The sequence below is a fragment of the Hyphomicrobium sp. genome (genome assembly GCF_019744875.1).
Taxonomy (GTDB): Bacteria; Pseudomonadota; Alphaproteobacteria; order Rhizobiales; family Hyphomicrobiaceae; genus Hyphomicrobium_C.
The window spans coordinates 1-52,612 of record NZ_JAIETU010000003.1 but is presented as its reverse complement, the minus strand read 5'-3'; the positions used below and the strand labels follow the sequence as shown (position 1 = coordinate 52,612).

62 protein-coding genes and 1 tRNA gene are annotated in these 52,612 nt (G+C 63.7%); 24 read left to right on the top strand and 39 right to left on the bottom strand.

The window, feature by feature from the left end:
* Positions 1–254: 254 nt before the first annotated feature.
* Positions 255–401, bottom strand: coding sequence for an aa3-type cytochrome c oxidase subunit IV (locus K2Y42_RS07080; RefSeq protein ID WP_291150419.1), 147 nt, complete (start codon positions 399–401; stop codon positions 255–257).
* Between the two features lie 233 nt (positions 402–634).
* On the opposite strand from K2Y42_RS07080, the gene K2Y42_RS07075 reads away from it, so the two are divergent.
* Positions 635–799 carry a hypothetical protein gene (locus K2Y42_RS07075; protein ID WP_291150416.1) on the top strand — a complete coding sequence of 55 codons (165 nt, stop codon included), beginning with the start codon at positions 635–637 and terminating at the stop codon, positions 797–799.
* A gap of 198 nt (positions 800–997) precedes the next feature.
* Positions 998–1,261: a hypothetical protein gene (locus K2Y42_RS07070; protein WP_291150413.1), complete on the top strand. Its 264-nt coding sequence runs from the start codon at positions 998–1,000 to the stop codon at positions 1,259–1,261.
* 63 nt (positions 1,262–1,324) lie between these two features.
* On the opposite strand, the gene K2Y42_RS07065 is transcribed toward K2Y42_RS07070, so the two are convergent.
* The 6 genes from K2Y42_RS07065 to K2Y42_RS07040 all read right to left on the bottom strand — a co-directional run bounded on the left by K2Y42_RS07065 (position 1,325) and on the right by K2Y42_RS07040 (position 4,904).
* Positions 1,325–2,566, bottom strand: a complete 1,242-nt coding sequence (locus K2Y42_RS07065) for a hypothetical protein (protein ID WP_291150411.1) — start codon at positions 2,564–2,566, stop codon at positions 1,325–1,327.
* 91 nt (positions 2,567–2,657) lie between these two features.
* The gene (locus K2Y42_RS07060) at positions 2,658–3,065 is read right to left on the bottom strand and encodes a hypothetical protein (RefSeq protein ID WP_291150408.1); all 408 of its coding nucleotides are present in this window, start codon (positions 3,063–3,065) and stop codon (positions 2,658–2,660) included.
* A gap of 79 nt (positions 3,066–3,144) precedes the next feature.
* A complete protein-coding gene (locus K2Y42_RS07055; protein WP_291150405.1) occupies positions 3,145–3,462 on the bottom strand; it encodes a hypothetical protein in 318 nt (105 codons plus the stop codon).
* A 101-nt stretch (positions 3,463–3,563) separates the two neighbouring features.
* A complete protein-coding gene (locus tag K2Y42_RS07050; RefSeq protein WP_291150388.1) occupies positions 3,564–4,055 on the bottom strand; it encodes a cupin domain-containing protein in 492 nt (163 codons plus the stop codon).
* 23 nt (positions 4,056–4,078) lie between these two features.
* Positions 4,079–4,390, bottom strand: a complete 312-nt coding sequence (locus K2Y42_RS07045; protein WP_291150386.1) for a hypothetical protein — start codon at positions 4,388–4,390, stop codon at positions 4,079–4,081.
* Between the two features lie 208 nt (positions 4,391–4,598).
* Positions 4,599–4,904, bottom strand: a complete 306-nt coding sequence (locus tag K2Y42_RS07040) for a hypothetical protein (RefSeq protein WP_291150384.1) — start codon at positions 4,902–4,904, stop codon at positions 4,599–4,601.
* A gap of 304 nt (positions 4,905–5,208) precedes the next feature.
* Between K2Y42_RS07040 and K2Y42_RS07035 the strand changes: the two genes are divergently transcribed.
* The 4 genes from K2Y42_RS07035 (at position 5,209) to K2Y42_RS07020 (ending at position 7,847) form a co-directional block, all read left to right on the top strand.
* Positions 5,209–5,541, top strand: a complete 333-nt coding sequence (locus K2Y42_RS07035; protein ID WP_291150381.1) for a DUF2322 family protein — start codon at positions 5,209–5,211, stop codon at positions 5,539–5,541.
* Between the two features lie 157 nt (positions 5,542–5,698).
* Positions 5,699–5,902: a hypothetical protein gene (locus tag K2Y42_RS07030; RefSeq protein WP_291150378.1), complete on the top strand. Its 204-nt coding sequence runs from the start codon at positions 5,699–5,701 to the stop codon at positions 5,900–5,902.
* Between the two features lie 281 nt (positions 5,903–6,183).
* Complete coding sequence (locus K2Y42_RS07025) at positions 6,184–6,831, top strand: DUF2971 domain-containing protein (protein ID WP_291150376.1); 648 nt, start codon at positions 6,184–6,186, stop codon at positions 6,829–6,831.
* Between the two features lie 569 nt (positions 6,832–7,400).
* Positions 7,401–7,847, top strand: a complete 447-nt coding sequence (locus K2Y42_RS07020) for a GNAT family N-acetyltransferase (RefSeq protein WP_291150374.1) — start codon at positions 7,401–7,403, stop codon at positions 7,845–7,847.
* A 118-nt stretch (positions 7,848–7,965) separates the two neighbouring features.
* On the opposite strand, the gene K2Y42_RS07015 is transcribed toward K2Y42_RS07020, so the two are convergent.
* The 8 genes from K2Y42_RS07015 to K2Y42_RS06980 all read right to left on the bottom strand — a co-directional run bounded on the left by K2Y42_RS07015 (position 7,966) and on the right by K2Y42_RS06980 (position 19,794).
* On the bottom strand, positions 7,966–9,948 hold the full coding sequence (locus K2Y42_RS07015; protein ID WP_291150371.1) for an AAA family ATPase: 1,983 nt from the start codon (positions 9,946–9,948) through the stop codon (positions 7,966–7,968).
* Positions 9,949–9,978: 30 nt separating this feature from the next.
* Positions 9,979–10,425 carry a hypothetical protein gene (locus K2Y42_RS07010; RefSeq protein ID WP_291150369.1) on the bottom strand — a complete coding sequence of 149 codons (447 nt, stop codon included), beginning with the start codon at positions 10,423–10,425 and terminating at the stop codon, positions 9,979–9,981.
* A 162-nt stretch (positions 10,426–10,587) separates the two neighbouring features.
* Positions 10,588–13,536, bottom strand: a complete 2,949-nt coding sequence (gene uvrA / locus K2Y42_RS07005) for an excinuclease ABC subunit UvrA (protein ID WP_291151424.1) — start codon at positions 13,534–13,536, stop codon at positions 10,588–10,590.
* 233 nt (positions 13,537–13,769) lie between these two features.
* Entirely contained in the window at positions 13,770–16,172 is a 2,403-nt protein-coding gene (locus K2Y42_RS07000; protein WP_291150366.1) for an AI-2E family transporter, read from the bottom strand.
* Between the two features lie 112 nt (positions 16,173–16,284).
* Complete coding sequence (locus K2Y42_RS06995) at positions 16,285–17,280, bottom strand: inorganic phosphate transporter (protein WP_291150363.1); 996 nt, start codon at positions 17,278–17,280, stop codon at positions 16,285–16,287.
* Positions 17,281–17,934 (bottom strand): DUF47 family protein, encoded by a 654-nt coding sequence (locus K2Y42_RS06990; RefSeq protein ID WP_291150360.1) that lies wholly within the window; start codon positions 17,932–17,934, stop codon positions 17,281–17,283.
* Positions 17,935–18,707: 773 nt separating this feature from the next.
* The gene (locus K2Y42_RS06985) at positions 18,708–19,013 is read right to left on the bottom strand and encodes a hypothetical protein (RefSeq protein WP_291150358.1); all 306 of its coding nucleotides are present in this window, start codon (positions 19,011–19,013) and stop codon (positions 18,708–18,710) included.
* A gap of 238 nt (positions 19,014–19,251) precedes the next feature.
* Complete coding sequence (locus tag K2Y42_RS06980) at positions 19,252–19,794, bottom strand: c-type cytochrome, methanol metabolism-related (RefSeq protein ID WP_291150356.1); 543 nt, start codon at positions 19,792–19,794, stop codon at positions 19,252–19,254.
* Between the two features lie 300 nt (positions 19,795–20,094).
* Between K2Y42_RS06980 and K2Y42_RS06975 the strand changes: the two genes are divergently transcribed.
* Positions 20,095–20,706 carry a hypothetical protein gene (locus tag K2Y42_RS06975; protein WP_291150354.1) on the top strand — a complete coding sequence of 204 codons (612 nt, stop codon included), beginning with the start codon at positions 20,095–20,097 and terminating at the stop codon, positions 20,704–20,706.
* A gap of 78 nt (positions 20,707–20,784) precedes the next feature.
* On the opposite strand, the gene K2Y42_RS06970 is transcribed toward K2Y42_RS06975, so the two are convergent.
* Positions 20,785–21,363 carry a hypothetical protein gene (locus tag K2Y42_RS06970; RefSeq protein ID WP_291150352.1) on the bottom strand — a complete coding sequence of 193 codons (579 nt, stop codon included), beginning with the start codon at positions 21,361–21,363 and terminating at the stop codon, positions 20,785–20,787.
* A 175-nt stretch (positions 21,364–21,538) separates the two neighbouring features.
* Positions 21,539–21,898 (bottom strand): YkgJ family cysteine cluster protein, encoded by a 360-nt coding sequence (locus K2Y42_RS06965; RefSeq protein ID WP_291150350.1) that lies wholly within the window; start codon positions 21,896–21,898, stop codon positions 21,539–21,541.
* A gap of 332 nt (positions 21,899–22,230) precedes the next feature.
* Here K2Y42_RS06965 and K2Y42_RS06960 point away from each other — a divergent pair, with 332 nt between their 5' ends.
* Together K2Y42_RS06960 and K2Y42_RS06955 are read left to right on the top strand one after the other, a co-directional pair.
* Positions 22,231–24,285, top strand: coding sequence for a pentapeptide repeat-containing protein (locus K2Y42_RS06960; protein WP_291150346.1), 2,055 nt, complete (start codon positions 22,231–22,233; stop codon positions 24,283–24,285).
* 435 nt (positions 24,286–24,720) lie between these two features.
* Positions 24,721–25,251, top strand: coding sequence for a single-stranded DNA-binding protein (locus K2Y42_RS06955; protein ID WP_291150343.1), 531 nt, complete (start codon positions 24,721–24,723; stop codon positions 25,249–25,251).
* A 570-nt stretch (positions 25,252–25,821) separates the two neighbouring features.
* Here K2Y42_RS06955 and K2Y42_RS06950 read toward each other — a convergent pair.
* Both K2Y42_RS06950 and K2Y42_RS06945 read right to left on the bottom strand, forming a co-directional pair.
* Positions 25,822–26,754: a cation transporter gene (locus K2Y42_RS06950; protein WP_291150340.1), complete on the bottom strand. Its 933-nt coding sequence runs from the start codon at positions 26,752–26,754 to the stop codon at positions 25,822–25,824.
* A gap of 140 nt (positions 26,755–26,894) precedes the next feature.
* Entirely contained in the window at positions 26,895–27,548 is a 654-nt protein-coding gene (locus tag K2Y42_RS06945; protein ID WP_291150338.1) for a PRC-barrel domain-containing protein, read from the bottom strand.
* 294 nt (positions 27,549–27,842) lie between these two features.
* On the opposite strand from K2Y42_RS06945, the gene gyrA reads away from it, so the two are divergent.
* From gyrA to K2Y42_RS06930, 3 genes are all read left to right on the top strand, one after another.
* Positions 27,843–30,626: a DNA gyrase subunit A gene (gyrA, locus tag K2Y42_RS06940; protein ID WP_291150335.1), complete on the top strand. Its 2,784-nt coding sequence runs from the start codon at positions 27,843–27,845 to the stop codon at positions 30,624–30,626.
* A 117-nt stretch (positions 30,627–30,743) separates the two neighbouring features.
* Entirely contained in the window at positions 30,744–31,325 is a 582-nt protein-coding gene (locus tag K2Y42_RS06935) for a biliverdin-producing heme oxygenase (protein WP_291150333.1), read from the top strand.
* Between the two features lie 10 nt (positions 31,326–31,335).
* Positions 31,336–33,924, top strand: coding sequence for an HWE histidine kinase domain-containing protein (locus K2Y42_RS06930; protein ID WP_366512358.1), 2,589 nt, complete (start codon positions 31,336–31,338; stop codon positions 33,922–33,924).
* Between the two features lie 16 nt (positions 33,925–33,940).
* On the opposite strand, the gene K2Y42_RS06925 is transcribed toward K2Y42_RS06930, so the two are convergent.
* Positions 33,941–34,219: a hypothetical protein gene (locus K2Y42_RS06925; protein ID WP_291150327.1), complete on the bottom strand. Its 279-nt coding sequence runs from the start codon at positions 34,217–34,219 to the stop codon at positions 33,941–33,943.
* A gap of 44 nt (positions 34,220–34,263) precedes the next feature.
* Entirely contained in the window at positions 34,264–34,560 is a 297-nt protein-coding gene (locus tag K2Y42_RS06920) for a hypothetical protein (RefSeq protein ID WP_291150325.1), read from the bottom strand.
* 118 nt (positions 34,561–34,678) lie between these two features.
* Between K2Y42_RS06920 and coaD the strand changes: the two genes are divergently transcribed.
* The 9 genes from coaD (at position 34,679) to K2Y42_RS06875 (ending at position 40,591) form a co-directional block, all read left to right on the top strand.
* Positions 34,679–35,188: a pantetheine-phosphate adenylyltransferase gene (gene coaD / locus K2Y42_RS06915; RefSeq protein WP_291150322.1), complete on the top strand. Its 510-nt coding sequence runs from the start codon at positions 34,679–34,681 to the stop codon at positions 35,186–35,188.
* Positions 35,189–35,473: 285 nt separating this feature from the next.
* The gene (locus K2Y42_RS06910; protein WP_291151421.1) at positions 35,474–35,962 is read left to right on the top strand and encodes a peptidylprolyl isomerase; all 489 of its coding nucleotides are present in this window, start codon (positions 35,474–35,476) and stop codon (positions 35,960–35,962) included.
* A 99-nt stretch (positions 35,963–36,061) separates the two neighbouring features.
* Positions 36,062–36,529: a peptidylprolyl isomerase gene (locus K2Y42_RS06905; protein WP_291151418.1), complete on the top strand. Its 468-nt coding sequence runs from the start codon at positions 36,062–36,064 to the stop codon at positions 36,527–36,529.
* Between the two features lie 33 nt (positions 36,530–36,562).
* The gene (locus K2Y42_RS06900) at positions 36,563–37,015 is read left to right on the top strand and encodes a DMT family transporter (protein ID WP_291150320.1); all 453 of its coding nucleotides are present in this window, start codon (positions 36,563–36,565) and stop codon (positions 37,013–37,015) included.
* Positions 37,016–37,053: 38 nt separating this feature from the next.
* Positions 37,054–37,431, top strand: coding sequence for a DUF423 domain-containing protein (locus K2Y42_RS06895; protein WP_291150317.1), 378 nt, complete (start codon positions 37,054–37,056; stop codon positions 37,429–37,431).
* A 291-nt stretch (positions 37,432–37,722) separates the two neighbouring features.
* Complete coding sequence (gene queA, locus K2Y42_RS06890; protein WP_291150315.1) at positions 37,723–38,838, top strand: tRNA preQ1(34) S-adenosylmethionine ribosyltransferase-isomerase QueA; 1,116 nt, start codon at positions 37,723–37,725, stop codon at positions 38,836–38,838.
* A complete protein-coding gene (locus K2Y42_RS06885) occupies positions 38,831–39,100 on the top strand; it encodes a hypothetical protein (protein ID WP_291150314.1) in 270 nt (89 codons plus the stop codon). The genes queA and K2Y42_RS06885 overlap by 8 nt, the downstream gene beginning before the upstream one ends.
* Positions 39,093–40,277 carry a tRNA guanosine(34) transglycosylase Tgt gene (gene tgt, locus K2Y42_RS06880; protein ID WP_291150311.1) on the top strand — a complete coding sequence of 395 codons (1,185 nt, stop codon included), beginning with the start codon at positions 39,093–39,095 and terminating at the stop codon, positions 40,275–40,277. Before K2Y42_RS06885 ends, tgt begins: the two co-directional genes overlap by 8 nt.
* A gap of 104 nt (positions 40,278–40,381) precedes the next feature.
* Positions 40,382–40,591 (top strand): hypothetical protein, encoded by a 210-nt coding sequence (locus K2Y42_RS06875; RefSeq protein WP_291150308.1) that lies wholly within the window; start codon positions 40,382–40,384, stop codon positions 40,589–40,591.
* Positions 40,592–40,607: 16 nt separating this feature from the next.
* On the opposite strand, the gene K2Y42_RS06870 is transcribed toward K2Y42_RS06875, so the two are convergent.
* Positions 40,608–41,546: a DMT family transporter gene (locus K2Y42_RS06870; RefSeq protein ID WP_291150306.1), complete on the bottom strand. Its 939-nt coding sequence runs from the start codon at positions 41,544–41,546 to the stop codon at positions 40,608–40,610.
* Positions 41,547–41,805: 259 nt separating this feature from the next.
* Between K2Y42_RS06870 and K2Y42_RS06865 the strand changes: the two genes are divergently transcribed.
* A tRNA-Lys gene (locus K2Y42_RS06865) sits at positions 41,806–41,966 on the top strand.
* Here the strand turns inward: K2Y42_RS06865 and K2Y42_RS06860 are convergent.
* From K2Y42_RS06860 to K2Y42_RS06785, 16 genes are all read right to left on the bottom strand, one after another.
* Positions 41,938–42,951 carry a site-specific integrase gene (locus K2Y42_RS06860; RefSeq protein ID WP_291150304.1) on the bottom strand — a complete coding sequence of 338 codons (1,014 nt, stop codon included), beginning with the start codon at positions 42,949–42,951 and terminating at the stop codon, positions 41,938–41,940. The two genes, K2Y42_RS06865 and K2Y42_RS06860, sit on opposite strands and share 29 nt — an antisense overlap.
* A gap of 151 nt (positions 42,952–43,102) precedes the next feature.
* Positions 43,103–43,414, bottom strand: a complete 312-nt coding sequence (locus tag K2Y42_RS06855; protein ID WP_291150302.1) for a hypothetical protein — start codon at positions 43,412–43,414, stop codon at positions 43,103–43,105.
* Position 43,415: 1 nt separating this feature from the next.
* Positions 43,416–44,069, bottom strand: coding sequence for a hypothetical protein (locus K2Y42_RS06850; protein ID WP_291150300.1), 654 nt, complete (start codon positions 44,067–44,069; stop codon positions 43,416–43,418).
* Between the two features lie 148 nt (positions 44,070–44,217).
* Entirely contained in the window at positions 44,218–44,520 is a 303-nt protein-coding gene (locus K2Y42_RS06845; protein WP_291150297.1) for a hypothetical protein, read from the bottom strand.
* 227 nt (positions 44,521–44,747) lie between these two features.
* Complete coding sequence (locus K2Y42_RS06840; protein WP_291150295.1) at positions 44,748–44,957, bottom strand: hypothetical protein; 210 nt, start codon at positions 44,955–44,957, stop codon at positions 44,748–44,750.
* Positions 44,958–45,004: 47 nt separating this feature from the next.
* A complete protein-coding gene (locus K2Y42_RS06835; RefSeq protein WP_291150292.1) occupies positions 45,005–46,162 on the bottom strand; it encodes a hypothetical protein in 1,158 nt (385 codons plus the stop codon).
* A gap of 8 nt (positions 46,163–46,170) precedes the next feature.
* On the bottom strand, positions 46,171–46,488 hold the full coding sequence (locus K2Y42_RS06830) for a hypothetical protein (protein ID WP_291150290.1): 318 nt from the start codon (positions 46,486–46,488) through the stop codon (positions 46,171–46,173).
* A 136-nt stretch (positions 46,489–46,624) separates the two neighbouring features.
* Positions 46,625–46,987, bottom strand: coding sequence for a hypothetical protein (locus K2Y42_RS06825; protein ID WP_291150287.1), 363 nt, complete (start codon positions 46,985–46,987; stop codon positions 46,625–46,627).
* A gap of 71 nt (positions 46,988–47,058) precedes the next feature.
* On the bottom strand, positions 47,059–47,244 hold the full coding sequence (locus K2Y42_RS06820; protein ID WP_291150284.1) for a hypothetical protein: 186 nt from the start codon (positions 47,242–47,244) through the stop codon (positions 47,059–47,061).
* Between the two features lie 65 nt (positions 47,245–47,309).
* Positions 47,310–47,537, bottom strand: coding sequence for a hypothetical protein (locus tag K2Y42_RS06815; RefSeq protein ID WP_291150281.1), 228 nt, complete (start codon positions 47,535–47,537; stop codon positions 47,310–47,312).
* Positions 47,534–48,178: a lambda exonuclease family protein gene (locus K2Y42_RS06810; RefSeq protein ID WP_291150277.1), complete on the bottom strand. Its 645-nt coding sequence runs from the start codon at positions 48,176–48,178 to the stop codon at positions 47,534–47,536. The genes K2Y42_RS06815 and K2Y42_RS06810 overlap by 4 nt, the downstream gene beginning before the upstream one ends.
* Positions 48,175–48,939 carry an ERF family protein gene (locus K2Y42_RS06805; RefSeq protein WP_291150274.1) on the bottom strand — a complete coding sequence of 255 codons (765 nt, stop codon included), beginning with the start codon at positions 48,937–48,939 and terminating at the stop codon, positions 48,175–48,177. Before K2Y42_RS06805 ends, K2Y42_RS06810 begins: the two co-directional genes overlap by 4 nt.
* Positions 48,939–49,157 carry a hypothetical protein gene (locus K2Y42_RS06800; protein WP_291150271.1) on the bottom strand — a complete coding sequence of 73 codons (219 nt, stop codon included), beginning with the start codon at positions 49,155–49,157 and terminating at the stop codon, positions 48,939–48,941. Before K2Y42_RS06800 ends, K2Y42_RS06805 begins: the two co-directional genes overlap by 1 nt.
* 433 nt (positions 49,158–49,590) lie before the next feature.
* On the bottom strand, positions 49,591–49,743 hold the full coding sequence (locus tag K2Y42_RS06795; RefSeq protein ID WP_291150267.1) for a hypothetical protein: 153 nt from the start codon (positions 49,741–49,743) through the stop codon (positions 49,591–49,593).
* Complete coding sequence (locus K2Y42_RS06790; protein WP_291150265.1) at positions 49,740–50,078, bottom strand: hypothetical protein; 339 nt, start codon at positions 50,076–50,078, stop codon at positions 49,740–49,742. Before K2Y42_RS06790 ends, K2Y42_RS06795 begins: the two co-directional genes overlap by 4 nt.
* A gap of 100 nt (positions 50,079–50,178) precedes the next feature.
* Positions 50,179–50,967 (bottom strand): hypothetical protein, encoded by a 789-nt coding sequence (locus tag K2Y42_RS06785; RefSeq protein ID WP_291150262.1) that lies wholly within the window; start codon positions 50,965–50,967, stop codon positions 50,179–50,181.
* Positions 50,968–51,269: 302 nt separating this feature from the next.
* Here K2Y42_RS06785 and K2Y42_RS06780 point away from each other — a divergent pair, with 302 nt between their 5' ends.
* On the top strand, positions 51,270–51,689 hold the full coding sequence (locus K2Y42_RS06780; RefSeq protein WP_291150257.1) for a hypothetical protein: 420 nt from the start codon (positions 51,270–51,272) through the stop codon (positions 51,687–51,689).
* Here the strand turns inward: K2Y42_RS06780 and K2Y42_RS06775 are convergent.
* Entirely contained in the window at positions 51,686–52,285 is a 600-nt protein-coding gene (locus tag K2Y42_RS06775; RefSeq protein ID WP_291150255.1) for a hypothetical protein, read from the bottom strand. The two genes, K2Y42_RS06780 and K2Y42_RS06775, sit on opposite strands and share 4 nt — an antisense overlap.
* 88 nt (positions 52,286–52,373) lie before the next feature.
* Between K2Y42_RS06775 and K2Y42_RS06770 the strand changes: the two genes are divergently transcribed.
* Complete coding sequence (locus tag K2Y42_RS06770) at positions 52,374–52,604, top strand: hypothetical protein (protein WP_291150253.1); 231 nt, start codon at positions 52,374–52,376, stop codon at positions 52,602–52,604.
* Positions 52,605–52,612: the final 8 nt, after the last annotated feature.

The following is a 52,612-nucleotide window of genomic DNA, read 5'->3' as shown; positions in this document are numbered from 1 at the left end:
AGTGATAGCCCATAGATAAGCATCGGCGCCTCGCGCCGCCAGCCGCGTTTTACGCGCAGGCTGGATTTCGCGGTGTGCCCGCGCCGAATTCTGACATCAGCTAGAAGGTGGATTCGGGGGCTGAGCGTGGGCCGCGCATCGCGAGCGGCCGGCAGGGAGCCGCAACGCGTCGCCCCCCGCGCGGGTAAAAGGCGAAGCCTCTCCCGGTGAAGCGTGCAATTGCAGCCTCCAAATCTTAGGCGCGCGCGAAATCGCTAGACGAGAAAATACGCCATCAGAATGAGGAGCAGCGCGAGGGCGCCGACCGCCGCGCGCACACCGCGCAGGAACGCGTGGTAGGTTGCGACGTGAGCCTGGTAATCCGTGTCTTGATCGCTGTAGCCAACGGGAACGGTCGCCATGGGATATCTCCACCGGCATGAACCCTCAGTATTTGCCCCGTGGGCTAGACGTGGCGCGGCCCGGCGGTTTTGCAAGGGCATCGGGGCAAATGTGATGCGCTAGCGCCTCGTCCGGCTGCCGGGGCCAGGCTCTGGCCCGGATCGTGGCCGCGCATTTTTGAGGGGTCGGATCGCGGCGGATCGCAGGTCTATGGCATCGGTCCGAGGCGCGGCGTGCTATATGAGTCGCGCGCGTGCTCGTCGTCGCGACGCTGGCCAACGGCCGTCGTGCGGATGTGAAGCCGCGATGCCTGTTTCAACCGAGAAGGATTGGCGCGATGGCCAGGGGCGTTCAGAAGAGCAACAAGGAAAAGCGCAAGCCGAAGCAGGACAAGAACAAGCCCGGCGCGAAGAAGTAAGCGCGACGGCGCCGTCTTTTTTGCCTGCGGTGGGGCAGACGTTTTTCGCCGCCCCCTTCGCCGGTCTCGGCGGCCTTGTGGCCCTCTGCTGGCCTGCGTCACCAGAGCGGTTTTGCTGCATCGGAAATCTCGGGCGGCTGTCTCCATTCGGCCGTATGCCGGGGTGAGCTTGTTTCGTTCGCCTCGGAAGGAAACGCCATGATCCACTGGAAGCCTGTCGACGAGTATATCGAGCCGAACTGGCTGAAGGAGGGCACGGAGCTGCCACCCCAGCTGTTCTGGCGCACCAAGAAGGGTGCGGTGCTCGGCTATCTCCGCGATGACGAGCTGTTCGACTGGAAGTGGGTGTACGTGTGCGACGCCAACAAGGTGACGCATTTTTCCGAAGTGAACGGGCCCGGCAGCAACGTCGTGGATCTCGAAACGTACCGGGCTGGGCACGACGCGGAGCCCGACGCCTGAGGGCGCTTTCCGCTGTGCCGGTTTCGACGGTGTGCGTCCCTGGCGGGGTGAGCCGCCGCCCGGCTATTCGGCCGCGCCGCGCTTGATGGCCGCGAACCGCGCGCGTGCCTTCTCAAATTTTGAATTGAACAGCCACATCGCGTCGAGAATTTCCCGATAGGTCGCGGACGTGCGGGCCCGGTCCGCCTTGCCGAACGTGAAGATGCTGTTGTTGCGCAGGAAGCCCATCACACGCCGATCGGAAATCTCGTAGGTGGCGACATTGCCCGATTTAAGAGCCGCCCGTGTCGGCGTCGGGATGATCTGGATGAGCTGGAACAGTTTCATCTGATCGATTTCGTCGGGCATCATGGCTGCTATCGCCGGAATGTCGCCGAGCAGGTCCGCGTGTGCGTTCATAAGGCCGTTGCGCACGGCGGTCCAATGGTTGAAGCGCTGGTCGATGCCGGCGGCGCGTGCTTCTTCTGCGTCATCGCGCGCGGCAAGGGCGGGATCAAGCTTTGCGATTTTCTTTTTGATCGCGGCCCATTTTCTGCGCCCGTTGTGGTCTTCGCTCGGGCCGGTCTGCAGGCTTCCTTTGTAGGTGTTCGAGCGCGCGTTGCCGATGTTCTGGCGCGCATTCGTCTCGGCGAAGAAAATGCCAAGCGCGATGAGGCCCGCACGTTCCGCGGCCGCATCGTCGGCGCCCTTGGCCCGCGCAATCGCCATGCCGAGCTGGACCACATCGCGCAGCGGCGCGTCCGAGCTTTGCGCGAACGCGGGCGGGGCCTGCATGATGCGAAACAGCTCCGCATACTCCTCGATCAGTGGCTCGATGCCGGCCTCGAAGAAGGCGGGCGGGACGCCGTAGGCATTCGGCCGGCCGATGCGAGAGGGGAGAGCGTCCGTGAGGTCAGCGTAGGTGCTCATAACCTTGAGGCGGGCGAGGTAGATCGCCTGTCCCGGCAGGTTCGGAAGTGCCTTCGGCTTTTTCGCGCGCTTTTGCGCGGGAGCTTTCACGGGCGATTTCAGGGCCTCGATCTGCGCGCGCCGTTCAGCCAGGATTTTTTTGAATGCGATGAGGGCTTTGTCGTAGGCCGCAACGGCCGCCGCCTGGCTTTTGGTGAGCTTGGGCTGCGCGGGCCTGCGCTGCGCGGGCTTGGGCTGCGGCGGCGTGAGTGGCGTGGTCGCGGGCTGTCCGGCTCGTGCGGACGGGATATCGATTGCGCCGAGGCCGATCAGCCACGGAGCAATGACTGCGAGGGCGATCGCGAAGGGATGCGCGCGCGCCGGACTGCTTCGTTTCAGTCGGGGATTTCGAACCATGGCGCGACGATAGCGGCAACCGTCAAGGCCGTCAGCCCTGCGGTTGCCGCACGCGAGTTTTCGCGGGTGAGCTGTTAGTGGGGCTGAGCTGTTAGTGGGGCGCCGCGGGTGCAGGGGGCGCTGCGGGGCCTGCGCCTTCCGTGCCCGCGCCGGCGCCCGTGCTGGCGCCGCCGGTGCTGGCTGCGTTGGCGTCCTTCATCAAACCCTTGTCGCAAGCGGCGAGAAATTCTATCTGGTCGATGCCCGCGTCGCCGTTGCTGTTGGCCGCTTTCACGTCAACCACGAACGGGATCGCCTGACCCGCACCGATGGTCGGCTTGTTGGAAGGATTGGCTTTCTTCCAGGCGGCTTCGCATTCGGCCTTGGCGAGTTTCACGCCCGCGGGCTTGCCGATTTTCACGCTGCCCTCGGCAGCTTTGTCTGCCTCGGCTAACGCCACGGCCGGGGTGAGGGCTATGACCATTACAGACGCAAGGACGCGCATGGTGTGAAGGCGCATGGGGTGTGTCTCCTCTCGCTGGTTTCTTTTTGCAATGCGAGAGGCGGAGATTGGTTCCGTGCGGCGCGCTTCGGACGGTTCAGCCGCCGTCAGGCACGGTGTTGGCGCCGGGCTGGATCCAATAGGTATCCGGCCGCAGGATGCGGATGGATTTTTTGCCCGCGTGATAAAGCTCGCGGGCGGCGAGCTCGATCGAGCGGCGGCTGGGGCGAAGCTGTTCTGCGACGTTCTCGGCGCTGATGTGCGTGACCTCGACCTCCACCTGAATCACGTCGTTGGTTTTCCGGTCGCGCGCGGGCCAAAGGAAGTACGTGCGCCCGTCATGATGGAGCCAGTGTTGGCTCTCTTGTGGGCCGGCCGGGAAATCCTCGAGGTCGAGCGTCGGCTGGTTGGGCATTGCGGTCACCTCTTGGGTTGAGCCTTGTGCGCACCACGTCCAGCCGATGTTAGAAAATCGGCGCGATTGCGCAACGGAAAAGCGTCGCCGCGCAGAAACGCCTACTCGTTAGGTTCCCTGTCATAGTAGTCGAAGATGTTTTCGGCGCGGAAGATCTTGCGGAAGCCGCGCTCGCCTGGGCGGCCGGCAACGGCCCCGACCTTGCCCGAGTCCGGGTATTCACAGATCTCCACGTCGACGAGGTTCGAGAGCGCGAGGTAGCGCATCGTCGTCGTTCCTGTGTTGATGATCTGGTGGGCGACCTCCGGCCCGCCCGTGGGGCAGGCGATGACGTCGTGCGTGCGGATGGGATAGCGCTTGTCGCCGAAGCGCAGCTCGCCTTCTCCTTCGAGGATCAGGAACATCTCCTCCTCGCCGCGGTGCGAGTGGAACGGGCATTGCACCTTGCCGGGCGGCAGGACGGTGAGATTGTAGCCAAGTTTCTTGGCGCCTATGGATGCGCTGAACAGAGCGCGGCTTGACGTATAGATTCCGTTTTCCTCCACGTCGTCGAAGTCGGTGATCTCATCGAGGTTGATGATGGGCTTCGTCATCGGGGGCGGGTTCTCCAAGGTGATTACCAGGCGCAATTGTACTTCTGGATGTCCGGCTCCTTCTTCATCTCCTTGATCGTGAGCGAGCACATCATGCCGGTGAGCATCGGGTCGCCCTGGTTGAGCGCGTCGTTCATTCCGAGCGTGCTGCGCAAGGTTTTGATGTAAACGCGCGCCTCTTCCTGTTGTTCGCCCGCGAGGCCGTCGGCGCACTTTTCGAATTTGGCGAAGAAGTCCTTGCACTCGGCGAGCGCGTCGGCGGAGGCTGGGCTTGCGAGGTGGCTTGCGAACAATACGGCTACGGCGGTGATCGCGGCGGCGAACGAGATGCGCACGGGCAGCTCTCCTGACTCGTTGTGCTGGACTGCGGACGGCGAGGCGTTGTTTGTCGGGCTTCTTGTGGTGCTTCTGATCGAAAAATCGGGGTCCGCTTTTCGAGGCGCACTTTAGCGCACGCGAGCGCGGCCGTCGAAGGCTCGCTGGCGTTGACGGCGAAGACGGCGATGCAAGTCGCGTGTGTGGCCGCTAGAGCTCGGCGCGCGATCAGGGCTTGGCGGGGGGCGTGTCGACCTTCTCGGGGTAGTACTTCAGCGTGCGCTTGCAGGCCGCTTCGTATTCCGCCTGGCTCATCCCCGTGTCCTTGTCCCAGGTCTTCACGCATTCGGCCACTTCGGCCGGAGTCTCAGGGTAGCGCTGGGGCTGTTGGGCTGCGGGATCATCCTTGGGAGAGGCGGGGGCTGCTGTTTCGCCCGCTGCCGCGATCTGGGCGGTGGCGATCTGGATGGTCAGGCCGGCGACACAAACCACCGCGGCGAGGGCCGTCAGCTTCGAAATCAGGCGCTTGGCCATGCGGGCGCTCCTTGGGCGCTCTTGGAGGCTGGATGCGCGGGCGCGCGCGGGAACCCCGAGCGCAAGGGTTCCTGGCCACTCCACCCCACTCAACGCCGTGTGCCTGCGTATTTCAAGCGTGCGGGTGGAAATTGGTAAGCGAGTGGAGAAGATGGGGCGTGAGGAAGTGGGCAGTGGGCAGTCGGCAGTCGGCAGTAGTAGGCAGTCGAGTTCGGGCGTGGCGCATTGGCGAGGTGCTGTGGCGACGGCGAGTTGAACCTGTTAGATGCAAGCCGACTTTTAGGCCCAATTCAGAGGACTGCTCATGATCCAGCCCACCGCGTCGTTCAAGGACAACCTGAAACTGCTGCCGTCGATCGAGGGGCTGGCCGGGATCAACCTGATCGACGCAAGCGGCGCCGTTGTTGCGACCATTGAGAACCAGCCGGGCAAGCAGGGATCACTCGCCGTTTATCAATACCTTCAGCGCGTCTTTGGGACGCTCAATGCTGAAGCTGCAACGCATGGTCTCGACGTGTTCGCAGAGCACACGGCAGATGCGAAGAACCGCCCAGGCGCGCATCCGAATATCGACCGCCTGCTGGACATCGTTGGCGGTGCTGCTCCGCTGAGCGTTCAGATCGTCGCGGCGGCGTAAACAGCAGGTAGTCGGGGTGGCCGTCGCGCGAGCTTCGAAGTGCGGCGGTTGGTGTGTGCGAGAAGTCTGAAACCGGCAGTCTCCAGTCCTCTTGATCGGCATTTAGCAAACGCCGATGCTGGGTTGGACAGGGAATCGAGGCTTAGCGAGGCGCAGGATGGACGATCCTAAGATCGTGGATTTATCTCAGAGGCGCGCCGACGACCAAAGGCAGCGCCGCAAAGCTACGCTCTCCAGGTTTAAACCCTCGCACACGCTGATCGCCTGGGCGGTTTTTCTGACCGTCGCCGTGATTGGATTTGTCTGGAGCGGCGAAGCGACCCGGTTCGAAAAGTCTGCTCCGGTGGGTGTTGTTGACTGACGACGATATCTCCACTCAGGACATATCGGCCCTTCGTGAGGTCGGGAAAATCGAGGCTGGTGGTCGGCGCGTCGAGGATGTAGAGCGTGCATCCCGTCGCGCGGCGTGTGGGCTCCGTCGTGAGCCCAAAAATGCTTCGTGAGCTGCGCATCAAGGGGTTGAAGAGCTGAGAGAGACCAGCGGGGCTGGGTGCTCGCTGGTGCCGTGTTCGGATCTTGCCTTCTTGCAGCATTGACGCTGCCGGCATCGTTCGCGGCGCGTTAAATTAGAAGGACCGACGCATGCGCAAGGCGACACTCAGGCGATATACGAACCTTGCCGCCACGCTGCACATTCTCCGCAACCGATGCCTGACGCTGCTGAACCCGGCCTCCTGGGACGATCGCAACGACGCGTTTTACATGGCGCGCTACAAGGAACGGACCGGTGCCAGCTCCGTGCTCGCCTTGTGCTTTGCCGAGGCCTCGGAGACCTACCATCATTGGCGCGTGTTCTCCTCGGGCAGCGACGGCGTGTGCATCGAGTTCGACAAGGCCAAGCTGCGCAGCGTGATCAGGCACGAGCCTTCCGTCAGGGCGCGCGAGGTGGACTACAGGGAAATCAACGACGTCCGCGCGGCGCCCATCGAAGACGACGATTTGCCGTTCCTGAAGCGGTCTCCCTATCAGGATGAGCAGGAGTACCGGCTTCTCTACGTCAGCCACGAGACGACGGCTGAATTCCATCATCTGCGGCTGCCGTCGCTCTCGTCAATCTCTCGCATCACCTTGAGCCCCTGGATGCCGGCGGCGCTCGTCACATCCGTGAAGGAAACGCTTAAAGAGATCGAGGGATGCAAGACGCTCAAGATCTACCGATCGACCCTCGTGGACAACGAGCGCTGGAAGAAGGCGGCAAAGCCCGATCTGGATTTCAGCGGAGACCGGTGACCAGAGGCTGCGCGCGGCGTTCGCGCAAGCAACGGCGATCGGGGATGGCCGCGAGAGGATAACCGCTGGGCGCTATGCAGCGGTGTTTTGTGTTCGGGTGGGATCAAAGAGCGGTCGAGACTTGGAAACTCCGGGGAGCGGAGCGGTAGGCCGTAATCTGGGAGGGATGCGGCCATGCCGCCCCGCCGCCGCTCACGCCACCGCGAACCGATGCCCAAGTGACGGGCCCCGCAATGACGCAACCTCCTCCGATACGAAGCCGAATGCCCGAACATCCACCGTGCATCCGTTGGTGCTCCGGCCATCAAACCGGGACAACCACTCCGCACCTTCTCCGGCCTAGCTGATGGTACCAGTCTTGAGGGAGGCGCAGCTCCCGCTCACCAAACGCCCAGCTCGCGCCGGCCCCCGGATGAGCGGGATGGGGCGAGCGTATGCGGAGGAATGTGGGGCGGGGATAAGATTTTGTAGGGAGTGAGGCAGTCGGGAGTGGGCAGTCGGCAGTCGGGGCGGTTATTCGCTACACTGCGATGGCACACTTCAGCCCGCACGCCACGAAGAGGAAGCGAATGGCCCTTACACTCATTGCCATCCAGCCCGACGGGACGATCGACAGCGCGGTTGGTCTGAGCGAACACGCCGCGCCCGTCATCACGGGCACGCTCGACAACTACAAGGCGCGGGGCAGCTTCGCGCCTTGGCTTTGCTACCTGACGTTCGACGACGGAACCAACGTTGGCACTTGTGGTTTCGTCGCGCCGCCGGATGGCGATGTGGTGGAGATCGCTTACTACACGTTTCCGGAGCACGAGGGACACGGCTATGCGCGGCAGGCGGCGAAGGCGCTCGTCGGCATCGCGCAGGGTGCGAAGCCGGATGTGGTCATCACCGCCCATACGCTGCCGCAAGACGGGCCGTCGTGTCAGGTGCTGCGCAATTGCGGTTTCACGCACACGGGTTCGGTCGAACATCCCCAGGATGGGCCGATCTGGGTCTGGACGTTGAACGGATCGTAGCGGCGGAGAGGGGTGGGCAGCAGGCATCGGGCAGCCGGCAGGGGAAGTGGCTTACTTGGGTTTCGTTACGCGCCGCACTTCGAAGCGGGTGCTCGCGCGCGCTTCGAAGTGCCCTGCTCTAATGATCCGTAGTGTTCAGAAATGCATTTAAAGCCTTGAACAGAGCTTCGGTCCTATCGAGGGTCTCTGGCACGCCTGCACGAGAAGCACTCAAAAAGGAAGGATTGAGCATCAGCCACTCTGCCGGTGCATAGTGGTCAAACTCCGCCGCCGACACGGGCACCTCCGTGCGGAAGTAAGCTTCCGCCTTCTTGACCAGCCTTACGGTTGACGTATCGGCCGTATCCAGCTTCTGCGCCGTGGCTTGTGTCTTGCCCTTCAAATCGTATGTGCTGTTCAAAAGGTCAGCATAGAGCGCGGGCTCGAACAGGTCCTCGATGTCGGACTCTGCCTTCCCAGTGAACGTCTCGATGGTGAGGACACGGCCAGCCTTGAGAATGTCGGAGGAACGAAGTTTCTCAATCTGGCCCTTTTGGCCCTGGGCATAATCGGTCAGGACCGCCACATCGAGCTTGTTGCCGCAGAACAGGGCCATGAATGATCGCACGTTCCCGATGCCACCCGCGGGGCATAGAGTCCAGCGAGGATCAAGCTGGCTCCTTTTCGCTTTGCCGAGCGCAGATGACAGCGCCTTCAGGTAGATAATGTCACCGGGGCCCTCCACCAGCAGCGTGTGCTTCCCGATGAAAAGTGTCTGCGTAATCTCGTAACCGAGAGCGCCTTGTAGTGGGAAAAGTGTGTCGGGGTCGCGCGTGAGGACATCCTCGCGCACCTTGGTGCCAAGAGGCACCCGGCGTTGTCCTTTCTGCTCCACCTGATCTTCAACGACTCGTGCGGCAAGGAGCTTGTCGGGGGCCACCATGAACGGTGAATGGGTGGAATAGATAATTTGGTGGTGGGGTGCCAACTTCTCATCGAAAAATCGGAGGAGGTCAGCTTGGGCCTTGCCGTGAAGGCTCAGGCCAGGCTCATCCAAGAGGAGGACGACGGGTACATTCTCATCTTTCACCTGCGCGAATTTGACGAGGAACGAAAAGAACCACACAAAGCCGGCACTGCGCTCCGAGAAGGGTGTGTCCACGCGGTGCAGATGATTGTAGATGCGTGCCCTCGCCACCATGCCTTGGTTTAAGGGTGCAGGATCGCCCGGTTTAGCGGGCTCAATCTTCACTTGAACGTTAAGGTCCGGGTTCTGGGTCCAGTATTCCAGGATTTGGTCGGTGATGTTGTTCGAGGCGGCCTGTAGCTTTGCATTGAAAGTCTCGTAGGTGTTGACCTTCAAAATTTCGCTCAGCGGCACACCGGCATAATCGAGGAATTCCTCGAACAGCCGGAGGCCGCGGTAGCGGTCCTCGTTCAGCTGGTTGTTTGCGCGCAGTTGTTGGAGGTTATCGATCGAGACAGCGCCCTCCATGCGGTCATAGTTTGAGAAATACATGAACCGTGGCAGGTACGGTTGGAGAAGGGCAATAGCCTTCCCCGTAATGGAGCCAAACGACTTGAGCTTTTCCAGAAGTGCTTTCTGCTTGTCGGTTGGGCTTTCAAGCTTGCTGAGAATTTCAACCAGTTCGTTTGAAGTCCCGGCAGCCTTGATCTGCGCCCGCTCTGGAGCTCCCAACTTGAACTGCTCAAACAGGTTCTCAAACGCCTTGTGGAGATTCAGGGGAACCTCCCACGAGGGAGCCTTTGCTCCATAGGTTCGGCTTATCTGGACCTCGCGAGACTTGAGGACGCCTTTGCCAAGTTCATCCTCAACTTCTGCAACCTCGTCATCCGTCAGTTCCCACGTGGTCTTGATGGTCACTGCTTCGCCCTTGGGATGCCGGCTGGCGTACTCCGTCAGAAAACGCCGCGGATAATCCCTCTCCTTGTCGAACACCATAGGTGTCGCGGGGTGGGGGTTCAGCGCCGCCAGAGCTGCTAAGATCGTGCTTTTGCCCGCCTCGTTTTTGCCGACTAGGCAGGTGACGTAGTCAACGCGGAACTCGTCGGAGTTTTCGGCCGAGCGGAAGTTGGTGATGTGTGCTCGAATCAATTCCATTGAGTAGAAAGGTCTCCGTTGGTTGGATACCTAATCGCGGCGTATCTCTGTGATCCAGGGCGTATCAGCATCCGGGGTTTTGTCGCCGCCGTGGTCATCAGAGTTCGAACGGCCAGCGTTTTCCAGCAGGTTCTCTGCGCTTTCCTGAAGAGCGTCCTCCGCGACTTTCTTGGCGGCTTTTGTCGCAAATGAATCCCTACTAGCCTCTTCCGTCTTGGTGGCCGTTGCGGTGTCATCAATTGGGTTCAGTGGGGCACCACTGTCTAGGCGTGATGCTCCCTTTAAGGCGTCATCGATAGTGGCTTCGCCGGCTACAATAGCTGTTCCGGCTTTCGGTATGGAGGGCGCAGCTTTAGGAGCCGATTTGGTAGCGGTGGTGAACAATTTTGTAAAAAAGCTAACTGGATTTGCTTCTGTCGGTGTGATGCCACTTGCCGCGAAGATAAAAACGACCAGCGTCCTTATAGGAACACGCATTCGGTGCCTCCTTCGCAAAGTGGCTCCGCGCACAAGTTGCCGTGCGTGGCGCCGGCTGGCAATCTGTTATCTGAATGTTCAAGTTTTTAGCTGGGGAAACCGCGGGACGACCGAGTTCTTCGAGCAGGATCTTCTGGCCTTCCCCTATGGAAAAGCTGCTGCTTACTCCGCCGCCGCTTTCTTTCCGGTCCCGCTCCCTTTGTTTCGACGCACCAGCAAATCCTTCAGGTAGCGCCCGGTGTAGCTTTCCTTGACGCTCGCGATGTGTTCGGGCGTGCCGGCTGCCACGATATGCCCGCCGCCGTCGCCACCCTCGGGGCCTAGGTCGATGACCCAGTCGGCCGTCTTGATGACCTCGAGGTTGTGCTCGATGACGACAACGGTGTTGCCGGCGTCGGCCAGTTCGTGCAGCACCTCCAAGAGTTTCGCGACGTCGTGGAAATGCAGGCCTGTCGTCGGCTCGTCAAGGATGTAGAGGGTTCGTCCTGTTGCGCGGCGGCTCAGTTCCTTTGACAGCTTGATGCGCTGCGCCTCGCCGCCCGAGAGGGTGGTCGCCTGCTGGCCGATGTGGATGTAGCCGAGGCCGACGCGGGCCAGCGTTTCGAGCTTGTCGCGTATGGGCGGGACGGCGCGGAAGAACTCCGCGCCTTCCTCGACCGTCATGTCGAGCACGTCGGCGATGGATTTGTCGCGGAAGGTGACTTCGAGCGTTTCGCGGTTGTAGCGCTTGCCCTTGCATTGGTCGCAGGTGACGTAGACGTCGGGCAGGAAGTGCATCTCGATCTTGAGCACGCCGTCGCCCTGGCAGGCCTCGCAGCGGCCGCCCTTGACGTTGAACGAGAAACGCCCTGGTCCGTAGCCGCGCGCCTTGCTTTCCGGCAGGCCTGAGAACCAGTCGCGGATGGGCGTGAAGGCGCCGGTGTAGGTGGCCGGGTTCGAGCGCGGTGTGCGGCCGATGGGCGACTGGTCGATGTCGATCACCTTGTCGAGGTGTTCGAGGCCTTCGAGCTTGTCGAACGGGGCGGGGTGCTCGCGCGCGTTGTTGAGCTTGCGGGCGACGGCCTTGAAGACGGTGTCGATCAGCAGCGTGGACTTGCCGCCGCCGGAGACGCCGGTGACGCATGTGAGGAGGCCGAGCGGGATCTCGGCCGTGAGGTTGTGCAGGTTGTTGCCGCGTGCGCCCGTGACCTTGAGCGTGCGCGACTTGTCGTAGGGGCGGCGCTGTTTCGGCAGCGGGATCTGGCGCGCGCCCGAGAGATACTGGCCGGTGATGCTCTCCGGGTCGGCCATGATGTCGTCGGGCGAGCCTTGCGCGATCACCTTGCCGCCGTGGATGCCGGCGCCGGGGCCGATGTCGACCACGTAGTCGGCGGTCAGGATGGCGTCCTCGTCGTGCTCGACGACGATGACGGTGTTGCCGAGGTCGCGCAGGTGGCGGAGCGTGGCGAGCAGGCGGTCGTTGTCGCGCTGGTGGAGGCCGATGGAGGGCTCGTCCAGCACGTAGAGCACACCGGTCAGGCCGGAGCCGATTTGCGACGCCAGCCGGATGCGCTGCGATTCACCGCCGGAGAGCGTGCCGGCGGCGCGGGAGAGCGTCAGGTATTCGAGGCCGACGTCGTTCAGGAAGGCGAGGCGTTCGCGGATTTCCTTGAGGATGCGGGTCGCGATCTCGGTCTGCTGCTTGGTGAAGGTTTTCGGGACCTCGGCGAACCACTGGTTGGCGGACTTGATCGAGAGGTCGCCGACCTCGCCGATGTGGCGGCCGCCGACCTTGACGGCGAGCGCCTGCGGTTTCAGGCGATAGCCGTTGCAGGCTTCGCATTTGTGCGCGCCCTGGTAGCGCGACAGCTCCTCGCGCACCCACTCGGAGTCCGTTTCGCGCCAGCGGCGCTCGATGTTTCCGATGACGCCTTCGAAGGTCTTGGCCGTTTTGTATTTGCGGTGGCCGTCCTCGTAGGTGAACTCCACCTCTTCCTCGCCGGTGCCGTAGAGGATGGCGAGCTGTACGTGCTTGGGCAGGCGCTCCCACGGCATCGTCATCGACACCTTGTAGTGCTTGGCGAGGGCTTCGAGCGTCTGCTCGTAGTAGGGCGAGGTGTTGCCGGTGCGCGACCACGGATAGATGGCGCCGTCCTTCAGGGAGAGCTCCACGTCGGGCACGACGAGGTCGGGCTCGAACTGAAGCTCGGTGCCGAGGCCGTCGCACTCGGGGCAGGCGCCGGCCGGGGCGTTGAACGAGAACAGGCGCGGCTCGATTTCCTCGATGGTGAAGCCGGACACGGGGCAGGCGAAGCGGGCCGAGAACGTGACGCGCTCGTGCGTTTCGTTCTTGCTCTTGTTGGCGCCTTCGGTGTCGGCCTTCGGGAGCGGCTTGTCGGCGAATTCGGCGATGGCGATGCCGTCACCCAGGCCAAGCGCGGTTTCGAAGCTGTCGGCGAGGCGCTTCTTGATGTCGGCGCGGGCTTTGTCCTCACCTGCTTTCGGCAGGACGATGCGGTCCACCACGACGTCGATGTCGTGCTTGAACTTCTTGTCGAGCTTGGGGGCGTCGGGGATTTCGTAGACCGTGCCGTCGATCTTGGCGCGCTGGAAGCCCTTCTTCATCAGCTCGGCGAGCTCCTTCTTGAACTCGCCCTTGCGGCCGCGCGCGATGGGAGCCAGCAGGAACAGGCGGGTGCCGCCCGGGATGTCCATCACGCGGTCAACCATCTGCGAGACGGTCTGGCTTTCGATGGGGAGGCCGGTGGCGGGCGAGTAGGGCACGCCGACGCGCGCGAACAGGAGGCGCAGGTAGTCGTAGATCTCGGTGACGGTGCCGACGGTCGAGCGCGGGTTCTTGCTCGTTGTCTTCTGCTCGATCGAGATCGCGGGCGACAGGCCGTCGATGTGATCGACGTCCGGCTTCTGCATCATCTCGAGGAACTGGCGCGCATAGGCCGACAGGCTCTCGACGTAGCGGCGCTGGCCCTCGGCGTAGATGGTGTCGAACGCGAGCGACGATTTGCCGGAGCCCGACAGGCCCGTGAACACGACAAGCGCGTCGCGCGGGATTTCGAGATCGACGTTCTTGAGATTGTGCTCGCGGGCGCCCCGGACGTGGATGGTCTTCATCAGCTCGGAAGCCGGGCGGGCGGTGGCGGATTTCTTCGGAGATTTGCTCATGAGCCCTTACCTAGCGTGCGGCCCGAGGGACGGCAATGCAACCCGGTGGCGCGGCCGAAATATCGGGTGGATGCCCCGGAAAATAAAGGGATGTGTCGGCCGATCCGCGGGTCGATACACGGCTCGATGCGCCGGTCGATCCACTTCTCAATCTTTGGGCTGACGATGCGCGGGGTGGCGGGCTAATCCGGGACGGGCTGGCCGAGGGTGGCGCTGCTGGCGGCCAGCACCTTCGACGGCCCCGCGACGGCCTCATCGCCCGTAATGATCGCGGCAACGTCGTCGGCCAGCGATGCCAGGATTTCCAGCTCGCGGTCATCGAGCGTGCGGGGCTCGGTGCCGAGGATGCACATCGCGCCCAGCACCATCCCTTCGGCCGAGCGGAGGGGCGCCCCGGCATAGAAGCGCGCGTTCCACAACTTGATGGTCGGATTTTCGGCGAAGCGGGGATCGCGCTCCGTGTCCTCGACGACGAGAGGTTCGCCGGTCGCGACGACGTGGTCGCAGACAGCGTCCGCGCGCGGGATCACGATCATGTCGGTGCCGTCCTTGGTGAGGGCGCCGGCCAGGTGCTTGCTTTGCCCGACGATGAATTCCTGATCCTTGTCGATTGCCGTGATGACGGCAAAGCCCGCGTGGAACACGTCGGCCGCTCGCATGGCTGCCGCGTCGAGGTCCTCGCGGGAGCCGCCGGTCAGAACGCCTGTTGCGCGCAGGGCCGTGACGCGCTCGTCGTCGTTGTCGGGCACGATTGCTTTCTGCGCCTCTTCGGCCTCGTGGGGATCGACGAGACGGTGAATCCGGCGGGTCGCCTCCTCGATGGAGGTGACGACGACATCGGCGCCGAGGGTCTCGTGCGCGCCGCTGACGAGAAGTTCAGGCGACGCGTTCCAGAGGGCGAGGACGATGCGCAACTTGGGCCAGCGGCGGCGCAGGCGGCGGCAGAAGTGGCGCGCTGAGAGCGCCGGGGTGGACGTGAAGTAGCTGACGCAGACGATGTCGGCGCCTTCGAGATCGAGCTTGGCGATGTGGGCAGCGCTGATCGTTGTGGCCGGGCGGTAGACGGCGGCGATACCGTCGAGCGCGAGAGCGTGGCACAGCATCTCCGACGCGATCGTATCGACCTCCCACTTGCCGCCGATACACACGACGGACGGCTTTGCGCCTTCCGGAATTTCGGACGGATACTGCTCCCGCAAATCATCGAGCAGCGCGTCCATTCCGTTGGCGACGCGCAGGCGATGCTCAGCGGTGGCGTGGCGCAGATGGTCGTCGCTGGCGAGACGCAGCGTCGCGACGGCGACGTCGTTGTAGAATTCGCGCGGCGACGTCGCGTCGATCTCGGTCGTTGCGATGTCGATGGCTTCCTCGGCGTCGTCGGCGAGCAGGCGCTGGTAGATCCGGGTTGGCAGGTCGAGGGCCGGAACGGAGCCCAGCATCGTATCGAGAAACTGGAGCTGGGGAATGTTCCGGCCGATGACGAGCAGGCAGACGGTCAGCGGGGTTGCGAGAATGAGACCGATGGGTCCCCACAGCGCGGTCCAGAATGTGGCTGATGCGATCAGCGACATGGCCGAGAGGCCCGTGCTCGTGCCGTAGAGCATCGGCTCGACGATGTTGTTGCTGATGACCTCCAGCGTGACGATCAGCGCAATCGTCCAGAGCACCATGTTCCAGCCGGGATCGACGGCGAAGGCGAGGCTGATCGGGAAGATCGCCGCGAGCATTGGGCCGACGTAGGGCACGAACCGCATGACGGCAGCGACGGTGCCCCACAGCAGCGCGCCGGGCACGCCGATCAGGTACAACCCGAGCGCCATGGGCACGCCGTACGTGACGTTCACGACGAGCTGCATCAGGAGGTACTTGCTGATGCGTTTGCCGGCTTCCTCGATGGCGTCGGTCGATCGATGCAGGTTTCCGCCCAGCATGCGCAGCAAGCGGTCGCGCAGGTCGCTCCGGTCGAGCAGCGCGAGAAAGACGAAAACGAAGACGATGCCCAGTTTCGCCAGCGGCTCCACGGATCGTTCGAGCCAGGCCATCGCCGTTTCGAACGGGTCTCTTGGGCTCGGTACGATTTCAACGCGCTGGGGGGGCGGCGGCTGAGCGTCTTCCCCAGCCTTCGAGGGTCGCTCTTCCGCTTTGACTTCCTTTTGCACCGTCTCGACCGTTTCGAGAGCGCCTTCAAAAATGCCGGGCGCCTTTAACTGCGCGCGTAGCTCGGAGAGCTTGGAGCGGATCGTCCACTGATACGTCGGTAGCTCTTGGCTCAAGGAGCGGAGCTGGGAGCCGAGCACGCCGACGAGGCTGGCGAGGAGGGCGACGATCATGGCCATGACGACAATGACGGATGCGATGCGCGGCACGCCACGGCGGCTGAGCCAAGAGACCGGTCGATTGAGTGCGAAGCTGATCAGAAATGCGCATGCCAGCGGGATCAGAACGTCCTGGCCATAGTATAGCGCGGCGATGACGACGGCGGCTGACACCAGCGTCGCGGCCATGCGCACGGCGTCGACGGGCTGTGCGTCGAGCTTTTGGAAATTCGCAGGCGGGTCGGGGATCTGCGAGGAGATTGGAGACATGGACTTAGTCCGGCTGTTGGCCGGTAGAACGCTCGACGAGCGGTTTGCGTTCCTATGCCGCCGGGACCGCTGATTGTCCTGGCGAAATATCTGCGCTGCCACTCAGGCCAGATCAGGCCCAGAGGCGATTGGCGATGAGAGCTGCGAAATAGGCGATGACGGCGCAGGACGGAAAGGTCAGCACCCAGGCGATGACGATCTTGCGCAGTACACCCCACCGGATGTCGGACACCCGCTTGCCGGCCCCGACGCCGATGATGGCGCTCGTGATGGTGTGGGTCGTGGAGAGCGGGACGCCGTAGAGGGAGGCCCCGAAAATCGTGCTGGAGGCTGCGGCCGTCGCCGCAAAGCCCTGCCACGACGTCAGGCGTGTCATTTTCGAGCCGACCGTTTCGATGATCCGCCAGCCGCCGGCGCTGGTGCCGAGACCCATGGTGAGGGCGCAGACGAGGATCACCCACCACGGAATCGTGAATTCCGTCGTGACGCCGCCCGCAAGCAACGTGAGGGCGAAAACGCCCATGAATTTCTGGCCGTCGTTTAGGCCGTGATTGAACGCCATGAAGGCCGCCGAGGCCATCTGCAAGTGATCGAACCTGCGTTTGGCCCGGCCGGGAGAGGCGGCGGCAGCGACGCGGATGACGAGCCGCGCCAGCAGGAATGCGCCAGCAAAGCCGATGCCGAGAGACAGCACCATGCCGATGCCGACCTTCTGCCACCCGTGCCACTGGAGCGCGTCCAGGCCGCCGCCGGCGAAACCGGCGCCCGCGAGCCCGGCCAGGAGGGCATGCGACTTGCTGACCGGGATGCCGAGCTTGGCGGCCATCGTGCCCCAGCAAATGATGGCAATCATCGTTGCGGTAATGGCTGGGATCGTGAGGGCGGACGACGCAACAATGCCCTGGCCGACGGTCGTCGCGACTGCGGTGCCCGACATGGCGCCCAGCGTGTTCAGCACAACGGCCATGAGGATCGCCGCGCGCGGTGTCATCACGCCGGTCGAAACGACCGTTGCAATGGCGTTTGGCGCGTCGGTCCAGCCATTCACGAACTCGGCCACGAGCACGGCAAGGAGAGCGATGACGACGCCCGCCGACAAGCTGTCCACTTACGCCTCCTTGCGGGCGAGCGACAGGATATGCCGGGCAACATGATTGGCGTCGTCGGTCATCTCTTCGAGCAGATGAAACAGCTGATGCCATGCGATGAAGCCGATCGCGTTGGCGCCGGGCCGGCTGTATTCCTCCACGAGGCTGCGCTCGACATTGGAGACGATCCGGTCGGCCTCCGCTTCGGCGTCGTCAACGGACGTTGCAAGCTCGCGGACCTTGGCGAGCTTGAGCTTCGGCTCCCCCAGCATGCGGATGAGAGCGTGCAGCATGGACGCCATGCCATCGCCGATGCGCATCAATTCCAGCGCTTCGGGCCGGAGCTCGCCGAGATGCAAGCGGTAGACATCGAGGTGGATGGCGACCTTGCGCATTCCATCGATGACGTTGTCGAGTTCGTCGGTGAGTGTCATCGAGTCCGGAATATCGAAGCGCATGATGAAGGAGTTATCGAGCAATTCGTGGATCGCATCGACGAGGGCGTCGGCCTTGTGTTCGAAATCGACGATGCCCTGGAGGTCGCGACCCTGCGTCTCGACGAAATGGCTCGAGCATTGAACGACCGTTTCGGAGAGCTGCCGGAGAAGACCGGCAAACTGGTCGTTGTTGGACGGCCCGAACAGGTTTGCCAACGCGCCTAGTTTGGTTTTCACGGGAGATCCTATGGGAAGTCGTCGGCAAGTCAGATGCGCTGGGGGATACGGCCAGCGTCCGCGCTTTGCAAGAGGCGTGGTTGCGCGCTGTGAGGCCAGTGTCTGGTGCTGTTTGGAGTTATTCGCTGCGTTCGACCTTGACAGAGACACCTGGAAGGCAGACTCTCTTAAGTGACGGTCGTCGCTGGCGTCGTTGGCTCAAGCATCCGCTTCCGCCCGGCCCACAGCACCCCCCGGTTGTGAGGACGGTTGTCATCGATTAGATCGCGCGCCTGGCGGTCGGGATCCGAGAGATCCGCCGCTGACCGTGGTCTCGGATCAACAGCGAATGGAGGGAGAATGACTCCACCGGGTAGTCTTGCTGGACCCCGCGCTGACGCGAGGTCCACGCTTGAATAGCGGGAGCTGCTGCAGCTCAGGCTTCTCAAATTCGAGCGCTTTCAAACGCACAATTGAAAATCTTCATGCGAGGGCGGATGGCCGGTCAAGATCTGGGCCGGTGTGCCAGAGCCTTGCCTTATGAGCCCGGTTTAGCTGGGTAGGTTATCGAAGACAAAGAGAGCCCCGCTCGGCGAAATGCGCGACGGGGCTCAACTTTTTTGGCCTGCTGTTCTGCTGGCTGCGCGGCTGTTGCAACGGCCTCATGCGATCGCCGCCATGTCGTGCGGGACCCGCAAGGGTCGCATTCCTCATCTCTCGATTGACGCGAAATGCCCGGACGCCTTGGGGGGAAGACGCCCGGGCGTGCCCGGTGAAGCGGGCGATGAGCGCGATTACTGCGTGATGGAGCCTTCCGTCACGGTTGCGCCGTTCAGTTTCGCGTCCTTGAACACGAGCTTTTCTCCTGGTGCCGCCATCCACGAGAAGCCCCACGGACCGGTGAGGCCGCAGCCGTCCTTGCACTTGGCGGACAAGTCTCCGGTTTTTCCGGCGGCGATGGTTTCGACGTGTTCCTTGTCGCCTTCGTCGATGCCCACCTTGAGCTCGGCCTTGTCCTGATTTTCGACCGTGAGGGCGAGTGCGGGGGCTGCAAACAGCGTGGCTGCAAGCGCGAACATCGAGGCTTTGATGATGGTCATGGGATCCTCTCCTGAGCTGCGTTGTGTCTCGCATGACGTTGGTGTCTGCGATTGATGCAAATCTAGGAGACGGCTCCCGGCTGGCTATTTCGGTTGGTCCCGGAGGGGGCAGTGATTACGCGACATGCGCGGGTTGCAATCGACGATCGAGGCCCGATATGAGCAGGTTTATTGCCATCGGGCGCCTTAGGGGATTGATACGACGTATGCGGCGTTCGCGGGTGCTCGACGTGCGATTTTACGGCCCCATGCAGTCGTTTTCGTTCGCAATGGCGGTTTTGGGCTTGGCCTCGTTGGAGGCCGGACGGCCTCCGCCGAGCGCGCCGTCCGCACGCGCGCGGAGGTAGACGTAGATGTCGTCGAGGTAGCACATCACGTTTTTATTATCGCCGAAGGACGGCATGACGAGGCTCTCCGCCGTGTTCACGGATTGCTTGCCGTTGATGACGATTTTCTGGAATTCGTCGTAGCCGATGGTCTTGAGCGACTGGGTGAGATCGGGCGCGAAGCTCGATCCGGATCCGTCGAAGCCGTGGCATGTTTCGCACGTGCCGTTGAAGCGGCGGTAGCCGGAGAAGGTGTACCAGTCGACCTTGCCGCTGGGCGAGATGTTGTAGGTTGGGTTGCCGGCGGCATCGAAGTATTTCCCGTCCTGGCTCGAGGCGACTTTCGGGCTGCCGACAGGGTTGGGATCGGTCGCGGCGTGGGAGGAGGCGGCTGCAGTCACGGCTGCGGCGCACGCGGCAAACGCGAAAAGCATGGCACGGTGCGGCTTCGACATTTTCGGTCTCCATCCTGCTTGGCTCGGTGCGGGTCTCGTTGCAAGGAGACATATGCCGGGCCCCAGGGGAGGGAAGGGCCTTTACCTATAAGTAAAGTCGGTGGCCATTGGGCCGTCCCGGCGCTAACGTCACGCGCACGTCCGTATGCTTCTGAACGGCTCATGAACTCTCCGCTCAAGCGCCATTCAGACGTGGTGCGCCATAACGCGGCCCAAGCTCTCGCTTAATGGGACGGGACCGGCGCGCCAATGGCCGAGACAACGATGTTCGAGACAGCGATATTCGAGGGAACGACACCCATGACCGATCGTGGCATTTCAGACGAACCGCATTTGGGGCCGGTGCAGCGCTTCGTCCCGATCCTCAAGACCATGGCCCTGGTGGTGACGATCGTGGGTGCGGTGCCGACCGCGATCACGGCCTACCATGCCTGGCAGTACAAGGTGCCGTTCACGCAGGTGTCGCATCGGCTGGCCCAGTATGAGATCTGGGAGCGCAACATCGATTGCAAGATCGATTACAAGGCGCTTTCGACATCGCAGGGCACAAAGCTCGATGCGGGGGCGTGCCCGTCGACGCGCGATATCTCGCTCAAGATTTCGACCGACGACGGCAAGGCGACCTACGAGTGGATCGCCTACAATCAACTGCAGAAGCCCGGTGAGGCGCCGCCCTCGGGTATTCTCGATCTGATCATCGGCGGCGCGCGCGCCGAAACGTCCGGTCCGCGCAGCGTGCAACTCGCGCAGGGCATGGAGGTCGTCTGCCAGTCGCTCATCAGCAAGTCGCAGCTGGTGCGCGTCGTGAAGGAAGGCAGCCAGTGCTACCGCGAGGTGGTGTCGCCGGTGCGCGGTTCCGTCGACAAGCGCGAGCAGGTGCCCTGCGAAACGAAGTGCAACGCGGCCGGCTGATCGGCAGTGCTGCGCGCAAAATGAAAGCCGCGGATCGGGGCCCGATCCGCGGCTTTTTTTGTTTGGTGCTAAGCCGCGCTACTTTTTGCCGGGGCCTTGGAACAGCATTTCAAAGCTGCCGGAGCCGGGGCCCTTGGGGGCGGCTTTGGCCTGCTTGCGGGGCTTGGCGGCGCGGCGCGGTTTCTGGGGCGCTGCGGCCGGGGCTGCTTCAGCCGGTGCGGCTGCGGTTGCTGCAGGTGCAGTTGCCGCGGGTGCGGTCGATGCGGGAGCCTTGTCAGCGGGTGCGGTTGCGACGGGCGCGGGCGCCTCTTCGACCGGGTTCTGGGGAACGAGGCTTTGCGATGCTGCGGCAGGTGCGGCCGCAGACGGCGCGGCGCCGGCCGTCACGAGGGACGTGCCGTCCGTTTCGATGGTGGCGTTCTGCGCCACGAGGCGCGAAAAGCCCCACGGGCCGGTGACGGCGCAATCGGAGGCGCAATCTTCCTTGGCGTCGACCGAGCCGCCGGCCGGGATCTGATAGACGCCTTCGCTGGCGCCGTTGTCGACGGCGATGCTGACCGCGTTCGAGGACGTGTTCTTGACGGTGAGGGCGCCGACAGGGATCGCCGCAGTCGTGAGAACGGCGAAAGCAGTCACGGCGCGTGTCATGAAGGTCATGGTGATCTCCTGTCCATTCGATCGCGTTCGAGTCGGCGCTCGCGTGGGTGCCGCATAACATGACGCAGCTCATGCGACATCTTAAATGCCGCATGATTAATAAATTACTTAAATTAGCTATTAACAGTAGTTCGCTGTTTTGCGCAACTTACTGAATCTGCTTATTTTTGTTCGATCACCTATTGGTGGTGACTGCAACCCATGTGGGGTCTTCCTGTGAGCGGCGCTCGAAGCTCAGGAAGTCGTAGTAGCCGCACCGGCCCTTGCCCGGGAACGACCGGCACACGGAGGGGCGGGCGGTGTAGATGGTGCAGCAGCGCTTCTGGGTGTCGAAGAAGCGGCAGATGGCGCCGAAATGGCGGTCCTTCTTGCGCTTCATCGCGTACTTGCGGCCATGCGCTTCGCGCGTGAAGGCGCGCCGGGCTTCCTCGAATTTCATGTTGTGGTGCTTGGCGAGGCGCTCGACGTCGCGCTTGTCGAGCGCGATGAGGGGGTAGGAGCAGCAGTAACCGGGGCACTTACGGCAATCGTACACGAGCGTTCTATCCGTGTTGAAGTGACCGATCCCAATCCGAGGCTGGCGCCGTCGGGCACGCCTGCGCCGCATCTTCGCGGGCCTTTTTGACTGCGGCGGCCGCCGTCGTCACAAGGCACTCGCGCATTCAGTTAACTTCCCTTCGCGCGGTCGGCAATGTTAAAGCTCTCGCCGATCCCGCGCGCGACGTTACAGGACGGTGTTTGCGGCCATAGGGCCACTGTGCCGCCCAAAAGTGGCGCACGCCTTCCAGGCACGGCTTGGCCTCGGGACACACTTTCTCCTTTAATGCCCGCCATGTCAGTACCCGTACAGTATCGAGGGCTCCCGGAATGACGGATTTGGCTCGCGGCGCGCCCGATGGGGAAACGCCCGTCAACCCGTACAGCCTGCTCGAGGCCGTGAACCACTCGAGCGATACGGCGCATACGGGCTGGCTGATCTTCCTCGCCATCCTCGCCTATCTCGTGATCGCCGTCGCGGGCGTGACGCACAAGGATCTGCTGCTCGAGACGCCGGTCTCGCTGCCGATCCTGCAGGTCAACATCCAGCTCGCCCAGTTTTTCCAGTTCGCGCCGATCGTGCTCGTGCTGATGCACCTGGGGCTCGTGTCGCAGCTCGCGCTCTTGGCGCGCGAGACGCTTGAGTTCGACTACGCGATCCGGATGCTCGAGGCGACGGACAAGCGCACGCATCCGCTGCGGCTCGAACTCAACAACTTCTTCTTCGTGCAAGCGATCGCGGGCCCCCATCGCAGCCGCGTGATGGGCGCGTTCCTGCACGGCATGACGTGGCTGACGCTGGCCGTGCTGCCGGTGCTTCTGCTGCTCTACATCCAGGTCGTGTTCCTGCCGTATCACGACGCGGCCATCACGTGGACGCACCGCATCGCGTTGTTGGTCGATATCGCGATGCTGATCTCGATCGGCGTGTTCATGATGCGGGCGGAGACCTCGTTCTCGCAGGCCTTCATGCGCACGACGTCCTCGCATCCGCTGAGTTTCGTCGCCACGGTTGTTTTGCTGCTGTTCACGTGGGTGGTGTCGTTCTTCGTCGCTACCGTTCCCGGTGAGCGGCTGGACCGTTTCACGCAGCAGGTGCTCGGCTTCAACAACGAAGACGAGGCCGGGCAGGCGCCGCGCTACGTTGCGGGCTACACCATTCCCTTTCTGACGTTCGGTTCCGAGGGCTCGCTGTTCGGGATGTTCAAGCGCAACCTCGTGGTGGTCGATACGGATCTCGTCGTCGACCGGGATCAGGCGCCGGGAGAGCCCAGCCTGTCGCTGCGGGATCGCGATCTCCGCTTCGCCAAGCTCGACCGATCCGACCTGCATCAGGTGGATCTGACCGGAAGCGACCTGCGCGGGGCCTCGCTGGTGGGAGCCGACCTGCGCGGCAGCTGGCTGCAATGCGCGGATCCGACGGCGCTCGTGGTGACGGATGACCGGACGGCTGCCAAGTGCACGACCGCGCGGCGGGCCGATTTCACGCGTGCGCGCCTTGATGGCGCGACCATGACGGGCGCGGATCTGCGCGGGGCCAGGTTCATCGACGCCAAGCTCGACAATGTGTCGTTGCCCTATGCCGTGCTGCAGGGGGCCAATTTCTCGTCGGCCCGGCTCGACAAGGCCGATATGACGGGCGGCGTGCAGGCGCAGGGCGCGAACTTCCTGATCGCCAACCTGCAGGGCGCCGACCTAACGGGCGCGGACTTGACGGGGGCGGTGTTCTCCAGCGCCGATCTCACGGGGGCCGTGCTCGCCTATGCGCACCTCAACGCGGCCAATCTCAGGGACGCCAAGCTCGACGGCGCGGTGCTGTTTCGTGCGTCGCTGCGCGGGGCGGATCTCGTCGGGGCCAGCATCGCAGGATCGGATCTCCGGGAAGCGAACGTCTGGATGACGGTGCCGCCGCGGGCCGATCCCGAGGGCGTGGCCGACCTGACCGGCCTCAAGGTGGAGGCAATCACCGACGCAGCCGCGGCCGACCTCAAGACAGGCCTCGACCGCATCCAGAGCCGGCGCGTGAAGGCGCGCGTGAGCGAGCTCATGCAGCCGCTGATGGCGGTGAGCGAGGCGGCGTCGTGGGCCTCGTCGCCGGATGCCGTCGTGTGGCAGGGGCTGGCGAGCGCTGGGACGTTCACGGCACCCGAGCAGTACGGGCCGCGCGTCACCGAGTTTCTGGTGCGCCTTCAGTGCCGGCCGCGCTGGAGCAATGGGGCGGTCGCGACTGGCGTGGCGCGGCGCGCGCAGCGGCAGGAGTTCCGCGGCGACCTCGTGACGGTCTTCGACCGGCTCAAGGAGGATGCGTGCCCGGCGTCGAAGACCGTGCTGCCGAAGGTGATGAAGGATCTCTCTGCCTCGGCCGACGCGGTGCGGGGCGGGTAGGCGGGGTGTCCCGGTGCTGAGCTGGCCGGTTGCGGCTGGCGTTCAAATAAGCTAGAACGTAACAGGAACTTTGCCGCCGCTTCGCCGTTTTGGCTTGCGAAAGATAGCGCATAGAACATGCGAACTTCGGCGGCTTAAACCACGCGCCCGCGCGCGGGAAATTGAAAAAGGCTTGGATAAGCGCGGCACCGGCTGCCCGGCCTGCCAACGATGCGGGTAGGGTGCTGCAACTTGAGTCGCTGGTCGTTGAGTCACACGTCTTGAGTCCCCGTCTCGGGTCGCACGTCCGTTTTGCTGCGTGACGCGATCCGTTGATGCCTCAAGTCGATCCGTCAGGTCGATCTCAGGGCGCGCCTGCGACTGCCACGTTAGCCACTACCCCACGCGCTAAGAGTGCCCCACGGCCCTTGGCAACGCACAACAAGGAGACGCGACATGGCCGGTTCGGTCAACAAGGTGATCCTGGTCGGAAATCTGGGCAAGGATCCCGAGATCCGCCGCACGCAGGACGGGCGTCCGATCGCCAACCTGCGCATCGCGACCAGCGAGACCTGGAAAGACCGCAACAGCGGCGAGCGCAAGGAAAAGACCGAGTGGCACTCGGTCGTGATCTTCAACGAGAACCTCTGCAAGGTGGTCGAGCAGTACGTGAAGAAGGGCGCGAAGCTCTACATCGAAGGACAGCTTCAGACCCGCAAGTGGCAGGACCAGCAGGGCAACGACCGGTACTCAACCGAAGTCGTGCTGCAGGGCTTCAACGGAACGCTGACGATGCTCGATGGGCGCCAGGGTTCGGGCGGCGGCATGCAGGAAGGCCAGTCCGACTACGGCGGGGGCGACTTCGGCGGTGGTGGCGGCGGCGGTTTCGGCGGCGGCGAGACGAAGCGTGCGCCGCGCAGCGGTGGCGGCGGCTCGAAGGGCGGCGGCGGCATGGACAAGCCGTTCGACGACGAGATTCCGTTCTAGGTAGGCAGCCGGCAACGGGCAGCCGCAGGTGAGGATCAGCCGTTGCGCTGGCCCTTACGCATTTGGGTTGTTGCGCAGGCAGCCCTCTGCTTTCCCAAGCGTCGGAATGGATCCTAGGCACACGGCCTAGGATGACAGTCGTGTCTGGATCCCGGCCTCCGCCGGGATGACGGCCGTTGATGGGTGCCCGCACGCCCAACCTCGGGCCTAGGATGACAGCTCATCCAACCTTTCGTCACCACCTCCACTACATGACGTTGCCCGACTACATGACGTTGCCCGACGGACGTCGGGGTCCAGACACGTATGCGCTTGGCCTCTAGCGCCAAGCGGTGTGCCGCACACGAGATGATCGCTTCTCTTGTCATCCTAGGCCTTGTGCCTAGGATCCAGGCTTCAGGAGTGAAGCGATGCGGGTCGGTGATGGCGTCGCTTCACGTCGCTAACGCTTTCCTGCGCGGACCGATGGGTCCTAGGCACAAGGCCTAGGATGAGAGATGGGGAGTGTGTGCGGCGTTGCGTGGGTGAGTGCGTCGCGCGGGTGAAGGGTCACGTCGGCGGGTGTAAGCCTCAGTGCTTGCCCTTGTGGCGCTTGCGCTCTTTGCGGCTCATGGGGCGGCTCATCGCGCTGGCGGGCTCAGGCGGCGCGGCGCTGGGCGCGGGAGGCGCGGGGCGAGCGGCGGTTGCGTTTCGTGCGGCTGCAGCCGCGATGCGTGACGGGTCACCCGTCGTTTCTTCCTCGATGAAAAATGTCGTTGCACCATCGGAGACCGTTCCGGTGGGGTCGCTTGCGTGCGCGGCGGCGATCAGCAGGTTGCGGATCTCAAGCGACATGAACGCCGCGACGACACCCAGCAGCAGGCCGATCGCAATCGCCGCGTAGCCGTCGGCGACCGGCACCGAAAGCCAATCCGCAATGGCGATGCCGGCGCCTGCGATCACGACGCCGAGCAGGCCGGCGAGGCTCTCGATGGCGACCGTGCTCGCCGCCGGCTCCTGCGCCGCACGCGTCGCTGGTTCTTGCGCGCCGGCTGGCACGACGCGTGGTTCTGCCGGCGTGAGCTGCTTCAGCGCCATCCGGGCGGCGAGCGCAAGGGCGACGAACGCAGTTGCGAGCACCGCATAAGCGATGTGGAGGTACTTGTTCGGCAGAGGATCGGCGAGCTTGGCCACGCCGTCGTAGATGGCGATGCCGGCGCCGAGGGAGAACAGCAGCACCGCGACGCCGTAGCTCCAGAAGGCGACTTCGCTGGACGGCGCAGTGATGGATTGCGACGGGGCGGTGTGGTCCACTCCGTGTGCGGATTTAGCCGCGTGAGGCGCGGGGCGCGTCACGCCGTAAAGCACCATCGCCTGGCTGGACGCGCCGATCAGCGATTGGATCGCGGTGGCGAGCAGGGCCGAGGAGCCCGACCACGCGGAGGCTGCAAACAAGGCGAATGTCAGCGCGACGTTGAGTGTCATCGCCATCATCACGACGTTCGCCGTGCTAGCTCCAGCCAATGCGGTGCGCTCCTGCCGGTTATTGAATCGCGTCCTTCGTGTTTAAGGGAGATTCACCGGCGCCGAAAGGATGGATGATAAAAAAGCCCCGCCTCTCGCGGAGAGAGACGGGGCTTTCGTCGCAAAGGATGCGCGTAAAATTACGGCGCGGGTGCCGCGGGCGGTGCCGGCTCTGCGGGCGGCGTCGCGTTTGCAGGAGGCGCATCAGCAGGCGGCGTTGCGCCGACGGCTTCCTTGGCCGAGTCGATGGCGCCGGAGACGGCTTCCTTTGCCTTCTCGAGTGCGGGCGCCGCGGCGCGCTTGGCGGCATCGAGGGCTTCCTCGGCCTTCTTCTTGGCGTCGTCGATCTGCGGCTTGGACTTGTCGGAGAACTCGTTGACCTTCTCCTTGGCGCGGTCGAACAGCGACTTGGCCGGCTTCTTGCGCTTGAACTCAGGCGCGGACTCGATGGTGGCCTTGGTCAGGTCGGGCAGCGACACGAACAGCGTCCCGTCCTTTTCTTCGAACTTGAGCGAGTCGAGGCTGACGCCGACCTTCTTCTCGGCCCAGCCGAAATAGCCGCCCGTGCCCATCACGACGCCGACGACCTGGTTCTGGTCATTGACGATGAGGTCCTCGACGTCGGCGACGATGGTGCCTTCCGCGCCGTGCACTTTCGCGCCGATCAGATGGTCCTTGGCGAGGTACTCGCTGTCGGTCTGCGCCGGGACGAACGTAGTGTCTGCCCGCACGGGCACGGCCGCGAGAGGGGCCGCCGCAAGCAGGCCGGCGGCGAGAAGCGAGAAATGTTTCATGGGGTCCCTATCCCTGGTGGTGAAGAAAACGCGTTGACGCGGAGGAGATACCGCGAATCCCTCACGCGCGTTCCAGCACCGAAGCGCGACTTTTTGGCCGGTTCGCGGCAGACGATACGCCGTGCACAGGCATATTCCCGGTGAAAGGTGCCGAAAACACAGGCACGTAGGCCGTGAGCGGGTTGCGGCGCATTGCGGTTGGGGGGCGGGTCCGGCTAAACTGGGGTCGACCACTAAGCGCGCCTCGCAGATTGGACGCCGTCGCGCCGTCGCAGGCTTTTCAGGACATCCGCCTTGAACGCACCCACTGACCGGCCCGGCGCCTCGGGGCCGAGCGACATCCGCCCGATTCTCATCCAAGACGAGATGAAGCGCTCGTACCTCGAGTACGCGATGAGCGTGATCATCTCGCGCGCGCTGCCCGACGTGCGCGACGGCTTGAAGCCCGTGCACCGCCGCATCCTCTATGCGATGCAGCGCCTCGGCCTCGACTGGAACAAGAAGCACATGAAGTCGTCCAAGGTGGTGGGCGACACGATGGGCGATTTCCATCCGCACGGAAACCTTGCGATCTACGACGCGCTCGTGCGCCTGGCGCAGGATTTCTCCATGCGCGTGCCGCTGATCGACGGGCAGGGCAACTTCGGCTCGGTGGACGGCGATCCGCCCGCGGCCGAGCGCTACACGGAAGCGCGCCTCGCCAAGGTCGCGCAGTATCTGCTCGACGATCTCGACAAGGACACGGTCGACTTCAAGCCGAACTACGACGACCGACTGGAAGAGCCGAGCGTGCTGCCGGCGAAGTTTCCGAACCTGCTCGTGAACGGAGCCGGCGGCATCGCCGTCGGCATGGCGACGAACATCCCGCCGCACAATCTCGGCGAAGTCATCGACGCCTGCATGCTGATGCTCGAGAAGCCGGACGCGACGGTCGAGGATCTGACCCAGATCATCCAGGGACCCGACTTCCCAACCGGCGGGCTCATTCTCGGCCGGCAGGGGGCGCTGGCGGCCTACCACAAGGGCCGCGGCTCGATCATCATGCGCGCCAAGGTCGAGGTGGAGGAGATCCGCAAGGACCGCGAAGCGCTCGTCGTGACGGCCATTCCCTATCAGGTGAACAAGAAGACGCTGATCGAGAAGATCGCCGATCTCGTGCGTGAAAAGCGCGTCGAGGGCATCTCCGACATCTGGGACGAGACGAACCGCGAAGGCATGCGGATCGTCATCGAGCTCAAGCGTGACGCCATCGCGGACGTGGTGCTCAACCAGCTCTGGCGCTATTCGGACCTGCAGACGACGTTCGGCGCCAACATGCTGGCCATCAACGGCGGCAAGCCCGAGCAGCTCAACCTGCGCGATTTCATCGAGGCGTTCACGACGTTCCGCCAGGTGGTGGTGACGCGGCGCACGCGCCATCTGCTCACGAAGGCGCGCGACCGGGCGCACGTGTTGGTCGGTCTCGCGATCGCGGTCGCCAACATCGATGAAGTCATTCGCCTGATCCGTACCTCGCCGTCGCCGGCCGAGGCCAAGGCGCAGTTGATGGATCGCGACTGGCCCGCCAAGGACATGGCGCCGCTGATCGAGCTGATTGCCGACCCGCGCCACAAGCTGGCGTCCGACGGCACTTACAGGCTCTCCGAGGAACAGGCCAAGGCCATTCTCGAGCTTCGGCTCGCACGGCTCACTGCGCTGGGCCGCGACGAAATCGGCGATGAACTCAAAAAGATCGCCGAAGAGATCAAAGACTATCTGGCCATCCTGTCGTCGCGCCTGCGCATCGTTGACATCGTCAAGGGCGAGCTGTCGGCGATCCGGGACGAGTTCGCGACGCCGCGCAAAACCGAGATCGTCGATCTCGAAGGCGAGCTCGAAGACGAGGACTTGATCCAGCGCGAGGACGTGGTCGTCACGGTTTCGCACAAGGGCTACATCAAGCGCGTGCCGCTCTCGACTTATCGCGCCCAGCGGCGCGGCGGCAAAGGGCGCTCCGGCATGTCGACGCGCGACGAGGATTTCGTCACGCAGATCTTCATCACGTCCACGCACACGCCGGTGCTGTTCTTCTCGTCGCGCGGCATGTGCTACCGCATGAAGGTGTGGCGCCTGCCGGCGTCAACACCCCAGGCATCGGGCAAGGCGCTGATCAACCTGCTGCCGCTGGCGCAGGGCGAGGTCATCACGTCGATCCTGCCGCTGCCGGAGGACACGTCGACCTGGGCCAATCTGGAGCTGATTTTCGCCACCAAAAGCGGCGGCGTGCGCCGCAACGCGCTGACCGATTTCGAGAGCATCAATCGCAACGGCAAGATTGCGATGAAGTTCGACGCGTCGGAGGAGGGCGGCGAGAGCGACCGCATCGTCTCGGTGGCGATTGCCTCGCCCGAGGACGACATTCTGCTGACGACGGCGCAGGGGCGCTGCATCCGCTTCCTCATCAAGGATGAAGTGCGGCTCTTCAAGGGGCGCGATTCATCCGGCGTGCGCGGCATCCGGCTGGATGCGGGCGACGAGGTGATCTCGATGGCCATTCTCGCGCATGCGGAGGCTTCGCCTGCGGAACGCACGGCCTACATGAAGCAGGCAGCGCAGATCCGCCGCAGCGAAACCGGCGAGGACGCGGATGCCGTTGCCGAGATCGAGGTGGAAGCGGACGAGACCGGCGAAGAGGGTGGCGCGGCCGAGCTGACGCCCGAGCGTTACGCCGAGCTTTCGGCGCGCGAGCAGTTCGTGCTCACGGTTTCCGAAAAGGGCTTCGGCAAGCGCAGTTCGTCGTACGAGTACCGGACGAGCGGGCGCGGCGGCAAAGGCATCGTCGCGATGGTCGTGAACGAGCGCAACGGCAGCCTCGTGGCGTCGTTTGCGATCGACGACTCGGATCAGATCATGCTCGTCACCGACGGCGGCCAGCTCATTCGCTGCCCGGTTAACGATGTGCGCATTGCGGGTCGCAACACGCAGGGCGTGCGGATCTTCAAGACCGAGGCCGAGGAGCGGGTCGTGTCCGTGGAGCGCATTCCGGACGACGGCTCCGAGCCGGAAGAGGGTGAGGGCGAGGCCGACAACGGCGGCTGAGGCCGCCGTCCGCGGGGGCTCGATCCGGCTATCCAACGTGTGCGCCCTTTCTGGCCCCGCCGCGCGGGGCCGTGGACCCTTGCGCGCCTTGGGCGGGCGGGTGTAGCTCTGTGGCCCATGACGCTCACGGGACATTCCTCGCGACGCAGCGCCTTGCGCTCGACCACCGCGACGCGGCACGCCGAGCTCGAGGCCGTGGTCGGAGCTTTGCGTTCGCGTGCGTCCTACGTCCGCTACCTGCGCGGCATGCACGCTTTCCGGGCTCCGTACGAAGCGGCACTTTCCGGCCTCGACTGGCCGGCACTGTCGGGAGACTGGCGGCCGACGTTCATCGCGCAAAGCCTCAACGACGACCTGGACGACATGGGTGCTGCTCCGCTCGCTGCGGCGCGGCCATCTGAGCCCGTGCGAGCTGCGGTTTCGGACCTGAGCGGGGCGTTCGGCGTGCTTTACGTGCTCGAAGGTTCGTCCCTCGGCGCCCGACTCCTCTACAGCGAAGCCAAGAAACTCGGGCTGACGGCGACGTTCGGCGCGCGTCATCTCGCCCGGCAGTCGGCCGGGTTGGAAACCTGGCGCGGGTTTCAAGCGTTACTGGAAGCGGCCGACGGGATCGAAATGCCAGCCGCCGTGTCGGCGGCCAACGCGGCGTTCGAAGCAGCAAAGCTCTCCTTTCTCAAAGCGAATGATGATGCGGTCTGATGCGGTAAATTTGACGAACTGCGATCGGGAGCCGATCCATATTCCCGGCAGCATCCAGCCGCATGGCTGCCTGTTGGCGCTCGATGCCGAGTTCCGGAGCATCCGCCGCCATTCCGCGAACGCCTCGGACATGCTCGGGTGCGGCGAACTGGTCGACCACAAGTTTGAAGAGGTGTTCGGCAATCGCGGGGCGCACGATCTCAGAAACGCGCTAGCCGCCACGCCCGAAGGCGCGCGCCCGGCCTTGATCATGGGGCTGGCGAACGACGCAGGACGCGCGTTCGACGTGGCCGTGCACCGGTGGAAGGGTCACTCGATCGTCGAACTCGAACCGGTGCCCGCGGGGCGGCCGGGCAAGCCGCTCGAACTCGTGCGGACGCTCATCAACCGCCTCAGGCCGTTGCAGACGGTCGACGATGTCGTCAAGCAGACATCGAGGCTGATCCGCGCGCTGCTCTCTTACGACCGGGTCATGGTCTATCAGTTCGCGGCAGACGGCTCCGGGCAGGTCATTGCCGAAAGCAAGCGCACGGATCTCGAGAGCTTTCTCGGGCAGCACTTTCCCGCAAGTGACATCCCTCAGCAGGCGCGCGAGCTTTACATCAGAAACACCATTCGCGTGATCGGGGACGCGAGCGGGGCGCGGGTGTTGATCCAGCCGGAAGACGACGAAGCGGGCGCGCCGCTCGATCTGAGCTTCGCGCACCTGCGGAGCGTTTCTCCGATTCATTGCGAATACCTCCGCAACATGGGGGTCGCGGCATCGATGTCGATTTCGATCGTCGTCGGCGGCGAGCTGTGGGGGCTGATCGCGTGCCATCATTATACGCCACGGGCGCTGGCGATGGCGGATCGGATCGCGGCGGAAATGTTCGGCGATTTTTTCTCGCTCCATCTCGAGGCTCTGATCCAGAAGTCGAAGCTCGAGGTGGCGATCGAGACCCGCCGTGCGCTCGACGATCTGCTGCGCGAGGTCATCCACCACGAGGACATCACCCAGTTTCTCAGGAGCCGCGTCGCCCTCTGTTCGAGCCTCATCGCCTCAGACGGGGCCGGCTTGTGGATCGACGAAACGTGGACGCCGTTTGGGTCCACCCCGCCCGCAAGCGAGATTGAAAAGCTCACGGCCTACATCGGCACCGTCAGCGAGGGAAAAGTCTGGTCGACGTCTGAGCTGTCCGCGCATGTGCCGGGCGCGGCCGCCTACAAGGCGGATGTGTCGGGCGTGCTGGCCGTACCAATTTCGCACGCGCCGCGCGACTACCTCATGTTCTTCCGCAAGGAGCTGGTGGAGACTGTCGCCTGGGCGGGAAATCCCGAGAAAGTCTACCAAACCGGCCCGCACGGCGATCGCCTCACGCCGCGCCAGAGCTTCGCCATCTGGAAGGAGACGGTGGAGCGCAAATCGCGCCCGTGGTCGACGCCGGATAACGAAAGCGCGGAGGCCGTGCGCACGGCTCTGTTCGAGGTCGTGATGCGCCGGACGGAGCTTCTGGCGGAGGAGCGGCGCAAGGCGGACCTGCGCCACAAGATGCTCAACGAGGAATTGAACCATCGCGTCAAAAACATCCTGGCGCTTATCAAGTCGCTCGTCTCGCAGCCGGTGGAGGAAGGGCGGGATATCGAAGCGTACGTCAGCTCGCTCAAGGGCCGCATTGCGGCGCTGGCCTTTGCGCACGATCAGGTCATCCGCAGCGACTGCGGCGGGCAGTTGAAGGATCTGCTCAGAGCGGAGCTTGGACCTTATTCGGGGCGTTCGGCTGCGGTGGAGCTCGATGGGCCGGATGTCGCGCTCGAGTCGCGTGCGTACTCCGTCATGGCGCTGGTGTTTCATGAGCTGGCGACCAATGCGGCGAAGTACGGTGCGCTGTCGACGCAGAACGGGCGTCTCACGGTGCGCTGGTCGATCCGGCCCGACAGGGGGTGCGAGGTCTTCTGGACTGAGGAGGGCGGGCCGCGGGTCGAAAAGCCGAAACGCAGCGGCTTCGGCATGGTGCTGGTGGACCGCAGCGTGCCGTTCGACCTCGGGGGCGAAAGCGAGCTCACGTTTCACACGGCCGGTGTTTCCGCGCGGTTCGTCATTCCGGGCAGGTTCGTCACGCGGGTTACGCCGCAGCGCCGCGTGGTTGCGGCGCCCGCGCGCGCTGAGCCGGCAGCGAGTGGCGGCATCGCAGGATTGAACGTGCTGGTGCTCGAGGACCAGCTCGTCATCGCCATCGACGTCGAGTCCATGCTTGCCGAGTATGGAGCGGTGGCGAAAACGGTTGCGACCACGGCGGAGGCGATGGCGGTTCTGGCGCGTGGGGCATTGCCCGACGCGGCGGTGCTCGACGTGCATATCGGAATGGACAACTCGTTCGCCGTTGCCGACGAGCTATTGCGGCGCAAGATCCCCTTCGTGTTTGCGACGGGCTACGGCGACAGTTTTCTAATTCCCGATCGCCTGCGGATCGTGCCCGTGGCGCACAAGCCCTACATGGCAAATGTGCTTGCCGAGAAGCTGGGGCTGGCTGTCTCTGCCTCCGCCAACATGGCCGCCGCCGAGGCCGACGCGCCTGCCGGTCAGGCGAACACGACGAGCGGCTCCCAAACAGTTTGACGGCGCTCGCGCCGAGTTAGTCGCCGCAGGCTCCGACCGCGTCGCCGTCCTGGCAGAGGCATCCTGTGGGATCGACCTCTTCTCCGGCGGGCGCGTTGGCGCTGCAGATTTTCTTGGCTTTTTCCCATTCGGCTTTTGAGATGCACAGGTTGCCGCCCTCGGCGCGGTCGTCGGGGACCGAGACCTCGTCCGGGCCGCACGCGATATCTTTCGCGTCGACCTGAGACAGCCCGGCGCTCAGCGCGAAAGCAGCAACAGCCAAGAGCGCGGACGGGGCAGTCAGGCGTGGCGACAAGGGCGTTCTCCGTTTGGGTGTTCGTTTCGTTTGGTCAGCCCAGGTCAGCTTTTGCAGACCTTGGCAGAGGCGCGGCAGGTCCATAGCGCGCCGTCGCTCGCGCACTTGTAGACCGGCTTCGAAATGGCGTCCGTTTGGAACGGCCAGTTTCCCGTGACCTGACGGATGATGAGGAACGCCTCGTACTCGGCGAAATCGCGGGTGATGCCGGTCGCCGAGCCGTGCTTGGTGACGCAGGCGCCTGGCGCGGCAGCGGCGGGGGCGGTCATGGCCGCGGCGAGCAGCGCGGCGCTTGCGAGCGCGGGAACTGCAAATGTCATCAAAGTGTTACGCGCAACCATCTCGTTCTCCCCAATCGACCGTTGCATGAGCCACTATGGCGCGAGACGCGCTCTTCGCCAATCAAGTTGGGGATGGCGGATTGTTGAATTTGCCGGGTGCGCCCGGCTAGAGTGGGGCATGACCAGAACCGGATTCTACTCAGGCTCGTTCGATCCCGTCACGCACGGGCACACCGACATCATCGAGCGGGCGAGCCGTCTCGTCGACCGGCTCGTGATCGGCATCGGCATTCACCCGTCCAAGGCACCGCTGTTCGACAACGACGAACGCGTCGAGATGCTCGAGGGCGAGACGCGCGCGATTGCGACGTCGTCCGGCATTCCAATCGAGATCGTCACGTTCGCCGACCTTGCTGTGTCGGCCGCGCAAAGGGCTGGTGCGAGCGTGATCTTCCGCGGCCTGCGCGATGGCACCGATTTCGACTACGAAATGCAGATGGCGAACATGAACGGGCAGATGATCCCGTCTGTGCAGACCGTGTTTGTGGCGGCGTCGCCTGAAGTCCGGCATATCGCCGCCAATCTCGTGCGGCAGATCGCTGTGATGGGCGGAGATGTGACGCCGTTCGTCTCGAAGGGCGTTGCGTTGCGGCTCGCGAACAAGGCCAAGCGGGCCAGTCCGGTTTAGAGGCCGGTCTAGCGTCCGGTCTTGGGTGACTGTTGCGGCCGGGTCTGGTTGCCCGTTTCGGGCAACACGGGTCTGGTTGCCCGTCTCGGGCAACGGGGCCATAAGAGAAAAAACGATGGCTCGCGCAGCGCGCGAAGCCGTCATGACACAGGGACGGGAGCGCTCATGCGATCGATCGGGTTACTGGCCTCGTTGATGATGGCCTTCTGCCTCGCGGGCTGCGGCGGCAACAGCGCTCCCCAGATCGGCCAGGTCCCCGCCGCCAACGCCGCGGGCGCCGGCAGCATGGTGACGACCGGTGCGACCGCCAATGACCCGTCGAATACGGTGATCATGGAGCTCAAGACCGGCAAGGTCACGATCCGGCTCCGGCCGGATCTCGCGCCGAAGCACGTCGAGCGCATCAAGATGCTGGTCAACGAAGGGTTCTATAACGGCCTCAAATTCCATCGTGTGATCCCGGGCTTCATGGCGCAGACGGGCGACCCGCAAGGCACCGGCGGGGGCGGATCGAAGTATCCGAGCCTCAAGGCCGAATTCTCCGGCCAGGCCTTCGAGCGCGGCACGCTGGGTGCGGCCCGCACGGGCGACCCGAACAGCGCCAACAGCCAGTTCTTCATCACGTTCGCCCACGCGCCCCATCTCAATGGGCAGTACACCGTGTTCGGGCAGGTGGTTGACGGAATGCAATTCGTCGACCAGATCGCAAAGGGTGAACCGCCGCCGAAGCCGGATATCATCGTGAAGATGTACATGGCGAACGGAACGCCCTAAGCGGACGTTCAAGCTTCGACGTTGGCGGCCGGATGCCACGGGCACCCGGCCGCTGCGTCATTCCATTCAACATCCACTGGAGTTCTTTAGATGGCCGATATTGCAGATGCCGAAAACACGCTGATCATCGAGACGACCAAGGGCCGTGTCGTGATCCAGTTGCGCCCGGACCTGGCGCCCAACCACGTTGCGCGCATCAAGCAGCTCGCGCGTGAAGGCTTCTACGACGGCATCGTGTTCCATCGCGTGATCGACGGCTTCATGGCGCAGACGGGTTGCCCGCACGGCACCGGCACGGGCGGCTCCAAGCTCCCCAACCTCAAGGCCGAATTCAACGCCGAGCCGCACGTGCGCGGCGTGTGCTCGATGGCGCGCTCCTCGTCGCCCGACAGCGCCAACAGCCAGTTCTTCATCGTGTTCGACGATGCCACCTTCCTCGACAAGAAGTACACGGTGTGGGGCCAGGTGATCGAGGGCATGGAGAACGTCGACAAGATCAAGCGCGGCGAGCCGGTGCAGAACCCGGACAAGATGGTGTCGGTGAAGGTCGCCGCCGACGCGGCCTGATCCTCAGAGCCGAGATCGGAGATGGGAAAGCTCATGTCACTGCATGCCCTCGGGCTCGCCACGCTGGCCTTGCTGGCGGGCGCCATGATCTCCGTGCAAGCGCCGGTCAACGCCTTGGCCGCGGCCAAGCTCGGCCATCCCTTGGGTGCGGCGACTCTGTCCTTCGTGGTCGGCACGCTGTGCCTGCTTGTGGTGACGCTTGTCGTCGCGCGCGAACAAGTGGCGTGGAGCGGTGTCGCATCGCTTCCGCCGCTGCTTTATCTCGGCGGCGTGCTGGGCGCGATTTTCGTCACGATCAGCCTGGTGCTGACGCCGGTTCTCGGCATCGGTGCCGTGATTGCTCTGGCGATTGCGGGACAAGTGATCGCCAGTCTGGCCCTCGACCACTATGGTCTGCTCGGCTTGGCGGTGCGGGAGCTCACGCTTGGCCGCGCGACCGGGGCGGTGCTGGCGGTCTTGGGCGCGCTGATGGTGCGTTTTCTCTAATGTCCGTCCGCAAGCGGCGGTGAAATGGCGAGGCGACGATGACGTTTGGTTCGTGGGCGCTCTGGAATATCGGGATCGGCGCTCTGATGGGGGCAGCCGGTGTGGTGCTGGCGGCTGTAGCCGCCCACCGAACGGCCGATCCGTCGCTGGCGACGGCCGCGCTGTTTCTCATCCTGCATGGGGTCGGCGCGATTGCGCTGACAGCGATTGCGGGCGGGACGCCCTGGCCCACCGTGCTGCTCGGAGCCGTCTCGCTGATGCTCGTCGCGGTCGCGCTTTTTTCAGGCGACGTCAGCTCGCGTGTGCTGCTCGGAGACAAGCTGTTTCCGATGGCGGCGCCGTTGGGCGGAAGCCTGCTGATCGGTTCATGGCTGATTGCGGCCGTGACCGCTCTTTTCGCTGCGATCAGGGGCTGAGCGTCCAGTCTCCGATCGGTGCGTCACGCCCACTTCGGCGGCTGCTCGGAGCCGGGGGGCGGCTCGATTTTGGGGTCCGGCGGCTGGTCATCCGGTGGGGGCACCGGGGCTTGCGTCGGATCGGGGCTCACCGGCTCGGGCGGCGTGTGCGGGTCGGGGTCGGTAGGCGACCGTTTCGGTTTGTTCGGATCGGGCACTGCGGCGCTCCAGCTCGGCAATGGGTGCGCTGAATAAACGCTGCCTTGCCTCCGGGGTTCCTGAGACCCACGGAATGGCGCTATGAGAGGCGCCATGCGTACCGATCTTTTCGAATTCGATCTTCCCGAGGACCGTATCGCGCTTCATCCGGCGGAGCCGCGTGACAGCGCGCGGCTGCTCGTGGTCGATCCGGCGCGCGGGGCCGCAGGAGATGGTCCGGGCGTCCTTCAAGACAGGTCCGTCCGCGATCTCGCGGACCTGTTGCGGCCGGGCGATGCCATTGTGTTCAACGATACGCGTGTGATCCCGGCGGCGCTCGACGGTGTGCGCGTGCGCAACGAGGTCGCGTCGCGCGTTTCGTTCAACCTGCTGCGGCGTGTGGACGATTGCCGCTGGCGTGCGCTGGCGCGCCCCGCCAAGCGGCTGGTCGTTGGAGACCGGCTGCGGTTCGGCGCGGAGACGGACGGCGCGTGCCTCATGTCGGCGCTCGGCGCGACTGTTTCGGATAAGCTCGACGCGGGCGAAGTCGAGCTGATGTTCGACCTCTCGGGGCCCGATCTCGATTTCGCGATCCAGGGCGTCGGATCGATGCCGCTGCCGCCGTACATCGCTGGGCGGCGTGCGCCGGACGCGCGCGACCGCGACACCTATCAGACGATCTATGCGGCGCGCGACGGCGCGGTGGCAGCGCCCACGGCGGGACTTCATTTTACGCCGGGTGTGTTTGCGGCGCTCGATGCGCGCGGGATCTCGCGGCACTTCGTGACGCTGCACGTGGGTGCCGGGACGTTTCTTCCGGTCAAGGTGGACGACACCGCCGATCACAAGATGCACTCGGAGTGGGGTGAGGTCTCGGCGGCAACGGCGGATGCGCTCAACGCCGTGCGGGCAAGGGGCGGGCGGATCGTTGCGGCGGGGACGACGTCGCTGCGCATTCTCGAAAGCGCGGCGTCGGCAGACGGAAAAATCCAGCCGTTCTCGGGCGACACCGCGATCTTCATCACTCCGGGCTATCGTTTCCGTGCCGTCGACGTGCTGATGACCAACTTCCATCTTCCGCGCTCGACGCTGTTCATGCTGGTGTCGGCCTTTGCGGGGCTTCAGACGATGAAGGCAGCGTATGCGCACGCGGTCGCGTCGGACTACCGGTTCTACTCGTATGGCGATGCGTCGCTTCTGTTCAGAGCCGAGGAGGCCGATCATGGATGACGACCTGGAGACGATGGAGCGGGCCGTATTGGTGGCGGAGGTGCGCAAGCTGCGTGCTGCCATTCGCACCCATCGTGACAGCACGGGGCACGACCTCTGCTGGCATCACCCGGCGCTCTGGGATCTGTTGCCGGAGAAAACCGATCCCGCGATCGCCGTTCCGCCGTGGGAGAAATTCATGCGCGGGTGCATTCGCTATCGCGCCTCACTCGACGCCCAAGCGCCTCATGCGCCCGTTCTCGACAAGGACTACAATGACTGACACGTCGACGACCGACACGGCCGCCACCAAGAACGGCGCGTTTCACTACCGTCCGCTCGGCCGCGATGGCCTGGCACGGCGCGGCGAGATCGTGACGCCGCGCGGCGTCATCCGCACGCCCGCGTTCATGCCGGTGGGCACGGTTGCGACGGTGAAGGCGCTTTATCCGGAGCAGGTGCGGGATGCGGGCGCGGACATCCTGCTCGGCAACACCTATCACCTCATGCTGCGCCCCGGCGCCGAGCGCGTGGCGAAGCTCGGCGGGCTGCACACGTTCATGCGCTGGGAGAAGCCGATCCTGACGGACTCGGGCGGGTTCCAGGTCATGAGCCTGTCGAAGATCCGCAAGATCACCGAGGAAGGCGCTCTGTTCCAGTCGCATCTCGACGGATCGCGCCACATGCTGACGCCGGAGCGCTCGATCGAAATCCAGTGCCTGCTCGGCTCCGACATCCAGATGCAGTTCGACGAGTGCATCGAGCTGCCGGCCGAGCGCAAGGAGGTCGAGCGCGCGATGGAGCTGTCGCTGCGCTGGGCCGAGCGGTCGCGCAATGCGTTCCTCGCGCAACGGGCAAGCGGTGGCGCGGGGCCGGGGCAAGCGCTGTTCGGCATCGTGCAGGGCGGCATCGACGCAGAACTGCGGCGGCGGTCGGCTGAGGCGCTGGTCGGTATGGATCTCGAGGGCTATGCGGTCGGCGGGCTTGCGGTCGGCGAGGGCCATGAGCTGATGCTCGCGACGCTCGATGCCACGCTGCCGTTCCTGCCGCAGGAGAAGCCGCGTTACCTCATGGGCGTCGGCACGCCGCTCGATCTGATCGAAGCGGTGCGTCGCGGCATCGACATGTTCGATTGCGTGCTGCCGACGCGTAACGGGCGCCATGGGCTCGCATACACGTGGGAGGGGCCGGTCAACCTGCGCAACGCCGTGCACGCCGACGATTCCCGGCCGCTCGACCTGCAAAGCACGTGTCCGGCGGCGCGCGAGTATTCGCGCGCGTATCTGCACCACCTGATGCGGTCCGGGGAGTATCTCGGCGCGATGATCCTCTCGTGGATCAATACGGTGTTCTATCAGGAACTCATGGCGGGCATGCGTGCGGCGATCGAGGACGGCCGTTTCGAGGCCTGGGCGGACGAGACGAAAGCGCGCGTCGTGGCTCCAAAGACGACGACTTGATAATCGCGTGTTTCGCAGAGAACTGCGGGACAGGATTGCAAATGTCATACGCCTCCCAGCGAGGCGCCAATCCGGCGCGCTCGGGAAAACTGGGAGACGCCCTTATGCGCCGTACTCGCCTTGCCGTACTGGTTCTTGCCGCTGCCGCCTTGTCCCTTCCCGTGGGCGCCCAGGCCGGCTTCCTCACCGATGTCGTCAAGGGCACCGTCAAGAATGGCGCGCGCCACGCCAAGCAGACCGCGAAGGATGCCGCTCAGCTCGGCGGGCTGGTCGCAGGTTGCGTGGCGCGCCGCGCCGTCGGACGCCAGTGCTGACGCAGTCGACCGCCGTCTACGCCAGCGGGGCGGCGTCAGCCATCTCGCGGGCGAGGCGGCGCTCACGCTGCACGAGGTAGACGCCGGACGCGACGATGAGCGATGCGCCGGCGAGCGTCCAGGCGTCGGGAAGGTCGCCGAACACGGCAAATCCGAACGCGACCATGCTCAAGATCTGCATGTACAGAAACGGCGCGATGGCGGAGGCGGGCGCCAGGCGATAGGCGTGCAGAAACAACCAGTGCCCCGTTCCGCCGAGGACGCCGAGCGAAGCCAGCAGCACACACGAAAGGGTGTCAGGCGGCGTGCTCCACGACGCGAAGGCGAACGGCGCGCCCGCAAAGGTGCCGACGAACATCGAATAGAAGAGCGTGACCAGCGGCGGGTCGAGGTGGGCCATGTAGCGCGTGAGCAGCATGAACAGGGCATAGACCGCCATCGCCGCGAAGGCATAGAGCACGGCGGGCGGTACGGCGCCGAGGCCCGGGCGCACGGCAATGACGACGCCGATGAAGCCGACGAGGATCGCGATCAGTCTGCGTTTTCCCACCCACTCGCCGAGCAGCGGGCCGGCGAGCAGGGCGACGACGAGCGGAGCGAGAAAGACAATCGTGATCGTCTGGTCGAGACGAAGATGCTCGAGGGCCAGGAAGTTGAAAGCCGTGGTGCCGACCATCAGCACCGAGCGGGCCATCTGCAGGCCTAAGCGGTTGGTCGTGAACAGAGCCTTGGCGCTCATGATGCCGAAGGCCGGCAACAACACCAGCAAAAGCACGAACTGCACAATGAAGCGCGACCACACGACCTGCGCCACTGACAAGCCTTCGCGCGTGACGAGGTACTTGGCGGCGGTGTCGAGGCCGGAGAACAGCACGACCGCGGCCACCATCAGGCCGATGGCTTTTAGGCGGTCGCGCGCGGTCTCGGGGGGGTGGGTCGGCGTGGTGGTTGTCATGGCACCGGAAATCGCACCAGGTGAGCGAGGTGCCCTCTCTTAGACCAAGGACGCCGGTTTGAGACGCGGCATTTTTCCGGGAGCGCGATTGGGGTGTGTGCAGGGCGCCTTCGGGGGCGGATCCGGGCGGAGGAAAGTGCTTTCCCGTGACATCTCGGCTTCCGCTTGCGCCTCGCCTTGACCCGCCGCGGGACCGCCCTTAGAAAGCGCACTCCATGATTGGCGTCCGCGGGGGGCACTCCGCGCTGCGCGGCTGTGGGCCGGTAGCTCAGCGGTAGAGCACGTGACTTTTAATCATGAGCCAATTGGCATAATATATAACACTTTCAACGCGAATTAAACACTGTCGGTGACGATTGTCGGGGATCGCTGCATCGGAGCGCGTGATTCCCTAGCTTTTTTTCCCCTTCATCGGCACCACGTTCCCGCTCGCCTCCGACAGGCTCGGCAGTGCCCGGAGAGCATCCTTCACTTCCCGGTCGTCCACATGCGCGTACCGCTGCGTGACGGCGATCGTTGAGTGTCCCAGCGACCGCGCCACGATCTCGAGCGGAGCGCCGCCCTGGCGCAGCCACGTGGCGTGCGTGTGCCTGAGATCGTGCCAGCGGAAATTGGTGATGCCCGCCGCCTTTCGCGCCGCCTCCCAGTGCTTCCGCCAGTTGGTCCGGTCGAACACGTAGACCTGGCTCCGGTCGCACTGCTCGATGATGGCCCGCGTCTCCGCGGAGAGCCAGACGGTGCGCTTGCCGGTCTTCCCCTCGACTTCCACAGCCCCGCGCTCCAAGCCCACGGCGGTCCATTTCAGGCCGAAGGTTTCTTCGCGCCGGCAGCCCGTGTAGACCGACCACTCGACCGCGAGGCGGATGTGGTGCGGGAGGAACGAGCAGAGCCGGACGACTTCCGCGAGCGTGAGCCAGCGGACGCGCCCTTTGGGCTCTTTCTGCCAGTGGGCTTTCCAGTCGATGTGCTGGATTTCAATGCCCCACGCCTTTTGCGCGCGACCCAGGACTTGGCGGCAGACCGCAAGTGTTCGATTAATGCCGCTCGCTCCCGCGCCTTGAGCGGCGCGGTAAGCAACAAGCTGCCCGACGTCGCTGGTCCCGTAGGCGGCCAGAATGAGATCCGGACCGCCGCTGGCAACAATCCACTTGAGGTGTCTTTTGACGTGTTCGGCCCAGCCAAGATTTTTCCCCTTTTCGATCCAGTAGCGTCCGCATCCTTCGTCCAGCGTCAGGCTCGCCCGTTTTGGTTTTCCGGCGCGAGCTGTGATTTCTTTCCGGTGCTCTCTGTCGAACGCCTCTGCGTCGCGGCGGGATGTTGTGCGAGTGCTTCGGATAGACCGATGCCCCCTGACAATGATCTCCGAGTACCAGTACGGCGATCCTGGGCGTTTGTAGATGGACATGGCTCGATCGCGTCCTTCCGATAAGCTTCGATGTCCCTGAGATCGTACCGCCGGAACCGCCCGACCCGCGAGAACTGAATCGGCAGCCGCTTTACGGTCTTGATGCTGACCCGCAAAATGCTGGCGACTTCCTCAATGTCGAGGAGCTTGTTCATTCCACGTTCTCCAGATCCGGGAGGGTCGCCAAGCCGATTGCAGCGATGTGGGTGGCGAGTGGATAGATGTCCTGCGCTTCGGGTGGCGCGTCTGACCAGTCCAGCACGCGAAACGATGAAATGACCCGCTCCATGCGAGGACCGCTGTAGCCAAGCGAGAGCGTCGCGCGCCTGCCAACACGACAGGTTCGCTCATTCCACCGCGGACCATAGGCGCGGTATTCCGTGTCCTTCGAATGGGTATCAAAGGCCCAGAACCAATAGTGGCGGAGCGGGATGAATAGGTTTTTCTCCGGGGCGGTGCTCATTTCAGGTCGTCTCCAGATCCGGGAGGGTCACTTCGGATTTCTGCGCTGAGCGGGCTATCGCCAGAAGCACGTCCCGAAACTCAATCGGTGTGGCGTTGCGGATTTTGGTTTTGTCCTTGCCGCCAACCATGGCGGTCATGCCGATGCGACGCGCCTTCGCGTACCCGTAGCGCGCCAGGGCAGTTGGGTGCAGGCGCTGTTCACCCTTCGACCAGTTCAATGCCGGCAAATCGACGTGCGCGGCGTAGAGCCAAGTGGGCTTGCGGCTCATGTGCCCATAGTGACCCTGCTCCACGCAGCAGGTCCATCCGCCCTGAAAGTCCGCAGCAACCCATCCCGAGCCGCGGTCGGGGCGGTTGAGGCCGAATGCCCGCCAGGCATGACTGTCCGCTGGGTGCTCAAGAACGCCACCCCAGCGGCGCACCGCAGCGAGCGCTGCCGCAAAGCAACCGTCATCATCTCCGAGTTTGAACTGGTGCGGCTTGCGTGTGCTGCCGTGCCAAAATCGGCCCCACCGCTGGCATGGAGGGTGCGCCACAACCGGATACGGCCCCCGATATCTGCGTGCATCGCGACCGATGTCCCACGGCGCCACGTCTTCAATTTCGAAATAGCAGCCATCCGTTTCAACGAAAAGCGCGGCGACGGTGCTCATGGTGTCTCCCGCCCCCCTGCGCTGGTAGGGCGATACCCCGCATCGTGAATGCGACGGGCTGCTTTGATGACCTCTCGCGACGCTTCGTCGTCAAGCTCCGCCCAGCCCGGCCAAATCAAGTCTGCGAGATCAGCGATTTCCGGCGGTATCATTTCTCTGCTCCCTCAGTTGAGGCGTCTGCGCCGAGAGCGCCACATGGTTCGGAAGGTTCGCCGTCGGTCATCACTTCAAGGCCACACGAAAACCGCCAGAACCCCCAGCCCGTATTGAACCCGGAAGCACCGCAGTCGGCGCACTTCACCTCTCGCACGTCGAGGTAGGCACCGAATCCGGCTCGTTGTTGGTTGGCAATGCAGACGGCGAGCACGTCGAGGCGTTGCTGGTCGCCTGCGGGCGGCAACTCGTCGACGCTGTGTGCGGCGAATTGAAACTCGGCACCGCGCTCAGCCATTTCCCACCTCGTCAGTTCCGCGAGCGCGGACCTTTTCGTTGTGAAATTTGATCGCGAACCGGGCCGAAGTCGCGGCCGGGTGGCTCCGGTACATGCATGCCGTCTTGGCTGGCGGTGTCGGCGTGCTGTTGAACCCGTTGTTGCACTCAACGTACCGCGCGCCGTCGTAGTCGTAGACCTCAAGGAAATCGGTCAGCCCGCACTTTGGGCAGGGCAGCATCTTGGGGTTAGTTGCCATTTCCCACCTCGTCAGTTCCGCGAGCCGTCTTGGCGAGAAATCGTCTGCGGTTGAATTCGCAGAGCCCGGCGTATGCGTGGGCGCGGCCCTCTGTGTCGGTGCCGTCCATGAGGCTCACGCGCATGTAGCCTTGAAGCTCGTGATGGAGCCGGTCTACTTCGGCGGGGTCGTCCAGATTGTATGGGCGCGGTTCTGACATGCGAGGATCGTCCTGCCTGGGTCGGTATTTGCTGCGGCGGCGGTTGCTCATTGGGGTTCCGCCACCTCGTCAGCGGCAGTAGTCAAGGAATCCTTGACTACTGCTCCCTCAGTTCCGCGAGCCGGAAAGCTAGGTAGCTTGATCGGTAGCCAGTGCGTGACGCGGCCGGTTCCACTGTCCATGTGGTCGCGCGCCTCAATCGCCCGAATGTCCTCATCCTCAAAGCCTTCGTTGTGCGTGCGCGCGAGCCCGGGATGGCGCCGATACCATCTCATTCCACTGTGGAGCTGCGAACCTTCAACGAGCACCCACACGGTTCCGGGCCGCTCGCCTGGCGGCGGCAGCGTGTCGATGTGGTTCCACGCCTCCCGCTCTGCTTCCACTGCATCTGCTGCGGCCAGGGGTGGAGAGGATGCGAGGGCGTCGAGAACGATGTCCCGCTCGCCGTTGAACCGTGGGTCGTCAGAAGCGTGCACTAGCCCGAGCGCGTCTGCTGCGGCCCGAGCTTGACCAAGCGTCAAGCTGAGGTGCGGCACGGTCGCGGGTAGGTGCGCATCGTCGGGCGCGTCCTTGTCCATGAGCGTCGCCCACAGCGCGAACGGTTCCAGCGCTTCCCTCAGTGCGTCCCCGTCTGTTGCGGGTGCACTCATTACGACCTCGACGAGATGCTGGGCCACTTCAATTTCTTGGAGTTGCCCGCGAATATAATTCCGGTCGAGCGGCTCGTTTTCCTGGCAACGAGCCAACGCGGCCTGCGCCCGTTCGAGTCGAAGCTCCAGCGCTCGCTTCAGATCATGCAGGTCGCGCACTTGCCCAGGCTGCCATTTCCATTCCCCGTCTGTTGCGGGCGGTGGGGGAGAGGCGGAGAGCATCGCGACGTAGCATGCGTCCGACCCACGGGAGAAGAGGTGAGCCCACGCGGACAGCATTGCCTTGGTAGGCTCCACCGGCACGAGAGCCCACCCCGCAGGCGCTCCCCCGGCTTGTGAGGCGCGGAGACGGGTGATCTGGTCTTCCATCCACACGGTCTCGTTCCCAATGCGGCACAGGTCGAGATACAGTTGCTTGCGTGCCCCGGCATCGTCTCCGATGTCCTCGCCTGCGACAAATGCGGAACCGCTCCACATGCGAATGGTGGAGTGCCATTCAGCGAGCGTGCTGAGAAGATCGCGCGCCACGTCTCTCTGTTCTTCTCGTGTGGTCATGGGGTGTCCTACTTCGTTTGCCGCTTGGCGATTTCCACCGCGCAGTCTTCTTCGTTGGCGCGAGCGAGCGCCTCCAAAGGACTCTCCATCCCGCGTCGCTTGATCCCGGCCATGTCAATCAACTCATCCAGCAGGCTGTCCCGAATGCGGATGTCGTGATTGACGATGGTGAATGAGCGCCCTTCGTCGTCGGCGTCGCCATCAACATCCTCGTCCCATTTGCTCTCGGCGTAGAGGTAGGTGAGGATGTCGCGGGCGGTGAATTTGCTTTCATCCTGCGCGCCTAAAAGGAAATCGTTGTTATCGCCATGGGTAGGTTCAGACATGGGGGACCTCACTCGGGCTTAGATCGGTAAAAGCGCCATGCAGCACCCGGCAAATCGACTGCAAATTTTGCGTGGGCTCTAAGGCCGCGCGGCGCAACGTATCGGTAGGACTCCCGCAAAAACCACCACATCTCTTTCATCGCGGTGCCCTCCCCATGTGGCTCTGCACGATCTTCGTCATACGTTTCACATCGCCCGTTGAGTTCCAGAGCGCGGCGGCAAGCTCAACCACGTCCGGGATGCCGTTTTCCCGGAACCACTTTTCTTCGTGACGTGAGCCGATGCGTTCGACTTCGTCGTGAGCCACACGGCACAGTGGCACCGCCCATCGATCGGTAGCCCGCATGCCCACGCCGCGTTCCTTTGCGGCAGGCCCGGACTTCAGATGATGGGGATCATTCGGCCCCGCGCGTCCCGTGACGCAGCACGGCAACTCTCTGATGAGAGCGAGGTGCTTTTCGCAGTTCCCCTCACGTCTCTGCTGTGCCGACGGTTTCACCTTCGTCCTCTCCCGTACTGGTGGGCGGAAATTTGCGAGACCTGCCTTGGGGTGCTTGATCTGGGAGGCCATCACAGTCCCACGAGTTTCCGAGCGTCGCGCTCAACCAGTTTGAACGTGACCTGAAGATCCTCGAAACCGAGGCCATGTTTCGCTGCGGTCTGTGCCATCTCCAACCGCTGCCGGTAGCAGATGAACGGCTTTTTCGGGGGAGCGCTTACGAACATGCGCTGGCTCGATGCCGTAGCGCTCGACATCGGAGGCGCATTCGCAGATTGGACAGTCTGTGGTTCTGTCGAGATCGAAGGTAATTCCATGGACGTCACACCTCGTTATCGCCATCGGACGGGTCCTTCATGTCGTTGATCGTGAAACCGCGGTGCTCCATCACGTACCGGACGGCACGAACCACGGCGGCGTCGTTGGGCAGCTTGTCCAACTGCCAGTTCATCTCGCGGATGACCGCAAGCTCGGCGTCCAGCGGCTCCAGCTTTTCGCTCATCTCCCGGATCATCCGGGGGAACTGCAGGACGTTGCGGATCGTCGTCATGCTGCAGCCCTCGTCGTTTGGAATTTGGCTTGCAGCTTCGAAAGTGTGCTCGCTATCTCGGCCAGGAAGTCTTTGACGGCCGCTTCCATTTCGGTGATCCGGTGGGAGTCGCGCTCAACGCGTCGGATGAAAAACTGCATCTCAGCGGGCACGCGAGGATCGAACGAAACGAAGTCGCACCACTGCCGGCCGGTGCACGCCATCTGCCACTGCATCTGCTTGGCGTACTTGTCCGGAATAGTCTCCGAGAGCAGCGTTTCGATATGTGTTGCAGTAAGCGGGCACTTCACCTCGATCAGACCGTGGTCGCCCACAAGTCCGTCCGGGGACGCACACGCCATCTCGATAGTGGGATGCAGCACCAGCCCCACGGACGTGATCTCTGCATCACGCAGGAACGCATAGCCATTGCGGGCGTCTTCCTCGTTCTCGGTGCCCCACGCCATGGCGGCGTTCGTGTACTTCTCGGTCGGCGTCCCGGTCAGGCGCTCTACGATAAGCTCGGCGGCATAGTTCGCGCGAGATGCGCCCCAGCCGGTTTTCGTGGTCGCCAGCATGTCGGCCATGCGCGAGGCGCTGACCATGCCGAGGCGTGCGGATCGCCACTCGGCGCTGCCCTGTTCGAGGTCAAGCACCTTCATGACGCCCGCGCCCGACTGCGGAGCGCAGCCTTGGCGTCCTCGAACTTGGAGGCCCGAATGTCGGCGAAGCTTTCGATCTTGGCGAACTTGCAGAACTTCGCCTTGTCGGCGCCGAGATCGTCGGCGAGCGCTATCAACTCGGCAAGCTGGTCCTCGGTGATGAGCGAGCCATCGTCTGGCGCGCCGGCGGCCTTGCCGTCGTCGTCGCTTGATGCAGCGAGCCCGAGCATTTGCACCAGCGTGTAGCGCTGGAGATAGGTGAGGGTGGAGCCGATGGCCTGGATGGCGTTCTTGCTGCCGGACGCGTCAGCAGGACCGGAGAGCGTTGTTTCCTCGTAATGGCCGGCCTTGTGCGCGAGCACGCAGGTCACGCTTATTTTCTCGCCCTGCTGCGTCCGGAAGCGATACGACAGTCCGTGCCTACCGAGGATCGGGTCCACCTCTTTTGCGATGGCGCCGAAGTCCGCGTATTTTTTGCTGTTGTGGCCGGTTGCGTTGCGAGCGATGGGCTTGATGTCCGCCTTGGCGTCGGCAACGGCTTCATCGAACGCCTTGCGGGCTTCGTTCGCCTCCCAACGCTCCTGCAGCGTCATGAGCTTTTCGAGTAGGTCCATGCTTGCGCCGCGCTCGATGGCCTGCGACAGCATCTCCATCGGGGTCATGGCAGCAGCCGGCGGCGATGCTTCGCGCCTAGCGACGGCCTTGGCTTCGGTTTTCTTGACCGGCTTCAAAGCCTCGACGTTGGTCTGCTCGGTGTGCATCACTTCCACTCCTGCTGTGCGAGCCAAGTGTTGAACTCGGCTTTAAAATCACTCGGACCCGATAGAAGCGTGAACAGCCACGCCGTTCCGATGATCACGCCCACGATCACGAAGGTTGAAAACGCGTCGTCCGTGAAGGTCGGGTTGTGCTTGCGTTCGAGTGCGCGCCGTTCGCGATCAGCCCGCCGTGCCCGTGCTGCGTTGAGGTCGATGACCATGTGCGTGCTCCTAGAGCTTGTCTCTGCGCCCGCAGACGCCGAGTGCGAGAAGAACGATTCCGAGGGCGACGCCCCAATCGAGTGCGATCATCTGTGTCTCCATCTGAGATCCCGCGCGGCGTGCTGGCTGTTGCTCCAGCGTCGGGTAGGGGCCGACTTGCCGCGCGGGAATGACTCAACCTGCCATCGCCATCACGAGCATGGCCAAAGCGACGCCGACAAACACAGCGCTTCCGGTGCTCACCGCCGCAATGGATGCGGCCTGCTTGAGAGCTTCCATTTCCATGTCCCCCCGGACACATGAGTTCTACGCTGACGCCACTTGGACGCTACTGATCTCGATCGCGGCGCTTCTCACTCACCATCTTGCCGATCGCGAGAAGTCCAACGAAAATTCCAATCATGATCCCGCAGAGGAAAAACAGGGCTTCGGTCATTGCGGGTCTCCGATCTCGATCTTGTCGCCCGGGCCGATCATCGGCAGCAGGAACAGTTCGATGTGAAAGCGGAGAAGGTCGAGGTTCTGGGACTGGACCACGGGAGCGATGCGCTCGCCTGCGGAGTCGGTGAGGGTTGCCGTGATCACAGCACGCCTCCGTGTGTGGCGTGCTCGTCGCGATCGGTGCGCGGGCGCTGGCGAGGCTTGTCGAGCAGGTAGTCGTCCCAAAGCTCAGAGAGCTTGTGCCGGTAGGTGTCCATCGCCCAGTCGCGAATCTCTGCGAACAGCGGGTGGGATTGGGAGAGCTTCTGCCAGGCCAAGCCATGGCGCGCTTTGTGTTCGATGAAGCAGCGGGCGATGTACCAGTCCGCGTCGCGCTTCGTTTCGTCGGGCTCGATCTCCACGGCGCATTCGAGGTCGTGGGTGTAAAGGCTATCGCCTTCGATCTTGGTGTAGCCCGGCATTGTGAATTCGTGGCGCATGGCGTCCTCGTTCTTGCTCTCGGTGCTCGGGAGACAGAGCGGCTGACCCTTTGCCGCTCTGCCTCCCTCCCCACGCCGGGTTGCCCCGGAACGAAAATTTTTAAGAAAGCTGCGGCGCGGGCACTCGGCCCAGACACTCGACCATGCCGTCCGCGAGCCGTTTGAAGACGCGACGCCGGGCGTAGGCGTCGGCGTCGGCGTAGGCGTAGGCGTCGGCGTCGGCGTCGGCGTAGGCGTCGGCGTAGGCGTCGGCGTAGGCGTAGGCGTCGGCGTCGGCGTAGGCGTCGGCGTCGGCGTAGACGTAGGCGTTGGCGTCGGCGTAGGCGTCGGCGTCGGCGTAGGCGTAGGCGTAGGCGTAGGCGTCGGCGTCGGCGTAGGCGTAGGCGTCGGCGTCGGCGTCGGCGTAGGCGTAGGCGTAGGCGTAGCGAAGTTTTGCGCGCCACTCGTCGCGACTTGCGCGGTCTCCCGCCAGCGCGCGCGCATGCAGGTCACGCAGAGCTTCGTGGGGGGCCGCATCGCGCTTGCGCAGCGCGGCAACTTCAATCGCGAGCGGTGCGACGATGTTCGCGTGCCAGTCGTAGACGACCGTGAACGGCACCTTGCCGTCGATGCGCTTCAACTCGGCGTAGAAGCGCGTGCCCCAGTCCTTTGCGTCTTCTTCGGATTGATTGTCGAAGAACCGCGGGACCATCTGGGCGAGCCAGCGCGGCATGATCTCGGCCGGGCATTTGGCCGGATCGTCGACGTCGCTCCCGAGCACGCCCAGTGCACATGCGAGCTGACGTCCATCCTTCTCGGTGTGCCAGGCGGACTGGACGATCCGGTCTTCGCCAAGGAACGCCATGTAGCGGTCGTAGGCTTCGGCTGCGGTGTGGGCGGCGTCGTTCATATTGAGCCCTCTGTCCTCTCGAATTGCGTGCCCCGGCGGGCCTTTGGGAAAGCGCTAAAGGAGGAAGCGCGCCCGCCGGGGATCACCTGCGCTATCGGGGAGAAGGAGTGCGATGCGCCCCCGGTGATGTCCAAATCTGTAATTGGAAGCTTCCAAGTCGTCAAGAACAAACTTGGAAGTTTCCAATTTTGTGTGCGTAACTCTCTCGCACACGCGAGCGAAGGCGGTCGACACGCTCGGGAAAGGGGCCTACTTTTCCGTAGTCAGAAAATCTGTCGGGGGTCCAGATGCGACGAGCGGCGTTGACGGTATTGCTCCTGTGTCAGCCGGCGCTGGCGCAGCAGGCGGCCTTTGGCACTGGAGAAATACGCGCGCTCAACAACCTGCAGAACGAACTGCTGACGTGCGCGAACTACTTTTTGCTGGTTCAGCGCTGCGTGATGAACACGCCGACTACGCCGCCAGAAACGGTTGTCGGCTACAGCCGTGCCGCAGACGCGCTAATCCAGCGCGGCTGGATGGTGGGCAAAATGATCGAAATGACAGAAGACGCTATGCAGTCGCGGATGAAAGCTGAGGGCGCGGCGATGATGACCCTCGTCAACGGCAACTGCGTCAACATCGCTTCTGCGATGACCAGGTACTCTGAGCGCTGCCTCACAGTATCCAACGAAGGTGATAAAGTCTTGGCCGACTACCTCTCAAAGGAGCAGCCGGATTAGCCAGTTCCGCGCAGTATTATCTGCACCGGCGCAACCCACTTAATCTTGATATCCTGTATGTCGTCTTGCGACGGATCAAACGACTTCAGCGTGTATCGGCCACGCATTGAACCTTTTGCTAAAACCTTAAACAGTTTTTCACCTGCGTCGGTCTCGACGATGCAATCGGATCCAATGTGGTTGTCAAAGTGCCGATACGACGGCGCTCCCGAAACCACGTCCCCCCTGCGATACCCAGAACTGCGATAATCGTTGGTCTCAACTTCCAGCGTGACTAACGTCTGAGACAAAAACGATAAAGGCAGCTCCCGGGGTCTCCCGTCGGCCTTCTCCGCCCACATTTCGTTTGCCTTGATGCGGTGTTGAACAGTCAACCTTAACCCGTCAGGCGCGCCTTCGCCAAGCAATTCAGACACCGGCCAATGCACGGCTGCCGCCAGCTTCATGATCGTGTCGATCTTAGGTTGCTGCGCTTTGCCCCTGTTCCGGTCCGTAAACCACGATCCACTTAGCTGCGCACGCCGGATCACCTCCGCCTCGTTGAGGCCGAGGCTTTCCATTCGTTCTATGAGGCGGTCGTACCAGTTGTCAGGCATGACCGCTTTTTAGTCCTCCACAGCGGTGCCCGTCCCCGTGGAAGCATCCCACTTGCAGACTTGGACGCTTCCAATTATAGTGCCCGACATGAGCGATCCTACCCAACTTCTCGCAGAGATCGAAGCGTTCATCATCCAGCACGAGATGAATGCAACCCAGTTCGGCGTTCTCGCCAAGAACGATAGCGCGCTCGTGTTCCGTCTGCGTGAGGGCGGCGATGTCTACACCAAAACGGCAACCGAGCTTCGCCGGTTCATGGAGAACTACCGGCGCCCTTTGGAACGGGCGCGTCCTGAGCGACGCGCAGCACACGCTTAGGGGGGGGG

What these genes read in the sequence shown, in the direction of transcription:
- K2Y42_RS07020 (WP_291150374.1), top strand. Translation starts at nt 7,401, where the DNA reads ATGGCCCTTACACTCATTGCCATCCAGCCCGACGGGACGATCGACAGC.
- K2Y42_RS06855 (WP_291150302.1), bottom strand. Translation starts at nt 43,414, where the DNA reads ATGAGCACCGCCCCGGAGAAAAACCTATTCATCCCGCTCCGCCACTAT.
- K2Y42_RS07025 (WP_291150376.1), top strand. Translation starts at nt 6,184, where the DNA reads ATGCGCAAGGCGACACTCAGGCGATATACGAACCTTGCCGCCACGCTG.
- K2Y42_RS07065 (WP_291150411.1), bottom strand. Translation starts at nt 2,566, where the DNA reads ATGGTTCGAAATCCCCGACTGAAACGAAGCAGTCCGGCGCGCGCGCAT.
- K2Y42_RS06895 (WP_291150317.1), top strand. Translation starts at nt 37,054, where the DNA reads ATGACGTTTGGTTCGTGGGCGCTCTGGAATATCGGGATCGGCGCTCTG.
- K2Y42_RS06910 (WP_291151421.1), top strand. Translation starts at nt 35,474, where the DNA reads ATGGTGACGACCGGTGCGACCGCCAATGACCCGTCGAATACGGTGATC.
- K2Y42_RS06775 (WP_291150255.1), bottom strand. Translation starts at nt 52,285, where the DNA reads ATGCCTGACAACTGGTACGACCGCCTCATAGAACGAATGGAAAGCCTC.
- K2Y42_RS07070 (WP_291150413.1), top strand. Translation starts at nt 998, where the DNA reads ATGATCCACTGGAAGCCTGTCGACGAGTATATCGAGCCGAACTGGCTG.
- K2Y42_RS06955 (WP_291150343.1), top strand. Translation starts at nt 24,721, where the DNA reads ATGGCCGGTTCGGTCAACAAGGTGATCCTGGTCGGAAATCTGGGCAAG.
- K2Y42_RS07080 (WP_291150419.1), bottom strand. Translation starts at nt 401, where the DNA reads ATGGCGACCGTTCCCGTTGGCTACAGCGATCAAGACACGGATTACCAG.
- K2Y42_RS06875 (WP_291150308.1), top strand. Translation starts at nt 40,382, where the DNA reads ATGCGCCGTACTCGCCTTGCCGTACTGGTTCTTGCCGCTGCCGCCTTG.
- K2Y42_RS06945 (WP_291150338.1), bottom strand. Translation starts at nt 27,548, where the DNA reads ATGAAACATTTCTCGCTTCTCGCCGCCGGCCTGCTTGCGGCGGCCCCT.
- uvrA (WP_291151424.1), bottom strand. Translation starts at nt 13,536, where the DNA reads ATGAAGACCATCCACGTCCGGGGCGCCCGCGAGCACAATCTCAAGAAC.
- K2Y42_RS06975 (WP_291150354.1), top strand. Translation starts at nt 20,095, where the DNA reads ATGACCGATCGTGGCATTTCAGACGAACCGCATTTGGGGCCGGTGCAG.
- queA (WP_291150315.1), top strand. Translation starts at nt 37,723, where the DNA reads ATGCGTACCGATCTTTTCGAATTCGATCTTCCCGAGGACCGTATCGCG.
- K2Y42_RS06960 (WP_291150346.1), top strand. Translation starts at nt 22,231, where the DNA reads ATGACGGATTTGGCTCGCGGCGCGCCCGATGGGGAAACGCCCGTCAAC.
- K2Y42_RS07050 (WP_291150388.1), bottom strand. Translation starts at nt 4,055, where the DNA reads ATGACGAAGCCCATCATCAACCTCGATGAGATCACCGACTTCGACGAC.
- K2Y42_RS06830 (WP_291150290.1), bottom strand. Translation starts at nt 46,488, where the DNA reads ATGTCTGAACCTACCCATGGCGATAACAACGATTTCCTTTTAGGCGCG.
- K2Y42_RS06840 (WP_291150295.1), bottom strand. Translation starts at nt 44,957, where the DNA reads ATGTCAGAACCGCGCCCATACAATCTGGACGACCCCGCCGAAGTAGAC.
- K2Y42_RS06770 (WP_291150253.1), top strand. Translation starts at nt 52,374, where the DNA reads ATGAGCGATCCTACCCAACTTCTCGCAGAGATCGAAGCGTTCATCATC.
- K2Y42_RS06885 (WP_291150314.1), top strand. Translation starts at nt 38,831, where the DNA reads ATGGATGACGACCTGGAGACGATGGAGCGGGCCGTATTGGTGGCGGAG.
- K2Y42_RS07060 (WP_291150408.1), bottom strand. Translation starts at nt 3,065, where the DNA reads ATGCGCCTTCACACCATGCGCGTCCTTGCGTCTGTAATGGTCATAGCC.
- K2Y42_RS07040 (WP_291150384.1), bottom strand. Translation starts at nt 4,904, where the DNA reads ATGGCCAAGCGCCTGATTTCGAAGCTGACGGCCCTCGCCGCGGTGGTT.
- K2Y42_RS06985 (WP_291150358.1), bottom strand. Translation starts at nt 19,013, where the DNA reads ATGACCATCATCAAAGCCTCGATGTTCGCGCTTGCAGCCACGCTGTTT.
- K2Y42_RS06870 (WP_291150306.1), bottom strand. Translation starts at nt 41,546, where the DNA reads ATGACAACCACCACGCCGACCCACCCCCCCGAGACCGCGCGCGACCGC.
- coaD (WP_291150322.1), top strand. Translation starts at nt 34,679, where the DNA reads ATGACCAGAACCGGATTCTACTCAGGCTCGTTCGATCCCGTCACGCAC.
- K2Y42_RS07035 (WP_291150381.1), top strand. Translation starts at nt 5,209, where the DNA reads ATGATCCAGCCCACCGCGTCGTTCAAGGACAACCTGAAACTGCTGCCG.
- K2Y42_RS06815 (WP_291150281.1), bottom strand. Translation starts at nt 47,537, where the DNA reads ATGACGACGATCCGCAACGTCCTGCAGTTCCCCCGGATGATCCGGGAG.
- K2Y42_RS06920 (WP_291150325.1), bottom strand. Translation starts at nt 34,560, where the DNA reads ATGGTTGCGCGTAACACTTTGATGACATTTGCAGTTCCCGCGCTCGCA.
- K2Y42_RS06820 (WP_291150284.1), bottom strand. Translation starts at nt 47,244, where the DNA reads ATGTCGAGCGCTACGGCATCGAGCCAGCGCATGTTCGTAAGCGCTCCC.
- K2Y42_RS06860 (WP_291150304.1), bottom strand. Translation starts at nt 42,951, where the DNA reads ATGTCCATCTACAAACGCCCAGGATCGCCGTACTGGTACTCGGAGATC.
- K2Y42_RS06935 (WP_291150333.1), top strand. Translation starts at nt 30,744, where the DNA reads ATGACGCTCACGGGACATTCCTCGCGACGCAGCGCCTTGCGCTCGACC.
- K2Y42_RS06790 (WP_291150265.1), bottom strand. Translation starts at nt 50,078, where the DNA reads ATGCGCCACGAATTCACAATGCCGGGCTACACCAAGATCGAAGGCGAT.
- K2Y42_RS06970 (WP_291150352.1), bottom strand. Translation starts at nt 21,363, where the DNA reads ATGACCTTCATGACACGCGCCGTGACTGCTTTCGCCGTTCTCACGACT.
- K2Y42_RS07030 (WP_291150378.1), top strand. Translation starts at nt 5,699, where the DNA reads ATGGACGATCCTAAGATCGTGGATTTATCTCAGAGGCGCGCCGACGAC.
- K2Y42_RS06845 (WP_291150297.1), bottom strand. Translation starts at nt 44,520, where the DNA reads ATGGCTGAGCGCGGTGCCGAGTTTCAATTCGCCGCACACAGCGTCGAC.
- K2Y42_RS06800 (WP_291150271.1), bottom strand. Translation starts at nt 49,157, where the DNA reads ATGGTCATCGACCTCAACGCAGCACGGGCACGGCGGGCTGATCGCGAA.
- K2Y42_RS06850 (WP_291150300.1), bottom strand. Translation starts at nt 44,069, where the DNA reads ATGAGCACCGTCGCCGCGCTTTTCGTTGAAACGGATGGCTGCTATTTC.
- K2Y42_RS06810 (WP_291150277.1), bottom strand. Translation starts at nt 48,178, where the DNA reads ATGAAGGTGCTTGACCTCGAACAGGGCAGCGCCGAGTGGCGATCCGCA.
- K2Y42_RS06835 (WP_291150292.1), bottom strand. Translation starts at nt 46,162, where the DNA reads ATGACCACACGAGAAGAACAGAGAGACGTGGCGCGCGATCTTCTCAGC.
- K2Y42_RS06785 (WP_291150262.1), bottom strand. Translation starts at nt 50,967, where the DNA reads ATGAACGACGCCGCCCACACCGCAGCCGAAGCCTACGACCGCTACATG.
- K2Y42_RS06900 (WP_291150320.1), top strand. Translation starts at nt 36,563, where the DNA reads ATGTCACTGCATGCCCTCGGGCTCGCCACGCTGGCCTTGCTGGCGGGC.
- K2Y42_RS07010 (WP_291150369.1), bottom strand. Translation starts at nt 10,425, where the DNA reads ATGCGTGTTCCTATAAGGACGCTGGTCGTTTTTATCTTCGCGGCAAGT.
- K2Y42_RS06805 (WP_291150274.1), bottom strand. Translation starts at nt 48,939, where the DNA reads ATGCACACCGAGCAGACCAACGTCGAGGCTTTGAAGCCGGTCAAGAAA.
- K2Y42_RS06980 (WP_291150356.1), bottom strand. Translation starts at nt 19,794, where the DNA reads ATGTCGAAGCCGCACCGTGCCATGCTTTTCGCGTTTGCCGCGTGCGCC.
- K2Y42_RS07015 (WP_291150371.1), bottom strand. Translation starts at nt 9,948, where the DNA reads ATGGAATTGATTCGAGCACACATCACCAACTTCCGCTCGGCCGAAAAC.
- tgt (WP_291150311.1), top strand. Translation starts at nt 39,093, where the DNA reads ATGACTGACACGTCGACGACCGACACGGCCGCCACCAAGAACGGCGCG.
- K2Y42_RS07000 (WP_291150366.1), bottom strand. Translation starts at nt 16,172, where the DNA reads ATGTCTCCAATCTCCTCGCAGATCCCCGACCCGCCTGCGAATTTCCAA.
- K2Y42_RS07055 (WP_291150405.1), bottom strand. Translation starts at nt 3,462, where the DNA reads ATGCCCAACCAGCCGACGCTCGACCTCGAGGATTTCCCGGCCGGCCCA.